The sequence below is a fragment of the Neptuniibacter sp. CAU 1671 genome (assembly GCF_029222905.1).
Classification (GTDB): domain Bacteria; phylum Pseudomonadota; class Gammaproteobacteria; order Pseudomonadales; family Balneatricaceae; genus Neptuniibacter.
Map to the genome: position 1 here is coordinate 1 of NZ_JARHUE010000011.1, position 40,539 is coordinate 40,539.

Sequence of the window (40,539 nt, forward strand, 5' to 3'; positions counted from 1 at the left end):
TCGAATACATCGAAGTATTTTATAACCGCATACGTAGGCACTCGGCTTTGGGCTATGTCAGTCCGGCAGAGTATGAGCGCAAATGCGCATAACCTAGTGTCTACTTTTTGTGGGTAGGACCAGCATAAAGTAGGTGATGCGCATGGATAGCAATGTTTGGGATGGGATTATAGTTGGTGCATCCGGTGGCTCAATAGCTGGAGTCACGGTTTATATCATTCAATATTGCCACGAAAAAATACGTGAAGTTACCGAAATGCGAAGAGTCAATGCTTGGCTCAGAGAAAATTCAACTGGTGGTAAATGGCGTAGTACAAGGGCAGTCGCTAGTTGGACAAACCTAACAGAAGATCGGGTTCAATATTTGTGTAGTAAAAGCGAAGAAATCCAGCTTTCAACTGGTGAAAAGGAAGGCATGTGGGGGCACCGGAAGTCAATCAACTTAGCGGACTGCTAGTAATGCATAACAAGGTGGTGTTGTTCGCCGCTATCGCGGCTGGGACCTCCACTACGCTGGCGCTTCGTTCCGGCCCCAAACCACGGCGTTATAGCGCAATTGAAATACAGCAAGATTCGGGTCGGCGGTAGTCGTTCGGCCTCCTAATATAGCATCTGTTCGGGCATATGCCCTTTTGTAGTAAACAGATCCTAGAGGAATAACGATGACTATACTTGCCAACAAAGTCGCTATTGTTACCGGTGCCAGTACCGGCATTGGCTACGCAGCTGCGAAGCTTTTTGCGAGAGAAGGTGCTGCCGTAGTGGTGGCAGCAAGGCGACAGAAGGAGCTTGATGACCTGGTGGACTTAATCAATATGGAAGGCGGGCAGGCACTGGCACTAGCCGGTGATGTTGGCGAAGAAGCTTTTGCCAAAGCTTTGGTAGATAAGGCAGTAAGCCACTTTGGTGGCCTGGATATCGCTTTTAACAATGCTGCCATTCTGGGGGCTATGGGCCCTGTCCCGGAGATGTCGCTCACGGACTGGAATCAAGTTATTGCGACCAACCTAACCAGCGCATTTTTGGGCGCAAAGTACCAGCTGCCCGCCATGGCTGCCCGAAAAAGAGGTTCGTTAATTTTCACCTCTACCTTCGTTGGTTACACTGCAGGTATGCCAGGCATGGCTGCCTACGCAGCCAGTAAGGCTGGCCTTATTGGGTTGACTCAAGTGCTGGCGTCAGAGCACGGGCCTCAGAATATCCGGGTCAATGCCCTTCTGCCCGGTGGTACTGATACGCCGGCAGGGCGTGAGTTTGCCAATACGCCAGAAGCATTGGCATTTGTGCATAATTTGCATGCTCTTAAGCGGATGGCGACACCAGATGAAATTGCTCAATCTGCATTGTACCTTGCCTCTGATGCCTCCAGCTTCACCACGGGGTCTGCGATGCTGGTTGATGGCGGTGTATCTATAAATCGTGTTTGAGATGCCGGCCTATGTCAGACTATGACCGAATCGCAAGCGCTATGGCCTATTTGGTTGATCGGGCAATTGATCAGCCCAGCCTTGAAGAGATAGCCGCTCATGTGCATCTGAGTCCGTATCACTTTCAAAGGTTGTTTTGTCGTTGGGCTGGTACTACGCCGAAGCGCTTTTTACAGGTCCTGACATTGGAGCGGGGCAAAGGATTGCTTGATAATTCTCTCTCCTTGCTTGATGTCTCACATGAGCTTGGATTAAGCGGCAGTTCAAGGTTGCATGATCACTTTGTGCAGCTGGAAGCAGTCACCCCCGGCGAGTATAAAAATCGAGGTAAGGAGGTACAGATTGAGTATGGAGTACATCCGACCCCACTGGGGCCCATGTTTGTGGCTGTAACCCTGCGTGGTGTTTGCCGGGCAGCGTTTATGGACTTCAATAGCATGGAGGAATTGCTGGATGACTTGCATAACGATTGGCCCCTCAGTTCGATCAGAGAAAGTTTGGCATCTACGCGACACGCTATTGATGCCTTTTTTAGCAGTGACACAGCTTCCGGGCAAGGTCCGCTGTCGCTCCATGTGACAGGGACAAATTTCCAGATCGCCGTGTGGCGTGCTCTGCTGAAAATACCACCGGGCGCTGTGGCCAGCTATGCCGAAGTAGCCAGATCACTAGGCGCACCCAGGTCTGCAAGGGCTGTTGGTAACGCTATTGGAGCAAATCCAGTTGCTTTGCTGATCCCATGTCACCGGGTTATACAGCAAAGTGGCGCGCTCGGGGGGTATCGCTGGGGACCAACCAAGAAGCTTATGGTACAAACATGGGAAAAAATGCGTGATGAACCGGTTGCGCTATAACAATGCCATGCAACCGACGCTCGTACCTCGCTCGGCTGATGGCGGGCGTTATGCTCCAGGTCAGTAATGGTAGCGAAGTTGGGCAATAAGCAGGGAATCTTGATGGATTTTATAAACCATTCGGTGCTCGTCATTGATCCTTCGAGACCAATATCCCGACAGGGCATGTTTGAGCGGCTCTGGCTTTCCAATGCCTTCGAATGGCTCTCGTTTGATTTCTTTTATAAGGGTATTAATGCGTTTCAGTATCTGCTTGTCTGTTTTTTGCCAGTACAGGTAATCTTCCCATGCCGTATCCGCAAAAATTAACTTCACTCAATCAGTTCCTTTTCTTGCCCTTTGCCATCCTCAAGCTCGGCAATAGACTCGATCAGGCGCCGGGCATTTTTGGGGCTCCGAAGCAGATATGCCGTTTCTTCCAACGCTTGGTAGTCGTCCATAGAAATCATCACAACGGCTCCTTCGCCCTTGCGGGTAATAGCAATGGGCGCATGATCGTTACAGACCTGCTCCATAGTTTTAGCCAAGTTACTTCTGGCGGCGGTATAGCTTATGCTGTCCATTGTTTTTTCCTGTACATGTACAATAATATGTACGTAAGTATAGCGGCGCATAACAAGTACAGGCAAGCGATCCGTTTTCCACTGCGCTTTAGTTCGGTCCAAGGTTCGTTCCAAACGGTCGCCTGCTGTAGGCATTAAAACAACTTTGAAAATCCAACCATACTCAGAAAAATGGGCAGGTCAGATTGCTGACCTGTTCTATCAGTCTGTGCACGCAATTGACCCTGTTGTGTATACACCAGCGCAAAAGGAAGCATGGGCTCCTTCACCCGTGGATTATGCGCAGTGGCGGGTGCGGCTCAGTACAAAAAAGCCCTTTGTGGCAATAATTGATAATCAGGTTGTGGGTTTTATTGAGCTGGAGGCGGATGGTCATATTGACTGCACCTATACACACCCGAATTTTCAGGGCAGGGGTGTTGCCTCTGCGCTGTATGACTATCTGCTTGCAGCAGCGAAAGCCGCAGGTCTCAAACGTTTATATGTTGAGGCCTCGTTGCTTGCTAAACCCTTCTTTGAGCATCGTGGCTTTGTGTTGGTTAAGCAGAATGAAGTACGCCGCAATGGCGTGTCTTTAATCAACTTCTCAATGGAAAAATATCTAAGCCCGGACCAATAAACTCAGTCGGCACTGAAGGTCGATTGTTTAGGCGTTGGACAACCTGCCTGTCGCCTTAATAGAAAAGTTTTGTCACATCGTACTCTCTCCCCGCGTCTAAAGAATTGGAGACCGAGATGATCGCGTCCCAATCCAATATGTGAGGAGATAAGATGATGAAGAAGTTTGAGGTTCAGGGCGTTGAATTACATACCAGCCGGGAAGTGGCGTTTGCGTACATTGCAGACCCCATGCAGTTACCGCAGTGGACCAATGCCTTTGCCGCCGTTGCAGATGGCAGGGCGGTGATGCGCACACCGCATGGTGAGATAGAGATCGATCTTGTCGTGCGTGCTTCAAAGGAGCAGGGGACGGTGGACTGGTTTATGACCTTTCCCGATGGCAGTGTTGCCACTGCATTTTCGCGGGTTGTGGAACTCGACCCGGAGCATTGCGTCTACAGCTTCGTATTAACACCACCGCCGGTGCCGCTGGAACAACTTGAAGGCACGCTGCAAGAGCAGTCCCGAATCCTTGCAGAAGAACTCCAAATCCTGAAACGGAATCTTGATCGCCATGGATGAGATACCCCTGATCGAAGACGCGCATACCCTTGAGCATGACGTCGCGCTTGCGATGGCAGGTGATGCGGATGCGCTTGAGGCTGTGGTGCGCACGGTGCAGCAGGATATTTACAGATTGGCGCTGCGTTTTCTCTGGCATCCACAGGATGCGGAAGATGCCAGTCAGGAAATTCTGATTCGTGTGATTACCCATTTAAGCAGTTTCCGGGGTGAAAGTGGTTTTCGCACATGGGTGTATCGCATCGCCTGCAATGCCTTGCTTACGTTGCGGAAAAAACGCATGGAGCAGCAATCGCTCAGCTTTGATCAGTTTGCTGAAGATCTGGCCAATGGACTGGCTGATTCGCCCCTGAGCGTTGAAGATGACGGCGAGCAGAGTCTGTTGCTGGAGGAGGTGAAGATCGGTTGCACGCTGGCAATGCTGCAATGCCTTGATCGGAAACACCGTCTGGCCTATATCCTGGGTGAGATCATGGAGCTTGATCACATTCAGTCGGCCGACGCACTGCAAATAACGCCCGCCACCTTTCGCAAGCAGCTTTCCCGGGCACGCGGGAGTATCCTCTCGTTTATGACAGCGCAGTGCGGGCTGATCAATCCTGACAATGCTTGCCGCTGCAGTCGTCGGGTCAGCACGGCCATCACCCTTGGCCGCGTAGACCCAACAAACCTGATCTTTGCCACTTCACAACAGCAGGCGAAACGCTTTCCCCTGGTATTGGGCGAGATAAGGGCGCTGGAAGAGTATCGTCGTGCAGCCGCGCTCTATCAATCCCACCCGGAGGTAAAGCCGCCGGACGCCTTCTCCCTCTGGCTACAGCAATTGCTGGCTGAAATGCCGGACAGGAGTCTCAATGATTTAAGCGTCTGACAAAACTTTTTCACCTGAACGGCAAAAAACGCCGCCCATGTCGCGCGCTGCTTTTTGCCGCTGGCCTGTCACGCAGCAGGTGAAATTCGCCCCCGGTGAAGACTGTTCAGGGGGCGGAATGGTTATTGCTGAGGTTGTAGCTGCTGGAATAACGTATGCAAATCCAGTACATCCCAGTGTTCGGCCAGCTTCCCGTCTGAAATTCTGAAGATATCAACAGCATCAAAGGCATAGGCTTGATTAGAAGGTGCGATACCGAGCCACTGGTTTGTGTGGGTGCCGCTATAGGTGCCGTATACCCACACAAACTCTTCGTTGGCGATGATGTTTTTCAGTGTGTAGTTGAAGTCTGGAATCGAGCTGAACCAGTCTGCAAAAAAGGCACGAAATCCATCTATCCCCTGTTCGACAAACGGGTTGTGTTGAATGTAGTCCTCATGCATGAAGGATTGTAAGTCCGTCAGATTTTTTTCTACAAAAACCTGAGATGCAAACTCACTCATGAGACTCAAATTTTGCGCTGTGCTGCTCTGGGCCATGGTATGTCCTCCTGCCAATGTAAGCGTTGCGAAAAGCGTGAAAGCCTTAATCCAATTGAAATTCATCTGTCTGATTACCTTGTTTGGTTGAAATGACCCGGGTAAAAAAATACTATGAACCTAGGTATCTATTCGCAAGAAGGCACTAAAAAGTGCTGTAGTGACTAAAAAGTAACTAATTTTAGAATCAATAAGATATGAATGATTGGAATGTATACAATCAGAACTGCCCAACCAGAATGGTGTTGGATCGTATCGCTGATAAATGGACGGTACTGATCATTGGTGCGCTGTCTAAAGAAACCAGACGGTTTGGTGAGTTAAAGCGGGAGGTCGATGGTGTATCTCAAAAGATGCTCACCCAAACGCTCCGGGCGCTGGAACGAGACGGTGTGGTGCATAGAAAGATCTATCCAACGGTCCCACCCAAAGTTGAGTATTCGTTAACGGAGCTTGGCCGCACGCTGGTGGATCTGCTGGAAGGCATCGCGCACTGGTCGGAGTCCAATATTGAGTCTGTGCTGCAATCACAGCAGGCCTATGACGCCAGAAGCATGGATGAGTGAGGCAGCGTAGCTGTATCGTAATTATTAAAGCGGTTTAACCGCTGAAAATCTTATAAGGAACGGTTTGGCGCTGAGTCAGGCGGTAGATGGAATTATAAATGAGAGCATTACTCGCAATATTACTTACCCTGTTTACGGTACAAGGCTTTGCCTCAAACTGGCAGGAAAGCACTGAAATTACCGGGCTATTTAACCAAGCAGGTGTGACAGGCACCTTCGTGCTTTATGACGCCAGTACTGGAGATTTCACAGGTCATGATCAGGAACGATCCAAAGTGCGTTTTGTGCCTGCTTCGACGTTCAAAATCCCCAACAGTCTGATTGGCCTCTCCGTAGGCGCAGTGAAGAGTGTGGATGAGATTCTCCCCTATGGAGGGCAGGAGCAGCCCTTTGATGTATGGGAAAAAGATATGGGGCTGCGTGAGGCGATTGCCGTCTCCAATGTACCCATCTATCAGGCGTTGGCGCGCCGCATTGGCCTGGAACGCATGCAGGCATCTGTAGCGGAACTCGGTTACGGCAATGCAGATATCGGTGCCTCGGTAGATACCTTCTGGTTGGAGGGGCCGCTCACCATCAGCGCGCAGGAACAAGCGGTCTTTTTAGCCAACCTGGCTCAGGGCACGCTGCCAATCTCCGATGATATTCAAAAGAGTGTGCGGGATATTGTGCTGCTGGAGCAGGGTGAAAAATGGCAACTGTATGGGAAAACAGGCTGGCAGAATGCACCGGAGTCGGGTGTCGGCTGGTGGGTTGGCTGGGTCACAAAAGATGATCATATCTATGCCTTTGCCCTCAACCTTGATATCAAGACAGCCGCTGATGCCAAGAAACGGGTGGAACTCGGCAAAGCGAGCCTTAAAGCGCTGGGTGTACTGTAAGCACAGTAAAGCCAAACAAGTTGTTTTATATACTCCCGGATTTTCAGCAGATGAGTACGGGCTGTTCTAAGCTTTGAGCAGACACCGTCAGCGGATATAAATAATGAAAAAGCTGAAGAATGAAAAAGAGCTGGTCAAAAAAGCGATTGCCGAAGGCGTGAAATACGGCGAGGCGAGGGGCGTGGTTGAATTTGAACCCACTGACTCGGCCACCGAAAAGATTGAGTATATCTACCGGCTGCTGGTGCATGATAAGGTGATTCAGCCGATCCCACCGGATCAGCTTTCGCAGGGTGAGATGCGCCACAGGCTGGCGATCTGGGCTTCCAAGCTGAAATAGCCGGGCATTTTCTTCACCTATACAACGCCTGATAAACGGTGAGAACCGTCACGACATAACCATGCTGCAAATTTCCAACGCTGTTGCCATTCCTGATGATGAACTTGAAATCACGGCCATCCGTGCGCAGGGCGCGGGTGGTCAGAACGTCAATAAGGTCTCTTCTGCCATCCACCTGCGGTTTGATATCCGGGCATCCTCTTTACCGGAGTTTTATAAGGAACGGCTGTTAGCGCTGTCTGACCAGCGCATCAGTAAAGAGGGGGTGATTGTCATCAAGGCACAGAATCACCGGACTCAGGAGAAAAACCGTGAAGAGGCCCTGGCACGGCTGGTGGAGTTGATCAAAGAGGCTACCAAACAGCAAAAGGCACGCAGGCCCACCAGGGCGACCCGTGCCTCTCAGGTCAGACGGGTGGATAAGAAGACCCACCGCGGCAAAATAAAAGCCCTGCGGGGAAAACCGATCGACTAAGCCGGGGCAGAAACCACGTATTGGTTAAGACTTTTCCCTTCCCCTTGTCCCCCACTTATCAGTAAAATTGCCACTTTTCCACGATGACGGAGCACACACCAGATGGGCAGAGCGTATCAGAACCGCAAGGACTCGATGGCCAAAACATCGGATATGAAGGCGAAGATTTACAGCCGTTACGGCCGTGAAATCTATGTTGTTGCAAAATCCGGTGGCACCGATCCAAACGGCAACCTTGCCCTGCGCAGTCTGATCGACCGTGCCAAGCGTGAACAGGTTCCAACGCACGTAATTGATAAAGCGCTGGATAAAGCCAGCGGCGGTGCCGGTGAAGATTTCTCTCCTGCGCGCTATGAGGGTTACGGTCCCGGCGGCAGCATGGCAATTATTGAATGTCTTACAGACAACCCCAACCGCACCTTTGGTGATGTGCGTAATGCGTTCACAAAAACCAAATGTAAAATCGGCACCCAGGGCACTGTAGCCCATATGTTTGATCATTCAGCCATCTTTGTTTTCCCGCATGATGATGAAGAGGCGGTACTGGAAGCGCTGATGGAAGCGGATGTTGATGTCACTGACATCGAGAGCGAAGAGGGCAAGATCTCTGTCTTCACCCCGCATACCGATTACTTCAAGGCGAAACAGGCGCTGATGGACGGTTTCAGCGGCATTGAATTTGATGTGGATGAGATTCAGTTTATCCCGAGCAGCTACACCACACTGGAAGGTGATGATGTGGCACTGTTTGAGAAATTCCTCAGCATGCTGGATGATCTGGACGACGTACAGCAGGTCTACCACAACGTAGAGATGGCCTGATTACGCCACCAACCGATCTGATCATCGGTTCTGAGTTACTCAAAAGGCACGCTATAAACGCGTGCCTTTTTTGTTTTTGCTATGCTCCTAGCAAACCGGGTATCGCCTGAATGGCTTTCAAATCATCGGGGACAGGGATTATGCCAAGTTGCCCTCATTGCCAGTCTGAGATTGTACTGCGCCTGCTGAAACATCAGGGTCTGCTGCGCAGTGAGCGAATCTGTCCCTATTGTGGCGGTGCTTTTACGGTGGATGCGCTTACCAAACGGCGTCAGGCCTGTTTTATTGTCTTGGCGGTTATCTCATTGTTGCTGACTGTGCTGAGCTATTTTGAGTTTGCTGACTGCCTTTCTCTGGCACTGGTGAGTTATCTGCTATTGGGTGCGCTGATCGCTTGGGGTAATCGTAAAGTTAAGCTGGTACCCTTCACAGACAGCACAGTAAAACACTGACACGGAGGAAACACCGGGTGTATGACACCGTGTTGAGGTTCTGGTTTCAGGAGACCGATACAAAACAGTGGTTCAGCTCAGACCCGGAGTTTGACGCCTTGGTACGTCAGCGTTTTGAGCCGCTGTTACAGCAGGCTGCCGACGCGGCATTGGCAAGCTGGCGCAGCACAGCGCAGGGTCGGCTGGCCGAGATCATCGTACTGGATCAGTTCTTCCGCAATATCTATCGTGACACCCCTCAGGCATTTGCTCAGGATGCCATGGCGGTGCAACTGGCGCAGGCTGCGGTAGCGCAGGGGGCGCTGGAAGCGCTGGCAGAGGTCGAGCGTAATTTCCTGTTAATGCCTTTTATGCACAGTGAGTCCCGAGCGGTTCATCTGCAGGCAGAACCATTATTTAAAACCTATGCATCTGCAAACACTTACCAGTTTGAATTGAAGCATAAGGTGATTATTGACCGGTTTGGTCGCTACCCTCATCGCAATGAAGTGCTTGGGCGTCCTTCAACCGCCGAAGAGATCGAATTTTTGCAGCAGCCCGGTTCGGGTTTTTAACAGAGGTATCCAATGCAGCAGGTAGATAAAGACTTTTACGCCCGGGCAGACGCCCATATCGGGCTTTCCAACCAACAGCTTTCCGAGGAAGCAGGGCGGGGTAAAGTCAGTGCTTCCATGATGTTTGCCACCGCCAGATTTAATGCCTGGGTCAGTGCCTGCGGCTGGAGCAGTGCTGAAGCGATGGGCGCCGCCAGGGTAAACACCATCGAGTATTTTGTTGCGGAATATCGCAAAATGCTTGAAGAAAATTTGGATGACTACATCGAAAATTTCGCTGACTATATGCAGCCTGAAGAACAGCGCAAAGACTGACGCACCGGGTGTTCTGCCGGGTGCTCCTTTCCCCTGACTGCGCTTCGTGAATGAACGCGCCGCTAAGATTTTTGCTTAACGGCGGGTACCTCTCTTTTTTATTCAGGTAACCATAAAAGACGTGGCGTCACTCTTTCTGAAGTGTCTGCTGGGCGCAGCCGCAGTCCTGTTGATTGCGTTGCTGTCTAAAAGCAAAAGCTTTTTCATTGCCGGGCTAGTGCCCCTGTTCCCTACCTTTGCATTGATTGCGCACTATATGGTCGGTACTGAACGCAGCATGGAAGACCTGCGGGTCACGGCACTGTTCGGGCTGTATTCGTTGATTCCCTATGCCAGTTATCTGGCGGCGGTGATCTATTTCAGCTACCGCTTTAACCTGATGCTGACGCTCTCACTGGCGGCGCTGATATGGTTCTGCATGGCGGGCTTTCTGTTATTGGCCTGGGTCAGGCTCTATCCGGCGGTGAGTTAACCCGATCAGATTCAACAGCGCATACAGCGTGATCCGTATGCGCTGAAGGGTGTTGCTGAGCTAATGCGATTATGGTTCCACCGGTCCTTCTATCCAGCCGGTATAGGTATTTTTGCCTCGGGCTTTTGACTGGTACATCGCGGTATCGGCGGCCTGAACCATCTCTTTTACAGTCATATCCGGCCAGTGGTAGATGCAATAACCGATACTGGCGTTCACCCCGATGGTATGTCCTTCAATGATCCGTGTTGTTGATATCTGCTCCAGCAGCCGCTGCGCCAGTACCTGACAGCCCTGTCGGGTGCTGGTGGATGGCAGGATGATGGCAAACTCATCGCCACCCAGTCGGGCTAAAATATCGGTTTCACGGCAGAGGTCTTTCAGCTCCTCAGCCACCTGAGAAAGCAGCTGGTCTCCGGCGGGGTGACCGTAGTGGTCATTGACCGCTTTGAAACCATCCAGATCAAGCATCATCAATGAAAATGGCTGATGTGTACGCTGCGCCAAATTGACCATATCGGTGAGTTTTTCATTAAACACGGCTCGATTGAAAAGCCCGGTCAAAGGGTCTGTGGTGGCCAGTACACGAGCCTGAAGTTCGCTGTTTTTACGTTTGGATATATCAAGGCAGGTGCCGGCGAGTCGGATGGGCGTGCCATTGACATCACGTTCTACAATACGCCCTCTGGCCAGAATCCAGACCCAGTGTCCATCCCGGTGCCGGGCCATGAATTCGTCTTCAAACAGGGCTGTTTCACCCGCCATTTTGGCATGGATACGGCGTTGGAATTCCGGTAGCGAGCTTGGACTGATCAGGCTTTTCCAGCGACTCAGCGTCATGGGGGAGAGCTGTTCGAGTGAGTAACCCAGCATCTGCGCCCAGCGATCATTACACACAAGGTTGCCGGAGCATATATCCAGTTCCCAGGTGCCAACATCGGCAGCCCAGATGATTTCAGCCAGACGTTGCTCGGTTCGTTTTATCGCCGTGATGTCCTGAATGGTGCCTTTCATCAAACAGAGTTTGTTCTCATTGTCCGTAGTGACAGAACCACACTCAAGCACATGCAGAATCTTGCCGGAGGGGAGAATAATCCGGTGTTCAATCCGGTATTCCTGCTGACTTAACATCGCCCGTTGTACCGCCTGTTCCAGCGTATCGCGATCAGCCGGGTGCACATGGGAGAGGAACATGTCGTAGGTCGGTTGCTCCTCAGTCGGATCAAGCTCAAAGATGCGGTAGACCTCGTCTGACCACCACAGGTCATTGTTTTGGAGGTTCCACTCCCAGCTTCCGACGCGGGCAATCTCCTGAGCGGCATCCAAGCGTTCTTTATGCGTGGTGAGGGCTTCAGCATGGGCTTTTAGCGTGAATTTCAATTGCTGGTTGCCATAGCGGAAAGCCGCAATAAACAACATCTCAATCACCAGAAAACCAAAAATGCCGTACAGGATGTTGTACCACTGATTGGCTTTGAACTGGCTTAATTCGGTATCAATGTTTTTCCAGAACACCACGGCACCGGCATCTTCACGGCTGGCATCCCGTGTGCCCAGATAATCCCGCAGCGGGAAGTAACTCACCAGCAGGTGCTGGCCATTCACCTTGATGACATCATTTCCGCTGTTACGAAAATGAATGCCTTTGTCGTAGCTGGCATCAATAACATCGTTTAACTGTTCTGAAGAGGCGGCTTCGATCAGGCAGTCACACTTGGTTTTTTGCTGGCCAAAGCGGCTTGCAAAGGTTTCAGGCCACATCGCGGATTGCAGGTGCTGGTGCGACAACAATACCCCGGCCTGATAGTGGCTGGTACTGGCCAGAATTTTGAGTATCACGTCAAAGGATGTACCCACCTCCAGCACACCGACATGAACCCGGTCGCCGGTTTCAGGATCGTTTGCTGAAACCGGAATGACGCCCCTTAAACCTGAATAAACCCGTCCTGTCTCAAAACCGGTGCGCGGTGTTTTTTCAATATTGGTATCAACCACAGTAAAGCGGACATCATCCAGACTGTCGCCAAATTTAGTGGGTTTGTGTACGCGTAAAAAACTGGTTGCCCCCGGGCCCAGATGGAAATGCAACTGCCGGGCATTGTAGGTGCCCTGAACGTCGTGCCAGCTGTTAGAGACCCGTTCATAGAGTGCCTGGCGATAGTGAGCAGCTTCATGGCCGCCACTGCCACCGCCTTCGCGGATAACCGCATCTTTACCTTTGAGAAAGAGTTGCTGCACCTCAGGATCGCCGGCCACAAACGTGGCGATGGTGAGCATGTTGGTATAGGTCTGGGAAAGCAGGGTCTCGAAATTCAGGTAAAGCCCATGGCTTTCCTGTTTCATAGTCTGGCGAAATGACTGGTCTGCAAAGTAGTGGTTCATCGACACGAACATCAGATCGATGAAGGCGACCAGCCCACTCACAAGGATAAATAACCGACCAGAACTGAATTTCAACATGGCAGATGCCAACCGTACTTGGTGGTTGCAGGTGCAGCCCCGTTGCTGCTTAACCCTAATTAAAGTTTCTCAAATTTTTAACAAAAATAGCTTTGTTGCATATCAATAAACAGTCTTTTCTAAATTAGTAACAGTGCTAATTGAACAGAAAATCTACCACTGAATGCCGTTAGATGGAAATCTCCGGAGCAGACCCCGGGTTCAGGCTGGTTTTTAGCTTTTGGTACGTAATACACTGCTGTGACTTGTGCTCATCACAGTAAGAAATATAAGGAGCTTTCCCGCCATGGAACTCAACATCTATCAGGTTGATGCGTTTGCCAGCCAGCCTTTTACCGGTAACCCGGCCGCTGTTTGTCCGCTGGAAACCTGGCTTGACGATGCGTTGATGCAGGCGATTGCCGCAGAGAACAATCTGTCCGAGACCGCATTTTTTGTGCCGCAGGGTACTGACTATGCCATTCGCTGGTTTACTCCGGTAACCGAGGTTGATCTTTGTGGCCATGCGACCCTGGCCAGTGCCTGGGTGGTGTTTAACCGGCTTGCCTGTGTCAGTGATCAGGTGGTCTTTCATTCACGCAGTGGTCCACTTGTTGTCACCAGAAACACACATGGACTGGTGCTGGATCTGCCAGCCGACATCCCACGGCCTTTATCAGATCAGGCATATCCACAGACTAACCTGCCGGTGACTGAAGCTCTGCAGGGCAGCGATTATCTGCTGGTGGTTGAAGACAGCCAGGCCGTGACAGGTTATCAGCCTGACCTGACTATGCTGGCAACATTGCCGGGCAGGGGTGTGATTATTACCGCCGCCAATGACCAGTACGATTTTGTCTGCCGCTTTTTTGCCCCCAGGTGTGGTATTGATGAGGACCCGGTGACAGGGTCTGCCTTTACTCAACTGGTGCCATACTGGGCAGAAAAACTGGGAAAAAAGACCCTTCATGCCCGCTAGGTCTCTGCCCGTGGCGGGGATGTTACATCCAGTCTCAAGGGTGACCGGGTTGAGCTGCAGGGTCTGGCAACCCTCTATCTTGAGGGTACAGTTTATATACCGGATGTTGAGAAGGAGATCTGAGCCATGAATAACGCCATCTTTATGCCCATGATGCTGCTGGCAGGCTGGACCCTGCTGGTGATGATGGTTATTCCTTACCGTCGGTTCAAGGCCGGGTTCGCCAAGCAGGTGAGCACCCAGGATTTTCTGTTGGGCGAATCAGACCGGGTACCGGGCTGGGTTAAGATACCCAATCGTAATTTTATGAACCTGCTGGAATCACCTCTGCTGTTTTATGTCGTATGCCTGATTGCTTATCTGACCGGGCAGATAACGTCGTTGGTAGTAACATTGGCCTGGGGATTTTTGCTGGCGCGGATTCTGCACAGCCTCGTGCATCTGACCTATAACCGGGTGGGCCACCGTCTGATCTGTTTTGCGATTGCTAATCTGATCCTGCTGGCGCTCTGGGTCAGGGTGTTCTGGGGGTTAGTCTGATGCAGAATCCTGATCTGGCAGCTCTGCAGCATTTTCTGGCCACTGAATTCCCGCAAACACTCTGCACCATAGAATCAGCAGAAGCGGGAGCGGCCGTGGTGCGTCATCCGGTGAGTCAGGCTTCGCTGCGACCCGGTGGTACTGTATCCGGTCCCGTGCTGATGGCGGCGGCCGATGTGGCGCTTTATGTGGCCATCCTCTCTGAGATTGGCCTTGAGCCTCTGGCCGTGACCACCCAGTTGAGTATTAACTTTCTGCGTAAGCCCTCCGCAGAGCAGGATATTCTGGCGCACTGCCGTCTGCTTAAGACCGGACGCACGCTGGCGGTGGGGGAGGTCAGTCTGTTTTCAGAGGGGGATGAGCGACCGGTAGCGCATGTGGTGGGGACCTATGTGATACCAGGCAGGACTTAAGGATTAATTTTCTAAACCTTCGACTGAAGGACACATTGACGATTCAGGTTTTGGGGGTGTCAGCCGTTAAACTGTGATCGTGCCATAGTAGCTGTTGGTATTACCCCGCAATGATTGACGAAGAGAATAATAAGAGGCAAGGAATGGGCATTATCAAGGTAGGCCTCGGACATTCCACCGATGCCACAGAAGCCGCAACACAGGCCATGGAAGAGACCCCGAAACCGGGGCTGGTTATCTGTTTCGCCTGTTTTGGTTTGGATGTTCCTGCTGTATATGAAGCGGTCAGGGCAGTGGTGGGTGAGACTGTGCCCATTATTGGAGGGAGTTCCTCCGGTGAGTTTTCCAGTCTGATACCTGAGCCGACCACGGGTACGGTGATGGTACTGACCATTCAGAGTTCCTATTTCAGTGTTGGCGTGGGTGTGGGTGAAGGCCTCTCCGCTAAGCCGGAAGAAGCCGCCAGTCAGGCGATTCGCATGGCACATGACACCCTGCTGGCAAACCCGGCGGTAATGTCGCTGATGGCGATTGCGCTGGACAGCAAAGGCGCCGCCGAAGTCTCCCGTCTTAAATCTCAGGTCAATCTGGTGCTGCCAGATGGCACGTCCGGTCAGGAAGAAGCTTTCCTGCGCGGTCTGATCCGTAAAACCGGTATCACTGCTCAGGTGATCGGCGGTTCGACCGGTAATGACCTGCAGGCAGATCACAGTTTCCAGATCTGTAACGGCGTTTATAAAGATTCAGCGGTGGTGGCCAGTTTCAGCAGTGGTCTGAAAATGGGTACTGCCATGGGTCACCCCTACCAGCCCGCGGGTAAGGGCGCGGTGGTCACCAGTGCCAAGGGGCGTGTGGTACATACCCTGAACGGTAAACCGGCGGCCGAAGTGCTGCAGCGGTTGCTGGAGAGTGATGAGCTGACCCCAGAACTGTTTATCCAGAACCCTTTCGGTATCAAGTCCTCCGATGTGTTTGGTGAATACACCATCAAGAGTGCGCAGGCAGTTAATGATGATGGCAGCGTGAGCTTTTACGCTGAGATCCCCCAGGGCGAGTTCCTGCGGGAGATGAAAACTGATCCGGACACCGCCCGTCGTCAGTTCCGCGAAACCCTGGAAAATGCCATCATCGATGCCGGCTGTAAGAAAGTGGCCGCCGTGCTGGTGTTTAACTGTATTCTGCGTCACGACCTGAAGTGTCGTCTGGGCGTGGATGACGTGGGCCTGATCAAAGAGGTCTGCGGTGATGACGTGACCGTGGTGGGCTTTAACACCTTCGGTGAGCAGGGTGCGACGCTGGGTGGCTCTATGGGTCACTACAACCAGACCGCGACCGTGCTGGTGATTGCAGAAGAAGTGATCACCCAGTAAAGCGTTTGCCTGAACTGGTACACATAAAAAGCCCCGCTTGTGCGGGGCTTTTTGTTGCTTATTGTTTTAGCTTGTAGCCGGTGCGGAAGATCCACCAGGTACCGCTGAGGCAGAGAAACAGGAACAGCAGGGTCATGCTCAGGCTGACTCCCAGATTCACATCGGCCGCGCCATAAAACGCCCAGCGCAGACCGCTGATCAGATACACCACGGGGTTAAACAGTGACAGACTCTGCCATGGCTCCGGTAACATGGTAATGGAGTAAAACGCGCCGCCCAGAAAGGTAAGGGGAGTGATCACCATCAGCGGGATAAGCTGCAGTTTCTGAAAATCATCCGCCCAGATCCCGATGATAAAACCAAACATGCTGAAGGTAATCGAGGTCAGCAGCAGAAAGGTGATCACCCAGAGCGGGTGGTCCAGACTGTAATCCACAAAGATGCGCGCGGTGAGCAGAATCAGCGTGCCGATCATCACCGATTTGGTGGCAGCGGCGCCCACATAACCGATCACCACCTCAAGCGGGGAGACCGGTGCTGATAACACCTCATAGATGGTGCCGGAAAACTTCGGAAAGAAAATACCAAAGGAGGCGTTGGAGATGCTCTCACTTAACAGCGACAGCATCAGCAGCCCCGGAATGATGTAAGCGCCATACTCAATGCCGTCAATCTCACCCATGCGACTGCCGATGGCGGTACCAAACACGATGAAATAGAGTGACGTAGAAAGTACCGGCGAGATGATACTCTGCATCAGGGTGCGGCGGGTACGTGCCATCTCAAAGCGATAGATGGCGAGAATGCCGTGAATATTCATCGCTGATCTCCCACCAGACTGACAAAAATTTCTTCCAGTGAACTCTGGCGCGACTGCAGGTCTTTAAAATCCAGCCCCTGCTGTCCCAGACGGCGGATCAGCTCCGCAATGCCGGTGTGTTCATGTTGCGCATCAAAGTGATAGGTCAGGGTCTGGCCATCTTCACTCAGGCTGAGGTTAAACTCCGCCAAGGGCTCCGGTACGACCTCCAGCGGACTTTGTAACTGAACCCGCAGTTCTTTACGGCCCAGCTTGTTCATCAGCTCGTTTTTGTCCTCAACCAGAATCAGCTCGCCACGACGAATCACGCCGATGCGGTCCGCCATCTCCTCGGCTTCCTCGATATAGTGGGTGGTCAGAATAATGGTGACACCCTGTTCGCGCAGTTCACGCACCATCTGCCACATATCCCGGCGTAGTTCCACATCGACCCCCGCCGTGGGTTCATCGAGGAACAGGATCTTGGGCTCATGGGAGAGGGCCTTGGCGATCATCACCCGGCGTTTCATGCCGCCGGACAAGGCCAGAATCCGGCTGTTACGTTTTTCCCACAGCGAGAGCTGTTTCAGCAGCGATTCGATATAGGCCGTATTGGGAGCCTTGCCAAATAATCCACGGCTGAAACACACCGTATCCCAGACACTTTCAAAGGCATCGGTAGAGAGTTCCTGCGGTACCAGCCCGATCAGGCTGCGCACGTCGCGATACTCACGGTCAATGTCCCGGCCATCCGCCAGAATCTCACCGGCGCTGCGGGTCACAATGCCGCAGATAATACTGATCAGGGTGGTTTTACCGGCGCCATTAGGGCCAAGCAGGGCAAAGATTTCGCCCCGTTCAATTTCTAGGTTGATCTGTTTCAGGGCAGCATGGCCGGATGCATAGGTTTTGCTGACATCCCTGATAGAAAGAATGGAATTCACTGAGCCTCCAGAGTGACATTGCTCGCAGCAGGATAACATCGGATTTTGACAGATTAGCAGAGCTGACAGCCACTGCTGTCGTCATCTGACAGTCATAAAGCTCAATTAGCATCAGCCAGATTCGGTAAAGTTGAACAAGGACAACCCGGCATGATGCAAAAAAACACCCTTTCTGTCGCTGTAATGGTGCTCTCAACCGCCGTGCTGACAGCCTGTCAGTCAGAGACAGCGGACAATAAAACCAGCGCGCCTGAAGCAGCCCCCCTGCATCAGCAGTTACTGGCTGCATTGCAGGCAGAGGGTGGGGTCAAGGGTGATCGCATCGCCGGTGTCAGTCCGGTTCATACAGTTTTTAACCCGGAAGCACCGATTCCTCCGCAGTGTTACACCCGGACAGAAGGCACCTACAACCCCTGTTATGTCTGCCATCAGGATGCGGTTAAAGAGCGTGAGAACCAGATGCAGGACGGTGAACAGCAGCTGGCTTATAACTTTTCCGAAGTGGGTGTGATCAACCACTGGCAGAACCTGTTTGAAGACCGTTCGGCGCAGGTGGCGGCTATCAGTGATGCTGAGATCAAAACCTGGGTTAATCAGGATAACTACAGCGCGCTGAAAGGGCGGCTCGAAGCGGCTGAGTTTAAAGGCTGGATTCCTGACCTTGCCAACCTGCAGCGCGGTGCTGCGGCGTTTGATGAATTTGGATTTGCACTGGATGGCAGTGGCTGGGTGGCGTTTAACTACAAGCCTTTCCCAAGCACCTTCTGGCCGACCAATGGCTCGACTGATGATGTGATGATCCGTCTGTCTGAACCCTACCGTACCGATGCCGAAGGCCAGCCCTCACTGGATGTATACCGGGCCAATCTGGCGCTGGTAGAAGCCAACATCAAAGGCCTTGAGCGGATCTCTTCGTTACCCATTGATGAGCAGAAACTCGGGGCTGATCTGAACGGTGATAATCAGCTCAGTGTTGTCACCGAAGTGCTGGCCAGCATTGGTTATCAGGGTGCGGCGAAAGGCTATTTCAAAGACACCTACCTGTATCCGGAAGGCACCGAGTTTTTGCACACCGTGCGTTATCTGGGCATGACCGACAGCGGTGAGATTACCGTATCCAGCCGCATGAAAGAGGTGCGTTATCTGAAAAAATGGGTCGGCATGCGCAAGGAAACCTATGCGCGGGAATATGAAAGTGAGATTTACGAAAAAGATCTGGGCCACCTGCCGCAGTACAAGAGTGTCGGTGACCACGGTCTGGATAATGATTTTGGCTGGTCGGTACAGGGCTTTATTGAAGATGTGAACGGTGACCTGCGTGTCTCCACCTATGAAGAAAACCTGTTCTGCATGGGGTGTCATGCTTCTATCGGTGCCACCATTGATAAAACCTTTGGTTTCCCGCGCAAGGTAGACGGTGCTGCAGGCTGGGGTTACATCAACCTGAAAGGGATGCCGGATGCACCCAATATGGGTGAGCTGAAAGGCGAGATCCTGACCTATCTGGAACGGGTCGGCGGCGGTGGTGAGTTCCGCAGCAATCCGGAGATGCAGGCCCGCTGGTTCGATGCCTCTGGCACTCAGGTGGATCAGGCCAAGTTTGCTAGAGCCAAGGATGTCTATGATCTGATCATGCCCTCTATCCCCCGGGCACTGGAGCTGAACAAGGCCTACAAAGTGATCGTGCATGAGCAGGACTTCATGTATGGCCGCGATGCCACCGTGTTGCCGCCCAATAACGTGTTCGACAAGATCGACATGGATACCGCGCCAACCCTGCCGGAAGAGAAATTCTACCGCTGGGATATTCGTCTGGACTGGAATGCCACCCGTCAGCAACAGCTGGTACAGGGCCAGTAATGGCCCTGTATATGACGGCTGTGTGAATTCTTTAAGACGTCTTTTTTCCGTCAACGCACAGTCACAAATGCCATGCATGATGCACATGCGCTGTTCGATTCCCCCCGCTGGCGCGGTTGATTGTTGAGAGACATATACACGGAGAAGTCAGATGAAAAAAATGAACTATGCTGTCAGCCTGATCGCACTGGCTGTAGCTCAGGCCGCCACGGCTGGTACTGCACCTTATTTCACACCCCTGACCGCTTCTGCGGTGGTGGGTGACGCTAATGATCAGAATGAGCTGCAGGCGCCTTTCATCGCCCCTGAAGGTCTGCAGTTCAAAAACCTGAACAGCCTGCATGAAGTGGAAACCTACGTTAATCAGTCGGTACAGCGTGTACCGGGTCTGGGTTCCGGCGCTTCTATGTTTGACATGCTGGCCTACTCAAACGACGGCAAACATATCTTTATCCCACACGAAACTCAGGTGGGTGCCGGTGTTTCCCGTTATGACATCGAAAACGACGTAACAGAGCTGCTGTTTGCTGGCGACCTGAAAGGTGCCGAAGGCGACTGGAGCTTTGACTTTGGTGCTTTCGACCCTGCGCGTATCACGCCAAACGGTACCCTGTGGCTGGCTGAAGAGTGGTCCGGCATGGGCCGTGTGGTTGAGATTCTGGACCCGATGGCAGAAGCGCCACTGAATCCACAAGCAGACATGCGCGGTAACTGGCGTGTACTGACCTCAATCCCACGTGTATCGCACGAGGGTATTGGTTTCTCCAAAACAGAAGACAACAAAACTGTCTACTTTGTTGATGAAGATAACTCCGGCTCTATCTACAAAATCGTCCTGAATGTACCGGGTGATTATGTTGCCGGCGGTCAGGTATTTGTCCTGAAGGTTGATGCCTTTGACGGTGATGCTGCAGAGCGTTGGGACCGTGCACCGAATGTTGGCCTGACCCGTACCGGTCATGCGACCTGGGTTGCTATCACTGATGAAAACGGTAATGACCTGCCAGACGTTACCAACCCGTTTGATAACTCTGAAACCAGCCATAACCGCCCGGGTCGTGTAGCAGCGGATGACGTTGAGGGTACACCGTTTGGCCGTCCGGAAGACGTTGAAGTGGGTACACTGGCCTCCGGCAATGAAGTGCTGTACTTCACCGCGACGTCTGAACAGGCTGTTTATTCTGTTGAAATGCTGCCAGGTGGCGATGCCATCGTACGTGAGTTCGCCAGTGAAGCGAACACGCCTAAAAACGCTGGTTTTGAGCCAACCACCGGCCGTCTGAACTCACCGGATAACCTGGCGCAGGACGCTCTGGGTAACATCTACATCATTGAAGATGCGCCAAACAGCAGCAGCACCGGTGGTGATACCTGGTTTGCCCGCGATCTGGATAACGACGGTGTGGCTGAGTCTCTGGACCACTTCCTGAGCCTGCGTGTACGCGGTTCTGAAGCGACCGGCATGGTGTTCAACCCGGTTAAACCAACCGAGTTTGCCATCTCTGTACAGCACCCGGCCTCTACTGATCTGGACGCAGTGCCAGGCGGTTTTGGTGATGCGGTATGGGAAGTCAGACTGAAAAACAACGGTCTGGACAAAAACTTTGTTAAGGCCCTGAAAGACACCAAAAAGCCTAACTAAGTCGGTTTAGCCTGACTGTCCAAAATCGGGGACAATGCTGCGACTCTACCCGCAGTGCTGTCTCCGATTTTTCTTTTAACCCGCTCAGGGTTGCCACTGATATTCCCGCAGACGTATCCGACCTTGCTCTACCTGTACCCCTTCAGCCCGTAATCGCTGTGACTGCTCGATAAACGCCGGGGTTAAGTCCGCAAAACTGATCCTCCCCTGCGCATTGATCACCCGGTGCCACGGCAGTTGGCTGTCTTCTGGCAGACGACTCAGACAGCGACCGACCGCGCGCGCCTGTTTTGGGAAGCCCGCCAGCGCTGCAATCTGGCCATAGGTCGCCACCCGTCCGGCAGGGATCAGGCTGACGATCTGCCAGATCGCCTGTTGCATCGCTTCTATTTGCATAAGGTCCGGTGGGGTCCAAGGTAGAGGTGCTGATACCAGAGTAAAATGGTAGGGTATCCATAACAATGTTTGAACACGATGATTATGCACACTCTGGACACCCTGTCATTTGACAACAGCTATACCGAACTGCCGTCTCACTTTTACCAGCGGGTCATGCCTACGCCACTGAAGTCTCCGTTTCTGATCAGTCTCAATACCGAGGTAGCCAAGTGGCTGTCGCTGGACCCCTGCAGTCTGACACCGGAGCGGCTGGCAGAGGTGTTTGGTGGTCATGCTGTTTTGCCCGGCTCAGACCCGATCGCCATGAAATACACCGGGCATCAGTTTGGTGTCTATAACCCGGACCTCGGCGATGGCCGTGGTCTGCTTCTGGGTGAGGTCATCAACGATCAGGGGCAGCGGTTGGACCTGCATCTGAAAGGGGCGGGTAAAACCCCGTTTTCACGTTTTGCTGATGGCCGTGCGGTGTTGCGCTCCAGCATCCGTGAATATCTGGTCAGTGAAGCGATGCATGGCTTGGGTATTCCTACCACCCGGGCGCTCTGTCTGGTGGGCAGTGAAGAGCTGGCGATGCGTGATGGGCGGATGGAGCCCTGCGCTACCGTGCTCAGGGTCACGCCCTGTCATATACGTTTTGGTCACTTTGAATATTTCTATTACAGCCGCCGCCATGATGATCTGAAGGTTCTCGCGGATTACTGTCTGGAACGTTATTTCCCTGACTGTCTGCAGCAGGACAACCCCTATCTGGCCATGTTCAAAGAGGTCACTGCCCGTACCGCTAAACTGGTGGCGCAGTGGCAGGGCTACGGTTTTGTGCATGCGGTGCTGAACACCGACAATATGTCGCTGATTGGTGAAAGTTTTGATTATGGTCCGTATAGCTTTATGGACCACTACAAACCCGACACCATCAGTAATCAGAACGACCACAAAGGCCGTTATGCCTTTGCCCAGCAGCCCGCTGTGGTGCAGTGGAATCTGGCCTGTCTGGCGCAGACGCTGCTGACGCTGGTGGATAAAGATGCGCTGGTGGCGGTACTGGACAGTTATCCGGCTCAGTATGAACAGGCGTTTCTTGATCTGATGCGCAAACGGCTGGGTCTGCTCACGGCAGAGGAGAGCGATAGCCAACTGGTTGAAGACCTGGTGCAGCTCTTCACCCAACAGGCGGTGGATATGAACCGTTTCTTCCGTCGCCTGAATGCATTTGATGGTAGTGAAACCAGCCTGACAAAACTGATGGAACTGTTGCAGCATCCGGCAGCACTGAACGACTGGCTGCTGCGCTATGAGCAGCGACTGACCCGTCAGCCGCAAAGTCATGCGGAACGGGCCGAACAGATGAACCGAGTAAACCCTGAGTTTATTCTGCGCAACTATATGGCGCAGGAAGCGATCAGTGCCGCCACAGAGGGCGATTTTAGACTGGTGAATGATCTGTTGAGTCTGCTGCGTAACCCGTCAGAACCGAATAAACAGTACGCTTATTATGCCGAAAGCCCACCGGATTGGGCCGGTGCTATCTGCCTGACCTGCTCCTCCTGAGGGCAGGTCAATGCATACGGTGGGGTTGCAGGTGCAGGGCGATCACCTGACTTCCCAGCGTGACAACCTTACCGGTATAACGCTCATCTCCGGTGGATGAAAATTCAAAATTGTAAGAACGCCAGAAGCGGATTCGGCCTTGCTCATCCCGTTTTAGCCACAGTCCTCTGAGACTGATGCTGTCATCCAGAAACTGAAGGTCCAGCTCCTTACAATGGGCGCGTGTATGGCGCAGAGCGATCTCTTTAACCTGCTGTGACTGCCACCAGTGCAGAATCACTAAACCCATCAGTGTGAGCCAGAAAAGCGCATTCAGATCAATATACATAGGTCTGTTTTTATAACCGGTGATTGTTTATGCTGGACGGCAGTATGCCATCGCAACGCCGCGAGGGGTATATCGTCCAGTTAGGTTTTGGCGGAGAGTACTGCATGACTGCGTTTTTGGGGTTTATCAACAATAACTGGTTGAACCTGCTGGCGCTGCTTTGGTTTCTCTGCTGCTTTAAGGGTTATCTGGCCTACGCCCGAAAGCGCAGTTATGACACCCCCTGTCTGGCAAGCTTGCTGCATATGTATCGCCATGAGTGGATGCTGCGCATGCTGACCCGTGAGGTGCGCATTGCTGATACCACCGCCATTGCCAATCTGGAACGTGGCGTCTCCTTTTTTGCCTCCACCACCATGCTGATTCTGGCAGGCCTGATGACCATTCTCGGCTCTACCCAAAAAGCGATTGATGTGGTGGCAGACCTGCCGTTTGTATTTCCCGCTACCCGTGCCGAATGGGAGCTGAAAGTGGTGGTGCTGATCGTGCTATTCATCTATGCCTTCTTTAAATTCACCTGGAGCCTGCGCCAGTATGGCTTTGTCTCCATTATGGTGGGGGGGGCTCCGTTGCCGAAAGAAGGGGTGAGTGAAGAGGAGGCCAACGCCCATGCCGGACGTATCGCCAAGATGACCTCAATGGCGGCCAATAACTTTAATATTGGCCTGCGCAGTTACTATTTTGCCATCGCCGTGCTGGGCTGGTTTATTAACCCCTGGGTGTTTATGGCCCTGACCAGTGGTGTGGTGTTTATCCTCTATCGGCGTGAGTTTAAGTCTTCCACCCTGAAAACTCTGATGATGAGTCAGGGCAGATTCTGATTTTTTACGCTTGAAATTTCAGGCCCCGACCTTATATCGACACTATCTGTGCGGCTGCCCAACAAAGGGTCGCCATGTAACAACAACCATAGCAAAAATGGATAGTGTTGATGACCACCGAAACCCGTACCGAAACCCATGGTTTTCAGACCGAAGTGAAGCAGCTGCTTCACTTGATGATTCATTCCCTGTACTCCAACAAGGATATCTTCCTGCGTGAGCTGATCTCCAACGCGTCAGATGCGGCTGAGAAACTGCGTTTTCAGGCCCTGTCGAATGGCGATCTGTACGAAAACGATGGCGATCTGAAGATCCGCATCAGCTTTGATGAAAAAGCAAAAACACTCACCATCGACGACAACGGTATTGGCATGAGCCGTGACGAAGTGATTGAGCATCTGGGCACCATCGCCAAGTCAGGTACCGCCCAGTTCCTGAATCAGCTGACCGGTGACCAGTCTAAAGACAGCCAGTTGATCGGTCAGTTTGGTGTGGGCTTTTACTCTTCCTTTATCGTTGCCAAAAAAGTCGATGTCTATACCCGTAAGGCAGGTCTGGGCGTGGCTGAAGGTGTGCACTGGAGTTCTGAAGGCGAGGGCGAATTCAGCATTGCTGATATCGAAAAAGCTGGCCGTGGTACCACCATTGTGCTGCACCTGAAAAATGAAGAAACCCAGTTTGCCAACGGCTACACCCTGCGCTCACTGGTACGCAAATACTCTGACCATATCGCCATTCCGGTGACGATGCAGAAGCAGCCAGTGCCCGACTATGACGATGAAGGCAATGTGAAAGAGCCTGATCCGAATGCCGTTTTGGAAGATGAAACTGTTAACTCCGCCACCGCACTGTGGACCCGTAACAAGTCCGATGTGACCGATGAGGAGTATCAGGAGTTTTACAAACACCTCTCCCACGATTTCAACGATGCGATTACCTGGGCCCACAACCAGGTGGAAGGTACGCAGGAGTACACCAGCCTGCTGTATGTACCGGGCAAAGCGCCGTATGACCTGTGGAACCGTGAAGCACCACGTGGTCTGAAACTGTACATCCAGCGCGTATTTATCATGGATCAGGCGGACCAGTTCCTGCCGCTGTACCTGCGCTTTATCAAGGGTGTGATCGACTCCAAAGACCTGTCCCTGAACGTGTCCCGTGAGATCCTGCAGAAAGACGCCAACGTCGATAAACTGCGCACCGCGCTGACCAAACGTGTACTGGATATGCTGGGCAAACTGGCCAAGAAGGGTGGTGAAAAATACCAGAGCTTCTGGCAGGAGTTTGGTCAGGTTCTGAAAGAAGGTCCGGCGGAAGATTACAGCAACCGCGACAAGATCCTGAAGCTGATGCGGTTTGCTTCTACTCAGACCGGCAATGCCGAGCAGACCGTTGGGCTGGATGATTACATCAGCCGGATGCAGGAAGGTCAGGACAAGATCTACTTCCTTGTGTCCGACAGCTACAACGCCGCCAAGAGCAGCCCGCACCTGGAGATCTTCCGTAAGAAAGGCATTGAAGTACTGCTGCTGACCGACCGTATCGATGACTGGATGATGAGTCAGGTGCACGAATACGACGGCAAGCAGTTCCGCGATATCACTAAGGGTGAGCTGGATCTGGATAAAACCGATTCAGAAGAGGAAAAACAGGCCCGTGAAGAGACTGAAAAAGAGCTGTCTTCACTGGTTGAACGCCTCAACACCACCCTGAAAGACAAAGTGTCTGGCGTACGTCTGACCCACCGTCTGACCGATTCACCCGCCTGTCTGGTTCTGGGTGAGTTCGATATGGGTCTGCAGATGCGCCAGATCATGGAAGCAGCCGGTCAGAAAGTACCGGACAGCAAACCAACCTTTGAGATCAACCCGGAACACCCGCTGATCCAGAAACTGGACCACGAAGCAGACGAAGACCGTTTTGCGGATCTGGCAGCCGTGCTGTTTGATCAGGCGGGTCTGGCAGCCGGTGGCCAACTGGATGATCCGGCGGCGTATGTAAGTCGGTTGAATAAGTTGTTGCTGGAGTTGAGTGCATAACAGGTTTTTCCGGTAATGGTTTACCGGTGAAAACTGACGGTTAGAGGAAAGGGCGATGGCTTGGGCTGTCGCCTTTTTTTGTTTGGGTTTCGCCCTAAGGGGCGAGTTAAGAGAGGGCGGCTGCGCCCTCTCTTAACAATCTCTCCGCAGCCCCGCCCCTTGCCGGCTACGCCGGTACCCTGCGTAACTCGCCAAAAGCGGGACGGCCAGAACTCGCTTCGCTCAGACAGGCTGGCCGCCTGATCCGCTTTCGGCTCCGTTACTCGGCTGCGGTGAAGGGGTAATTATCCGTGCCATATTCAGATACTTGAAAGATGCAAATGGATTAGCAATTGGCACCAAAACCCCTTTTGCGCAGCCGAGTACTGGAAGTAACCAGCGAGAAAAGGGCGGAACTGTCTGAGGCCAAAGGCCGAGTTTTTCGCCCGCGCTGGTTACTGAAGCACGCAGGGAAGTCGCGAAGCGACCCAGCAGTGGGGCGGTTTTAGATTGTTAAGACCTTTGGGCGCCCAAAGGTCTTAACCCGCCCTAAGGCGGAAGGTTAGAAGTAGAGTATTTGTCGCTTCTGGAAACAGAAGAAGAATTAGTTCACTATCAAAACATTAAGGATATGAGGTTGTTGATTTTTACCTGCAACCTTTGAACTCAAATCTACATGCGCGTTTTCAACGGAGGAGAATGGCTGTGATGTATTGTTTTTTAATTTAATACAGCAACTTAGATCTCCCTTTCAGGTTTTTAACCTGCGTCAAAATACGAATGTATATAATCTAAATGTATCTCTACTTGGAGCCATTGTGCGATACGATCAATTATCTGACGATTTAAGAAACGCGTCCTTTGAATTCTTCTATTGGTATTCTCGGTTCGAATTTGTTCTTAAAGAAAATGGGTTCCTTAAATATGAGGAACTTGATGCAAAGGCAGAACCAAGCTGGAAAAAATTCAGAGAGAAATACGAAGAAGAATATAGAGCTTCAAAAGAAGAAAATTTGCTAGTTAAGTTACACCCAAAAAGGCAAGTTGTGTCCGCCTCTAACCAATTAGATTGGAAGCCGGTTGGGATCAGTCATTGTAATAGTGACCTTTGTTGTGTAATCACAATGCTTTCCACTATCAGAAATAACCTGTTTCATGGTGGCAAGCACGGAGACATGGAAGTCGATGATATAGACAGGAATATATCGCTTCTGTCTTTTGGCAAGCAGGTCTTAGATCAGCTTGCTGAGCAATTTGGCTATGAGGCTGACTATAAGCGGTACTATTAAAGTGGCAATAAGCCTAGCCAGTTAACAAAATTCCGGTATTCTTCAATTTGTCATCACTAGGAAAGTTAGGTTTACGCAAAGGATTTGAGTGAGGAACATATATGGACGTTTTACCAATTCATGTTTTTAAGCACAGCTTCAAACCCATTCTAAATTTACTGAAAGAGAATGGAATTCAGTATCAAATGCGCGAAATTCGAGCTGGTGAAATCATAGCCTCTGCAGGTGTTATCGAGATAATCCTAAACGCAACCATGTGGGTTTCATTAGCATCAGTAATCATTGCATTCATCAAAGCCAAAAATGGTCGTGAAGTGATGATCACGACAAAAGACAACAAAATCATTCATGCTAAGGGTCTGGACTCAAAACAACTGCAAGCTGTTCTTGAACAGGCTAAAGATATAAAAGCTATAGATACAGGCAAAGAGCGAGAAACATAACAATTCATGTAAATATTATCCTCTAGACTCAGAGCTCCGTAAGCTTCGGTTGTTCTGACCTGTTAATTAGGTGTTATCTAAATTCGTTATGGATCTTGAATCAGTCTTTATAGAGTATTTTCTGAAAATTTTGGGAGTCTAAACTATTGCCGAGGCTTGAATTAATGGGTGGCACAGATAGATATTTAATTCAGCACCAAAATTTCTGCTAGTTACTTATGACCCCAAAACAAATCGGCCACGCCTACGACACCATCACCCATCTTTGGCAGCGTGACGACTTCAATCGGAACAATGGCATTGAAGCGCATCAGCGGGCGCTGGCCTTTGTGACAAACAGAGGTAAGGCACTCGATGTGGGTTGTGGTTGTACCGGTCGGTTTATCGATCTTCTGCTGGGTGAAGGATTTACGCCGGAGGGGGTGGATATCTCTGGTGAGATGATTCGGCTTGCACGGCAGCGTCATCCGCAGGTGGTGTTTCATCAGCAGGATATCTGCGCGTGGGACATGACAGAGACCTATGATTTTATCACTGCCTGGGACAGTCTCTGGCATATTCCTCTGGATCAGCAGGAAGCCGTGTTAACCAAACTGGTGGCCAGTCTGAATCCGGGCGGGGTGCTTATTTTTTCGTTTGGCGGGACGGAAACGGCAGATGAGCATTGTGATGCCACCATGGGGCCGGAGGTGTATTACTCGACACTGGGCACGCATGGTTTTCTGGAATGTTTGATCCGGCAGGGCTGTCTCTGTAGGCATCTGGAATTCGATCAGTATCCGGAACTGCACGCCTATCTGATTGTGCAAAAATCTCAAGGTTGATCAGGTTTCTATTCACACGCTTTGTGTTATCTTCCTGCATCCGCTTCTGGGACGACCCTGAAGTTTAATTTGGCTGGCCGGGACGACCCTGCACCAGGTGTTTTTATGAGCTGGTTAATTCTTTTCTGTGCGGGTTTGATGGAAGTGGTGTGGGCTGTAGGGCTTAAATACACCGAAGGCTTCTCTAAACCTGTTCCCTCTTTGATCACCATCGCTGCCATGGTTGCCAGTGTTTATCTGCTGAGTATTGCCATGCGTAGTTTGCCTCTGGGTGTGGCCTACGCGGTCTGGGTGGGCGTGGGTATGCTGGGTGCCGTGATTATGGGCATTTTGCTGTATCAGGAATCGCTCTCGCTGATTAAAGGCATTAGTCTGGTATTAATGGTGGTGGGCATTATCGGGCTGAAATGGTCTGCCACGCAGTAATCCTGCTTTTGGGTTCTGGGTATTGGGTTTGTCGGCTGTTGCAACTAAATGGCGTTTGCGCTGACAAAGGCATTCGATGCTTTTAACAGACCTTCTCTAACCGTTGCTGATGTTGCTATGAACCGCCCTGAATACCTGCCGCTTGATTGCGTGCCACCCGCTGAGTATCTGCCGATGTTAAACAAGGGCAGGGTACGACAGCATCTGATTAATCATCCATTGTTTGATGAAGCTGCCGTATCGGCGTGGCTTGCAGCCAAACGGGAGGTGGATGCCACGCCCGGCTGTAAGGTCCGGGCGATTCAGGTTAACGGACAGTTGGCGGGCTGGTGCGGTCTTCAGTTGGAACAGGGCCAGTATGAAATTGCCGTGGTGCTGGACGATGCTTGCTGGGGGCTGGGGCGACAGGTGTTTGCCGAAGTGATGAGTTGGGCCAGGGCGTTTGGCCATCAGACTGTCTATATCCACTTTCTGCACACCCGCCCCGAGTACCGGTTTCTGCGCAAGATTGCCCGGCAGGTAACCACCAGTGAAATGATGGGCAACCGGTTCACCACCTATGAGTTGACCGTTGATTAAGTACCTTGCGCTTAATTGCTCAGCACAATCTGCCGCTGCAGAACGTCCAGCCACTCCGGCTTTACAGGCAGCAGAAAGTGGTCTGTCAGTGCGGTTGCCAGCGCGTCTGTATCCGGTAGTATTGTTTGCACCGGGTCAGCTCCGCGTTTGCGCAGCGTAAGACGGTTATTGAGCAGGGTGTAACGTGTATCTCCGGTGGTTCTGGCAGCCATCAGGTTATGGCGAAACTTTGAATCCGGGTGTGCCGAGGTATACCAGTTGGCCACTTCGATATCGATTGGGTGCAGCGGATCCAGACTCAGGTGATACATCGGCATCCACTGATCCTTCAGTTGTACCTCCAGCATGTAACCATAACCGTGTTCGGACAGCCGGTAGGCTGCATGTGCGGTCTGCTGTTCCAGACCCGTAATAAACTGCAGCGGTGTATTTAACACCATACCGCCAAACCCCACGTCGACCAGCCAGGGCATGCCGTCAATCTCGGTGCGCAAAACCATATGGGTTTTGGGGCCTGCCGGAGCGCCGACCGGCTGCTGCCATACCACGCGTGCCATCAGTGGCTCAACGGTAAAGCCGATCTGCCGCAACACAGCCATCAGCAGGTTGTTTTGTTCAAAGCAGTAGCCGCCACGCTGGCGGTTGATCAGTTTGTTGCCAATCTGGTCCAGTGTCAGATGTATGGTTTCATCCAGCAGTACGTCAATGTTTTCAAACGGGATACGGGCAGGATGCAGATGATGCAGAGCCTGCAGGGTAGGCAGATCGGCACGGGGTGAGCCGGTAAAGCCGATGCGCTGGAAGTAGTCCTGTAATTTGATCATAAGTCAGTCCCGGTTAATCAGTACGATGCCGGCAATCAATGCCAGTACGCCAGACAGGCGCTCTATAGTAATCGGTTTGATGGGTAACTCGAACCATCCGAAGTGGCTGGAGACGATGGCGACCAGTAATTGACCGGTCAGGGCGTAACTCATCATGGGGCCGACGCCCATTTTGGGAATCAGCGCATAAAACAGCCCAACGCCCAGCGCTGCCAGAGCGCCGCCTGAAAACCAGAGATAACCCGGTACTGCGCCAGCCTGGCGCCAGGGCAGTTGGGGTGTGGTCAAGGCGGTTGCCAGTACTATCACGCTGCAACTGACGCCAAAGGCAATGGCCGTGGCCCACAGCGAGCTGTGCAGGAGTACCCCAAGTCGCGCATTCATGCTGGCCTGCGTGGCAATCGCCGCTCCGGCAAGCAGAGCCAGCAGACCCGGCAGGCTCATGCGGGTACCCTCATCACCAGTTCTTCCATGCCGAGCCGTACTTTGGGTTGGCTGGCGTAGTCGTCATGGGGGTGGCGGAAGCCAAGCGTAACGGTGGCAAGGGTGGTCAGTCCGTGCGGTTCCAGCTCCAGCAGACGGTCATACTGCTCGGGAATGATGCCGGTCATCGGGCAGGTGTCAATTTGCAGCAGGGCAGCAGAGGTAAGCAAGTTCCCCAGTGCGAGGAATGTCTGATCCCGAATCCATTGTTGGCGTTGTTCAGTGTTGGGCTGATCAACCAGCACCAGCTGATAGTGTTGCTGCATCCCCTGATGTGCCGCTTCGTCCAGTTGGCGCGCTGCATGCAGACGTGTCATATGTTCCCGGATAAATTCGCTGCCGATATCACGGCAGGCAGCAAACACCAGCAGATGGGAGCTGTGCAGTACCTTTTGCTGATCATAGGAGTGCGTTACCAGCTCAGCACGCAGGGCCTGATCCTCAACGAGTAGCAACTTATAGGGCTGCAGCCCATAGGCAGAAGGTGACAGTCGGGTGGCCTCCAGCAGCGTATGCAGGCGCGTCTCCTCCAGAGTGTGATTGGAAAATTGCTTAACGGCGTAACGCCAGTTCAGGGCTTCAAGCAGGTGCATGGGTTTATCCTTATCGGTGTTGTCGATAAGGCGATGTTAGGGGCTACCGTGCAGGCAGGCATTTACATAGGTTGATTTCAGCGATTTTTTTTAATGCGGCTTAACTGGGTGGGGGTGATGCCCAGATGTGAGGCGATCAGATACTGGGGTAGTCGTTTGTGCAGGGTAGGATTTTCAGCGACAAAACGTTCATAACGCTGGCGGGCTTCTTCCTGAACCAGAGCCACTTCACGGGGTTCTTTGGACAACAACCAGTTTTTCTCCAGATACTGCACCTGAAACAGTGCCAGATCGTGATGTTGTTCCAGCAACTTACGGTAGGGTTGAAATGCGATTTCAATCACCACCGCCGGTTCCAGCGCTTCGACGCTAAATTCCGATGCCGTTCCGGTCAGTAGGGCGACCATGGAGCCTGGAAACGTCCCTTCATCAAAAAAGATTTTGTTGTATTCGTGACCTTTACAGTCGGTGATAAAACTGCGGAACAACCCCTTGAAAACAAACGCAAAGCTGGTGGGTGTTTTGCCGGCGGGATAGAGGAATTGTCCTTTGTCGAGGGTGCGACAGTGGCAGATAGTCTGCAGCTCAGCCCAGGTATCAGGATGCAGCGGATAATAAATATCCAGCGCGGATTTCAGTGCGGCAAAAGCGTGTTGGGTCGTGTCGGCGTTCATAAGGTGTCTGATCTGGCTGAGGGGATATCATAGCTGATTTTCAGCAGCATGCTGATTGGCCATATCAGCGGTACTCATTTTTCAGGCACGCCTTTTTATGGTCAAGCTCTACAGCCCGAATTGACGGGTGGCTACCACTGCCTGCCAGCAATGGTCAGCCACCCGTAACCCTTAGGTATTATTTGGCAAAGGGTTGGAACATCTCATCTAATGGCGTTTTGGCAATGTGATTGATGTAGTTGCTCATCACTTTCTGGGCCATGCCCAGCAAAATGCCGAGGATATGTTTCTGTTCGTAACCGGCGTCATAAAAGCGTTCCAGCACGGCGTCATCCACCTGACCACGTTCACGCAGGATCGCCAGCGTGGTGTCGTGCAGTACCTGTAGCTTGGGCGTTGGCATCGGGTCACCGTTACGCAGTGCGTCGTTCAGCGCCGGGGCAACACCCATGACCGAGGCGACCAGGCTATGGGCCGGTACGCAATAGGCACAGCCGTGTGCAACGTTGATGGTTTGCCAGATAACGGTGAGTTCTTCGGCGTTGAAGTCGGTTTGCTGGAACAGGCTGTGTAGCTGTTGATAGGCGTCGAGCGCGGCCGGCTCTTCGCCAAAAATGGCATGCAGATTGGGGAGTGAGCCGTAGTTTTTGATCGAATTTTCAAAAAACGGTTTAGAACCTTCCGGCGCGCTTTCCATGGTGTGAAGCCTGAATTCTTTCATCGTTTGTACCTGCTGTCTGATTAAAGGTAGTGAGTCTGATCTGTTTTTTGAACGATCGTTCAATTTAAGGCAGTATGGCTGGACGCATGAGAATGATCAAACTAAAATTGAACAAATGTTCAAAAAAGATTGAGTCATGGTTAATCAGGCGAAGTACGACAGAGATGCTGCGGTAGAGAAGGCCACCCACCTGTTCTGGGAGAAAGGTTTTCACGCTACCTCCATGCGTAATTTGCAGGACCATATCGACATGCGTCCCGGCAGTATTTACGCCGCGTTTGGCAGCAAGGAAGGGTTGTTTAAGCTCAGCCTGCAGGCCTATACCGATGCAACGCTGGCCAGTCTGCAAACCTGTATTCAGACTACCGACTCACCGCTGAAGGCCTTAAAGCAGTTTGTGACGGCGGCGGTTGAGGGCGGCCGTGATGCACCCAGTGAACTCTGTATGCTGGTGAAATCCGTGGCTGAACTGACAGACGCCAATGCGGACCTGCTGGATGCAGCGCGATGCCACCTGAAGCGTATCGAGGCGGCTTTTCAGGTCCTGCTTCAACAGGCCCAGGCTCAGGGTGAAATCAGCGCCGATATTGACCCGCAGCGCCTGGCACGTTTTCTTCAGGTGCAGTTGATTGGTCTGCGGGCCTATGCGCGGACACAAGCCGACGCAGCCTCTATCGCCCCGCTGATTGATGATGCGTTCAGTTGCTTGCGCTGATATTACTTAGTTTCTAACGCTGATCATTCTGGCTCTCTCGGGTTATCAAGCAACGCTATACTTTGGCGAAACAGACAGTAGCAGGTTACTTTTGTGCGTGTTGCTTTCAACCATCTGTCGCTTGGGCGTTGGGTCCGGTTATCCGTAGTACTGATGTTGGTATTGTTAACCGGTTGCGCCGTTCATCCCGGCCCTAATTCGCATCTTAAGCCCACCTGTTCTGACTTGCCGTTCAATAGTACCCAGTCTGTGTTGTCACCCGGTCCCGGATTCGTTTCAGTTGAATATGAGATCGAGCAGGGTGGTTATTGCACGGTCAATCTGCCCGCAGATAATTACACGCTGGGCGTTACGGTTCAGTGGTCTAATGGCTGGCGCGAATATATTGAGCTGGTAACGCACATGGACTTCAGATCTGAAACGTTGTACCGCATTCGGGCCTTGGAAACAGGGCATGAAAAGACATTGCTGCAGGATCTGAGTTTTAATTCCATGACTGAAACTCAGGGCGCGATTATGGGCGCAACCATTCTGCCGTTTGTGATTGTCGGGGCGATTGTGGCGTCTCCCATTTTAATCTTTATGTCGGATGAGGAGGAGGGACCCTATGCCAGACCGTCTGAAACCTGCTGCTTTGTCTGGCTGGAGAAGTTGCCCTCTGGTGATGTGATCGGTGGTCTGGCACCGGAGTAAACAGGGTTTAAGCCTCCTATATCAAGTATCTTGAAGTAAACCCCCGTAGATTCACGCTGCATCCCGATTAGCATATGGCGTAGACAGTAAATTAAACCTGTTCGGCCCCTGCATACCTGCCTTCTTTCGAGCCGGTCCCAAAGGCTCGTCTAACCGGGCCTGAAGTTACCCTTGCTGAATCCTCAGCCCTGACATAAGTTGTTATATAAATGTAAGTTTTTAAAACTAAAGGCACTCGCCTGGCAGGGGTATTGCGCATGGATTTCCAGAAATATAACCAGATACTGACCGATGTAAGTGATCAGACGGTCAGCGTATTGATGGAGCCCGGTACCTATATCCAGCTGGCGCTGGTGGTGTTGCTGTTTGGCCTGACCTATTTTGTGGCCAACCGTATTCGGCGGTTTGTGCCTCTGCTGGCGTCACTCCCTCCAGAACATCAGGCGGATCAGGACCCGGTCAGACGGGTGGCGGGGAAACTGGGAAATCTCATTTTTCCGCTGCTGACGGTGCTGGTACTCAGCCTGACGGCTGAAATCAGTGACCAGATGTTCGGTCAGGCCTGGATCTCCAATACTGCGCTGATTCTTTCCATGCTGCTGGTCTACAAAACCCTGATTCAGGACTTTGTTAAAAACGAATTCGTTGCGTTTGTGTTCCGCTGGGTGGGCCTGCCATTACTGTTTCTGCACATGGTTGAACTGCTGGGCCCGATTATTGAGATTCTGGAATCCATGCGGGTGACCATCGGTAACATTGAGATCTCCGCGTATGGCTTTTTACGGGTGGCGCTGTTTGGCTCAGTGTTGTTCTGGCTGGGGCGCGTCTCTAACAGCACTGGTCAGGAGATTATCCGGCGGCAGGATAAGCTGGATTTCCGTACCAAAGAGGTGGCCGCCAAAATGCTGCAGGTTGCCATTATCTTTGTGGTGTTCCTGCTGTTGTTGCAGGTGATGGGCATCAATCTGACGGCATTGGCGGTATTTGGCGGGGCTGTAGGTGTTGGTCTTGGGTTTGGCTTGCAGGCCATCGCCTCTAATTTCATCTCTGGCATTATCATCCTGCTGGACCGTTCTATCTCGGTAAATGATTTTATCGAACTTGAAGATGGCCGAACCGGCATAGTGCGTGAACTGACATTGCGCTCTACCACACTGGAAACCTTTGATGGCAAAGACATCATTGTGCCCAACGAAAAGTTTATGACGGAAAGCTTCAGCAACTGGACCCACAAGAACAAAAAACAACGTTACCGGGTCGATTTTTCGGTGGCCTACGATACCGACATTCGCAAACTGGTAGAGATCATCAAAGCCACAGTGGCGGAGCACCCGCAGGTGATCAGTGGTGACGATGTGCCGTTTGAGGAGCGACCCGATTGCGAGATCGACAGCTTTGGTGATTCCGGCGTGAATATGTTTGTTGAATTCTGGATGCAGGGCATCGATGACGGTAAAAACCGGGTGGGTGGCGACCTGTTACTGATGATCTTCGAGGCGATGCGTGAGCATGGCTTTGAAATCCCATTCCCGCAGCGAGAAGTGCGGATCCTCAACGAAAACTACGGTAAATAAGTCTTTTCTGCACAGACTGATCTCAGGTTGGTAGCTCGCCTGAGATCATCTGTACCCTTTTGCCCCGTATTTTTTCACCGCGGGAGGCTCACGTATTCCTTGGTTTATGCATCTTGGCGGCTGAGATTAAAGCAGTCCTTTATCCGTGTTAGCTAACTTGTTGATGCTGCATGGCATTCTTTTAATGTTTTTAAATTACATAAATTAAATCAAAGATTTCCCTTTACAGATAGGTAAATTAGGGTCCACTATTATTGCAGTGCAGCAATTTATTCTGAAGACGGATTATTGCGGCAACTAGAGCACATTTGTGAAGGCCGGGTTTTCTGATTCTCTAGCAGGCAAGGTGTACGGCACTTTCATCGAAGAGGGGGGAACGTCCATGTTTAATGGTCTTGATGAACTCGAAGATTTCGCCAGTCGGTTGGCGCCACCAACTCCGGAAGAGGCGGAAGCCGCCCGCCTGCGTGCAGCGCAAACCAAACAAAGCAATGTGGTAACGCCAATCCGTGCCAATGCGCCTAAGCAAACCACATTTAAAACCGCTGCCAAACTATCAACGCCCTGGATGGCGGCAGCCAAACCGGGCAAACCGGTATCCGCTGACCAGGTGGTGGAAAAGGCACTTTCAAAAGCCGCCGGTGAAACCCAGGACACCAATTCAATTCAAGGTGTATCCGCTTTTGTGGGTCCGCTGTTGCCACCTGACTGGAAACCCGAACCAACAGAGAGCACATTCGTAGCAGAGGTCATTGAGATTGCGCAACCTGCTACTGAAATCTCGACATCTATGGCAGAGCCCGTGACAGAAGCACCGGTGATAATCGATATGACCATCCCACCGGAGCCGGAAAAATCGTATCTGAAATACGTGCTGATGGCCTCAGGCCTGCTGATCGCAATGATGTCTGCAGTGCTGTTTTTCTGAGGGCTCAGTAATCCAAGCAGCGGCTGATAGTGGTCGGTTAGCCGCCGGCAATCTATGGGTTAAAGGTAGGCTATACCCTGGCTGGATCATGTTGCTAATCTAATACGAAAAAGTTACTAGACGACTGGTCTAGTTTGTTTTAATCTGCCGGCATGACATCCGATAAAACCCAGGCAAAATTCAACGATACCCGTCAGCGTGTGCTGGATGTGGCCCGTGTCATTATTCTTGGCAAGGGTTATGCCGCCGTGGGTCTGAATGAAATTCTCACTCAGGCCGTTGTGCCCAAGGGTTCGTTTTATCACTATTTCAAATCCAAAGACGACTTTGGCCGTGAGCTGTTGGAAGATTATTTCAGCGAGTATATGGTGATGCTGGAAGGTTATCTGGGTGATAAAAGCCTCAGCTCCAGTCAACGCCTGATGCGGTTTTTTGAATACTGGCTGACCTCTCAGTGCAGCGAATGCGCGGAAGAGAAGTGCCTAGTGGTCAAACTCAGTGCTGAAGTGACCGATCTGTCGGAACAGATGCGCATTGCCCTGCAGCAGGGGGTGGCAAAAGTGCTTCAGCGGTTAACGCTGTGCATTGCTGAAGCCATAAAAGACAATGAGATCAGGGCAGCGCAAAGTGCCGAGGTGCTGGCGCGGGAGCTGTATTACATGTGGCTGGGTGCCACCATGATCAGCAAACTGAATCGAAGTTCAGATGCACTGGATGCCGCAATGGCGGCAACCCGGACGCGTTTAGGGCTTTAACGGCTGTGTCAGACACAGCTATTTTTTTAACTCAAAAATAGACGACTGGTCTAATAAATAGACCCAGCCGGGGAGAATGCAGGTGGATAGCGATAACTCACAAAAAGCACTGTTTGAATCGGTGCATTTTGGTAAAAAATCACTGAATAACCGTTTTGTTATGGCACCTATGACACGTAACCGGTCACCTGAAGGTGTGCCGGGCGATGACGTGGCACGTTATTACCGCAGCCGTGCAGAGGGTGGTGTCGGCCTGATCATTACCGAAGGCACCTATGTGAATCATCCGGTGGCCAATGGCTATCCGAATGTGCCCGCATTTCACGGTGAAGCAGCACTGGCTGGCTGGAAAAAGGTCGTGGACGAAGTCCATGCTGCCGGTGGTCTGATCATTCCTCAGATCTGGCATTGTGGTAAAGAGCGTATGCCCGGTAACTGGCCGAATCCAGAACTCCCCAATGCAGGTCCGATGGATATTGAAGTGGACGGTGTGCTGGTTACCAAAGCGATGGATCAGCAGGACATTGATGCCGCTGTGCAGGCCTTTGCCCAGGCTGCGGCAGATGCTGAGCGTCTGGGTTTTGACGGCGTTGAAATCCACGGTGCGCACGGCTATCTGATTGATCAGTTCCTCTGGGAAGGCACCAATCAGCGTACCGATGGCTACGGTGGCTCCATTGAAAACCGTACCCGCTTTGCGGTGGAACTCGTCTCAGCGATCCGCGCAGCGGTCAGTGCCGATTTCCCGGTAGTGTTCCGCTTCTCCCAGTGGAAACTGGGCGACTACGATGCGCGCCTGGCGCACAATCCTGATGAGCTGGCCCGGGTGCTGAAGCCACTGGCCGACGCCGGGGTGGATTACTTCCACGCCAGTACCCGTCGCATGTGGGAACCGGAGTTTGAAGGCTACCCCTACAATCTGGCCACCTGGACCAAACAGGTCACCGGCAAACCCGTGATTACCGTAGGCAGTGTCGGTCTGGATAAAGAGTTCCGGGTCGGACACTTTACCCGCGAAGAAAACCCGGATGCCAAAAGCAAAGTGGATCTGCGTCAGCTAGAGCAGGGTGTACAGGCCGGCCTGTATGATCTGGTCGCCGTTGGCCGCGCCATTCTGGCGGACCCGCAGTGGACCAATAAAGTCCGCGATAACCGGTTGGATGAGATCACCCACTTTGATACCCGTGCACTGGATGAACTGGTGAGCTAAGTTTTAAACACAGTAAACCGAAAGGGCGAGGGTGAAAACTCTCGCCTTTTTTTATCGGTCAGTAAAATGTATTAATCCGACTCAGGTTGGCAGGATGCTGTGGATAACAAAACAAAGAATAATGTCAGCCTATACAGTATATTTTTTAAGCCTCAGCAGTGTGCTCGGATTGCTGCAGACGCATGCTCATTTACTGCTGGAATCAGTGCCTGAAATGGTTCAGTATCAAGACATTAGAGATTTTGGGTTGTGAGATACTGCGCACCGCCCTGCACACAAACACGCATGCTTATTTTCAACGGAGGAGAATGACTGTGATATCTGATTTATCCAATCAATACAGTGATTTATATCTCAACGCAGATTGTCTCTCTGAGCAAAAACGCGCATGCGCAGTATTACAATGTTATGTTTATTAAGAGCATGAAAAACTTGAAGATAAAAGTAAGCCATACCACATTAATGGTTATCGGTATGGCTACCTGGGTTTATGTAGGTCTTGATGTGCTGGAGTACTTTGATCTAAAGGAAGCAACAACTCGGGACATGACAACAATGCAAATTGTGGTCGTATGCTCAGCGATTTTTATAAGTTTTATCGGGGCATTGATGCTGACTAATCTAGTGAGCTATATCTTTATTGCAAAAGCCTTGAATGTACCTAGGCAGGCATTAGAGGAAGTTATCAAGGAAAGAGCCGAACACGATCCAAGAGAAAAAAATCATCTAGCACAGAGATTTTATGCTTGGTGTTTAGATATCGCATATGGAAAAACATAACCAAACGTTCAACGCGACGCAAAATACGCGCGCGCTATCTCAGCGTTATATGCTTGGGTGAAAAATGATGGAACATAATGAAATACATTGGCACGACTGTGAGTTGCTGTCGATGATTGAAGTACCGTCACAAGATGAATTGATATTAAGAGTTATGTACCCAGTAGATTGGGAAAATGACAAATATGAAGAAACTGATATTGTATTCAGCGGATTTTATTCTCTAAATATCAACGAAATTCCTTTTGAAGGTAATCCAACACTCTTAGGGCTAGAGTCTGTGGAAAGAGTAGATAGTGACTTATTCAAGTCGAGTTGGTTCAAGTACAACTTAAGTACAAATGCTGGTATTCGTGTGATCGAAGCCAAAAGTGTACACCTTAGAGGACGCATATAACAAAGCGTTTAAGAGCGATTCCGCAACACGTGCCAGTTTCGCTTTGCTCACAGTATGGCACGCATTACGTCACGCCTTAACGCGGCGTTATGTGGCCGAGTTACCCACGAAGAGTAGACACCTTCTATAGTTAGGTTTACGCCTGACGGGGAGGTGTAAGATGTCCAGGAAAAAGTATCAACACTATACCGAGGAATTCCGACGCGAAGCGGTCAATC

51 protein-coding genes are annotated in these 40,539 nt (G+C 51.7%); 38 read left to right on the top strand and 13 right to left on the bottom strand.

What is annotated here, in order from left to right:
* The 4 genes from P2G53_RS13670 to P2G53_RS13685 form a co-directional block, all read left to right on the top strand.
* Positions 1 to 92 (top strand): IS3 family transposase (locus tag P2G53_RS13670; protein WP_275817948.1); only part of this gene is annotated, 92 nt, incomplete at its 5' end.
* A 50-nt stretch (positions 93 to 142) separates the two neighbouring features.
* A complete protein-coding gene (locus P2G53_RS13675) occupies positions 143 to 457 on the top strand; it encodes a hypothetical protein (protein ID WP_275818186.1) in 315 nt (104 codons plus the stop codon).
* 205 nt (positions 458 to 662) lie between these two features.
* Positions 663 to 1,427 carry an SDR family oxidoreductase gene (locus tag P2G53_RS13680; protein WP_275818188.1) on the top strand — a complete coding sequence of 255 codons (765 nt, stop codon included), beginning with the start codon at positions 663 to 665 and terminating at the stop codon, positions 1,425 to 1,427.
* A gap of 11 nt (positions 1,428 to 1,438) precedes the next feature.
* Positions 1,439 to 2,281, top strand: coding sequence for a methylated-DNA--[protein]-cysteine S-methyltransferase (locus P2G53_RS13685; RefSeq protein WP_275818190.1), 843 nt, complete (start codon positions 1,439 to 1,441; stop codon positions 2,279 to 2,281).
* Positions 2,282 to 2,341: 60 nt separating this feature from the next.
* Here the strand turns inward: P2G53_RS13685 and P2G53_RS13690 are convergent, their stop codons facing one another.
* On the bottom strand, positions 2,342 to 2,596 hold the full coding sequence (locus tag P2G53_RS13690; RefSeq protein ID WP_275818191.1) for a Txe/YoeB family addiction module toxin: 255 nt from the start codon (positions 2,594 to 2,596) through the stop codon (positions 2,342 to 2,344).
* A complete protein-coding gene (locus tag P2G53_RS13695; protein ID WP_275818297.1) occupies positions 2,593 to 2,844 on the bottom strand; it encodes a type II toxin-antitoxin system prevent-host-death family antitoxin in 252 nt (83 codons plus the stop codon). The genes P2G53_RS13690 and P2G53_RS13695 overlap by 4 nt, the downstream gene beginning before the upstream one ends.
* Before the next feature lie 229 nt (positions 2,845 to 3,073).
* Here P2G53_RS13695 and P2G53_RS13700 point away from each other — a divergent pair, with 229 nt between their 5' ends.
* The 3 genes from P2G53_RS13700 (at position 3,074) to P2G53_RS13710 (ending at position 4,897) form a co-directional block, all read left to right on the top strand.
* Entirely contained in the window at positions 3,074 to 3,463 is a 390-nt protein-coding gene (locus P2G53_RS13700; RefSeq protein ID WP_275818299.1) for a GNAT family N-acetyltransferase, read from the top strand.
* A gap of 152 nt (positions 3,464 to 3,615) precedes the next feature.
* Entirely contained in the window at positions 3,616 to 4,026 is a 411-nt protein-coding gene (locus P2G53_RS13705) for a hypothetical protein (RefSeq protein WP_275818193.1), read from the top strand.
* Positions 4,019 to 4,897 carry a sigma-70 family RNA polymerase sigma factor gene (locus P2G53_RS13710; protein ID WP_275818195.1) on the top strand — a complete coding sequence of 293 codons (879 nt, stop codon included), beginning with the start codon at positions 4,019 to 4,021 and terminating at the stop codon, positions 4,895 to 4,897. Before P2G53_RS13705 ends, P2G53_RS13710 begins: the two co-directional genes overlap by 8 nt.
* A gap of 122 nt (positions 4,898 to 5,019) precedes the next feature.
* On the opposite strand, the gene P2G53_RS13715 is transcribed toward P2G53_RS13710, so the two are convergent.
* On the bottom strand, positions 5,020 to 5,436 hold the full coding sequence (locus tag P2G53_RS13715; protein ID WP_275818197.1) for an ester cyclase: 417 nt from the start codon (positions 5,434 to 5,436) through the stop codon (positions 5,020 to 5,022).
* Between the two features lie 197 nt (positions 5,437 to 5,633).
* On the opposite strand from P2G53_RS13715, the gene P2G53_RS13720 reads away from it, so the two are divergent.
* From P2G53_RS13720 to P2G53_RS13760, 9 genes are all read left to right on the top strand, one after another.
* Positions 5,634 to 6,002, top strand: a complete 369-nt coding sequence (locus P2G53_RS13720; RefSeq protein WP_275818199.1) for a helix-turn-helix domain-containing protein — start codon at positions 5,634 to 5,636, stop codon at positions 6,000 to 6,002.
* 98 nt (positions 6,003 to 6,100) lie between these two features.
* Complete coding sequence (gene blaOXA, locus P2G53_RS13725; RefSeq protein WP_275818201.1) at positions 6,101 to 6,883, top strand: class D beta-lactamase; 783 nt, start codon at positions 6,101 to 6,103, stop codon at positions 6,881 to 6,883.
* Between the two features lie 103 nt (positions 6,884 to 6,986).
* Positions 6,987 to 7,223, top strand: a complete 237-nt coding sequence (locus P2G53_RS13730; RefSeq protein ID WP_275818203.1) for a DUF5062 family protein — start codon at positions 6,987 to 6,989, stop codon at positions 7,221 to 7,223.
* A gap of 61 nt (positions 7,224 to 7,284) precedes the next feature.
* Positions 7,285 to 7,698: an alternative ribosome rescue aminoacyl-tRNA hydrolase ArfB gene (gene arfB / locus P2G53_RS13735; protein WP_275818205.1), complete on the top strand. Its 414-nt coding sequence runs from the start codon at positions 7,285 to 7,287 to the stop codon at positions 7,696 to 7,698.
* 102 nt (positions 7,699 to 7,800) lie between these two features.
* Entirely contained in the window at positions 7,801 to 8,520 is a 720-nt protein-coding gene (locus P2G53_RS13740; RefSeq protein WP_275818207.1) for a YebC/PmpR family DNA-binding transcriptional regulator, read from the top strand.
* 140 nt (positions 8,521 to 8,660) lie between these two features.
* A complete protein-coding gene (locus tag P2G53_RS13745) occupies positions 8,661 to 8,972 on the top strand; it encodes a hypothetical protein (protein WP_275818209.1) in 312 nt (103 codons plus the stop codon).
* 29 nt (positions 8,973 to 9,001) lie between these two features.
* The gene (locus P2G53_RS13750) at positions 9,002 to 9,526 is read left to right on the top strand and encodes a DUF924 family protein (RefSeq protein WP_275818210.1); all 525 of its coding nucleotides are present in this window, start codon (positions 9,002 to 9,004) and stop codon (positions 9,524 to 9,526) included.
* 12 nt (positions 9,527 to 9,538) lie between these two features.
* Positions 9,539 to 9,841 carry a DUF3144 domain-containing protein gene (locus tag P2G53_RS13755; protein WP_275818212.1) on the top strand — a complete coding sequence of 101 codons (303 nt, stop codon included), beginning with the start codon at positions 9,539 to 9,541 and terminating at the stop codon, positions 9,839 to 9,841.
* 121 nt (positions 9,842 to 9,962) lie between these two features.
* On the top strand, positions 9,963 to 10,313 hold the full coding sequence (locus P2G53_RS13760) for a GlpM family protein (RefSeq protein WP_275818214.1): 351 nt from the start codon (positions 9,963 to 9,965) through the stop codon (positions 10,311 to 10,313).
* 69 nt (positions 10,314 to 10,382) lie between these two features.
* Here the strand turns inward: P2G53_RS13760 and P2G53_RS13765 are convergent, their stop codons facing one another.
* On the bottom strand, positions 10,383 to 12,773 hold the full coding sequence (locus P2G53_RS13765; protein WP_275818216.1) for a diguanylate cyclase: 2,391 nt from the start codon (positions 12,771 to 12,773) through the stop codon (positions 10,383 to 10,385).
* Between the two features lie 286 nt (positions 12,774 to 13,059).
* On the opposite strand from P2G53_RS13765, the gene P2G53_RS13770 reads away from it, so the two are divergent.
* The 4 genes from P2G53_RS13770 (at position 13,060) to P2G53_RS13785 (ending at position 16,054) form a co-directional block, all read left to right on the top strand.
* Positions 13,060 to 13,731, top strand: a complete 672-nt coding sequence (locus P2G53_RS13770; protein WP_345799211.1) for a PhzF family phenazine biosynthesis protein — start codon at positions 13,060 to 13,062, stop codon at positions 13,729 to 13,731.
* A gap of 126 nt (positions 13,732 to 13,857) precedes the next feature.
* Positions 13,858 to 14,271: an MAPEG family protein gene (locus P2G53_RS13775; protein ID WP_275818218.1), complete on the top strand. Its 414-nt coding sequence runs from the start codon at positions 13,858 to 13,860 to the stop codon at positions 14,269 to 14,271.
* Positions 14,271 to 14,684: a PaaI family thioesterase gene (locus P2G53_RS13780; protein ID WP_275818220.1), complete on the top strand. Its 414-nt coding sequence runs from the start codon at positions 14,271 to 14,273 to the stop codon at positions 14,682 to 14,684. The genes P2G53_RS13775 and P2G53_RS13780 overlap by 1 nt, the downstream gene beginning before the upstream one ends.
* A 143-nt stretch (positions 14,685 to 14,827) precedes the next feature.
* Entirely contained in the window at positions 14,828 to 16,054 is a 1,227-nt protein-coding gene (locus P2G53_RS13785) for an FIST N-terminal domain-containing protein (RefSeq protein ID WP_275818222.1), read from the top strand.
* Positions 16,055 to 16,112: 58 nt separating this feature from the next.
* Here P2G53_RS13785 and P2G53_RS13790 read toward each other — a convergent pair whose 3' ends face one another.
* Positions 16,113 to 16,874, bottom strand: a complete 762-nt coding sequence (locus P2G53_RS13790) for an ABC transporter permease (RefSeq protein ID WP_275818224.1) — start codon at positions 16,872 to 16,874, stop codon at positions 16,113 to 16,115.
* Positions 16,871 to 17,797: an ABC transporter ATP-binding protein gene (locus P2G53_RS13795; protein WP_275818250.1), complete on the bottom strand. Its 927-nt coding sequence runs from the start codon at positions 17,795 to 17,797 to the stop codon at positions 16,871 to 16,873. Before P2G53_RS13795 ends, P2G53_RS13790 begins: the two co-directional genes overlap by 4 nt.
* Positions 17,798 to 17,947: 150 nt before the next feature.
* Between P2G53_RS13795 and P2G53_RS13800 the strand changes: the two genes are divergently transcribed.
* Together P2G53_RS13800 and P2G53_RS13805 are read left to right on the top strand one after the other, a co-directional pair.
* Positions 17,948 to 19,657, top strand: coding sequence for a hypothetical protein (locus tag P2G53_RS13800; RefSeq protein ID WP_275818252.1), 1,710 nt, complete (start codon positions 17,948 to 17,950; stop codon positions 19,655 to 19,657).
* A gap of 151 nt (positions 19,658 to 19,808) precedes the next feature.
* Complete coding sequence (locus P2G53_RS13805) at positions 19,809 to 21,299, top strand: alkaline phosphatase PhoX (protein ID WP_275818254.1); 1,491 nt, start codon at positions 19,809 to 19,811, stop codon at positions 21,297 to 21,299.
* A gap of 84 nt (positions 21,300 to 21,383) precedes the next feature.
* On the opposite strand, the gene P2G53_RS13810 is transcribed toward P2G53_RS13805, so the two are convergent.
* Positions 21,384 to 21,695 carry an MGMT family protein gene (locus tag P2G53_RS13810; protein ID WP_275818256.1) on the bottom strand — a complete coding sequence of 104 codons (312 nt, stop codon included), beginning with the start codon at positions 21,693 to 21,695 and terminating at the stop codon, positions 21,384 to 21,386.
* Between the two features lie 78 nt (positions 21,696 to 21,773).
* On the opposite strand from P2G53_RS13810, the gene P2G53_RS13815 reads away from it, so the two are divergent.
* Positions 21,774 to 23,246, top strand: a complete 1,473-nt coding sequence (locus P2G53_RS13815; protein ID WP_275818258.1) for a protein adenylyltransferase SelO — start codon at positions 21,774 to 21,776, stop codon at positions 23,244 to 23,246.
* Between the two features lie 7 nt (positions 23,247 to 23,253).
* Here the strand turns inward: P2G53_RS13815 and P2G53_RS13820 are convergent, their stop codons facing one another.
* Positions 23,254 to 23,574 carry a DUF3301 domain-containing protein gene (locus tag P2G53_RS13820; RefSeq protein ID WP_275818260.1) on the bottom strand — a complete coding sequence of 107 codons (321 nt, stop codon included), beginning with the start codon at positions 23,572 to 23,574 and terminating at the stop codon, positions 23,254 to 23,256.
* A gap of 44 nt (positions 23,575 to 23,618) precedes the next feature.
* Between P2G53_RS13820 and P2G53_RS13825 the strand changes: the two genes are divergently transcribed.
* From P2G53_RS13825 to P2G53_RS13855, 7 genes are all read left to right on the top strand, one after another.
* A complete protein-coding gene (locus P2G53_RS13825) occupies positions 23,619 to 24,395 on the top strand; it encodes a DUF599 family protein (protein ID WP_345799212.1) in 777 nt (258 codons plus the stop codon).
* Positions 24,396 to 24,505: 110 nt separating this feature from the next.
* Complete coding sequence (gene htpG / locus P2G53_RS13830; protein ID WP_275818262.1) at positions 24,506 to 26,434, top strand: molecular chaperone HtpG; 1,929 nt, start codon at positions 24,506 to 24,508, stop codon at positions 26,432 to 26,434.
* A gap of 797 nt (positions 26,435 to 27,231) precedes the next feature.
* Entirely contained in the window at positions 27,232 to 27,702 is a 471-nt protein-coding gene (locus tag P2G53_RS13835; protein ID WP_275818264.1) for a hypothetical protein, read from the top strand.
* A 101-nt stretch (positions 27,703 to 27,803) separates the two neighbouring features.
* Positions 27,804 to 28,145 (top strand): hypothetical protein, encoded by a 342-nt coding sequence (locus P2G53_RS13840; protein WP_275818266.1) that lies wholly within the window; start codon positions 27,804 to 27,806, stop codon positions 28,143 to 28,145.
* A gap of 218 nt (positions 28,146 to 28,363) precedes the next feature.
* Entirely contained in the window at positions 28,364 to 28,969 is a 606-nt protein-coding gene (locus P2G53_RS13845; protein ID WP_275818267.1) for a class I SAM-dependent methyltransferase, read from the top strand.
* 105 nt (positions 28,970 to 29,074) lie between these two features.
* Positions 29,075 to 29,395, top strand: coding sequence for a quaternary ammonium compound efflux SMR transporter SugE (gene sugE, locus P2G53_RS13850; RefSeq protein WP_275818269.1), 321 nt, complete (start codon positions 29,075 to 29,077; stop codon positions 29,393 to 29,395).
* 117 nt (positions 29,396 to 29,512) lie between these two features.
* The gene (locus P2G53_RS13855) at positions 29,513 to 29,974 is read left to right on the top strand and encodes an N-acetyltransferase (RefSeq protein WP_275818271.1); all 462 of its coding nucleotides are present in this window, start codon (positions 29,513 to 29,515) and stop codon (positions 29,972 to 29,974) included.
* Between the two features lie 11 nt (positions 29,975 to 29,985).
* Here the strand turns inward: P2G53_RS13855 and P2G53_RS13860 are convergent, their stop codons facing one another.
* The 5 genes from P2G53_RS13860 to P2G53_RS13880 form a co-directional block, all read right to left on the bottom strand.
* Positions 29,986 to 30,798 carry an arylamine N-acetyltransferase gene (locus P2G53_RS13860; protein WP_275818273.1) on the bottom strand — a complete coding sequence of 271 codons (813 nt, stop codon included), beginning with the start codon at positions 30,796 to 30,798 and terminating at the stop codon, positions 29,986 to 29,988.
* A gap of 3 nt (positions 30,799 to 30,801) precedes the next feature.
* Positions 30,802 to 31,242, bottom strand: coding sequence for a DMT family transporter (locus tag P2G53_RS13865; protein ID WP_275818275.1), 441 nt, complete (start codon positions 31,240 to 31,242; stop codon positions 30,802 to 30,804).
* Complete coding sequence (locus P2G53_RS13870; protein WP_275818277.1) at positions 31,239 to 31,874, bottom strand: NAD(P)H-dependent oxidoreductase; 636 nt, start codon at positions 31,872 to 31,874, stop codon at positions 31,239 to 31,241. The genes P2G53_RS13865 and P2G53_RS13870 overlap by 4 nt, the downstream gene beginning before the upstream one ends.
* Positions 31,875 to 31,951: 77 nt before the next feature.
* Positions 31,952 to 32,548 (bottom strand): Crp/Fnr family transcriptional regulator, encoded by a 597-nt coding sequence (locus P2G53_RS13875; protein WP_275818279.1) that lies wholly within the window; start codon positions 32,546 to 32,548, stop codon positions 31,952 to 31,954.
* 178 nt (positions 32,549 to 32,726) lie between these two features.
* Positions 32,727 to 33,269, bottom strand: a complete 543-nt coding sequence (locus P2G53_RS13880; protein WP_275818281.1) for a carboxymuconolactone decarboxylase family protein — start codon at positions 33,267 to 33,269, stop codon at positions 32,727 to 32,729.
* 136 nt (positions 33,270 to 33,405) lie between these two features.
* Between P2G53_RS13880 and P2G53_RS13885 the strand changes: the two genes are divergently transcribed.
* The 8 genes from P2G53_RS13885 to P2G53_RS13920 all read left to right on the top strand — a co-directional run bounded on the left by P2G53_RS13885 (position 33,406) and on the right by P2G53_RS13920 (position 40,321).
* Entirely contained in the window at positions 33,406 to 33,984 is a 579-nt protein-coding gene (locus P2G53_RS13885; protein ID WP_275818282.1) for a TetR/AcrR family transcriptional regulator, read from the top strand.
* A 93-nt stretch (positions 33,985 to 34,077) separates the two neighbouring features.
* Positions 34,078 to 34,677 carry a hypothetical protein gene (locus P2G53_RS13890; protein ID WP_275818284.1) on the top strand — a complete coding sequence of 200 codons (600 nt, stop codon included), beginning with the start codon at positions 34,078 to 34,080 and terminating at the stop codon, positions 34,675 to 34,677.
* Positions 34,678 to 34,934: 257 nt separating this feature from the next.
* A complete protein-coding gene (locus P2G53_RS13895; RefSeq protein WP_275818286.1) occupies positions 34,935 to 36,251 on the top strand; it encodes a mechanosensitive ion channel domain-containing protein in 1,317 nt (438 codons plus the stop codon).
* Positions 36,252 to 36,633: 382 nt separating this feature from the next.
* Entirely contained in the window at positions 36,634 to 37,179 is a 546-nt protein-coding gene (locus tag P2G53_RS13900) for a hypothetical protein (RefSeq protein WP_275818288.1), read from the top strand.
* A 152-nt stretch (positions 37,180 to 37,331) separates the two neighbouring features.
* Positions 37,332 to 37,934: a TetR/AcrR family transcriptional regulator gene (locus P2G53_RS13905; RefSeq protein ID WP_275818289.1), complete on the top strand. Its 603-nt coding sequence runs from the start codon at positions 37,332 to 37,334 to the stop codon at positions 37,932 to 37,934.
* Between the two features lie 82 nt (positions 37,935 to 38,016).
* Positions 38,017 to 39,144: an NADH:flavin oxidoreductase gene (locus P2G53_RS13910; protein WP_275818291.1), complete on the top strand. Its 1,128-nt coding sequence runs from the start codon at positions 38,017 to 38,019 to the stop codon at positions 39,142 to 39,144.
* Between the two features lie 474 nt (positions 39,145 to 39,618).
* The gene (locus P2G53_RS13915; RefSeq protein WP_275818293.1) at positions 39,619 to 39,924 is read left to right on the top strand and encodes a hypothetical protein; all 306 of its coding nucleotides are present in this window, start codon (positions 39,619 to 39,621) and stop codon (positions 39,922 to 39,924) included.
* Positions 39,925 to 39,991: 67 nt separating this feature from the next.
* The gene (locus tag P2G53_RS13920) at positions 39,992 to 40,321 is read left to right on the top strand and encodes a hypothetical protein (protein ID WP_275818295.1); all 330 of its coding nucleotides are present in this window, start codon (positions 39,992 to 39,994) and stop codon (positions 40,319 to 40,321) included.
* The last annotated feature ends 218 nt before the right edge of the window (positions 40,322 to 40,539 follow it).

Bases quoted from the DNA above. Each gene is read 5' to 3' on its own strand.
- P2G53_RS13875 (WP_275818279.1), bottom strand. From the start codon at position 32,548: ATGAACGCCGACACGACCCAACACGCTTTTGCCGCACTGAAATCCGCG.
- P2G53_RS13745 (WP_275818209.1), top strand. From the start codon at position 8,661: ATGCCAAGTTGCCCTCATTGCCAGTCTGAGATTGTACTGCGCCTGCTG.
- P2G53_RS13785 (WP_275818222.1), top strand. From the start codon at position 14,828: ATGGGCATTATCAAGGTAGGCCTCGGACATTCCACCGATGCCACAGAA.
- blaOXA (WP_275818201.1), top strand. From the start codon at position 6,101: ATGAGAGCATTACTCGCAATATTACTTACCCTGTTTACGGTACAAGGC.
- P2G53_RS13895 (WP_275818286.1), top strand. From the start codon at position 34,935: ATGGATTTCCAGAAATATAACCAGATACTGACCGATGTAAGTGATCAG.
- P2G53_RS13825 (WP_345799212.1), top strand. From the start codon at position 23,619: ATGCCATCGCAACGCCGCGAGGGGTATATCGTCCAGTTAGGTTTTGGC.
- P2G53_RS13695 (WP_275818297.1), bottom strand. From the start codon at position 2,844: ATGGACAGCATAAGCTATACCGCCGCCAGAAGTAACTTGGCTAAAACT.
- P2G53_RS13845 (WP_275818267.1), top strand. From the start codon at position 28,364: ATGACCCCAAAACAAATCGGCCACGCCTACGACACCATCACCCATCTT.
- P2G53_RS13780 (WP_275818220.1), top strand. From the start codon at position 14,271: ATGCAGAATCCTGATCTGGCAGCTCTGCAGCATTTTCTGGCCACTGAA.
- P2G53_RS13680 (WP_275818188.1), top strand. From the start codon at position 663: ATGACTATACTTGCCAACAAAGTCGCTATTGTTACCGGTGCCAGTACC.
- P2G53_RS13720 (WP_275818199.1), top strand. From the start codon at position 5,634: ATGAATGATTGGAATGTATACAATCAGAACTGCCCAACCAGAATGGTG.
- P2G53_RS13775 (WP_275818218.1), top strand. From the start codon at position 13,858: ATGAATAACGCCATCTTTATGCCCATGATGCTGCTGGCAGGCTGGACC.
- P2G53_RS13755 (WP_275818212.1), top strand. From the start codon at position 9,539: ATGCAGCAGGTAGATAAAGACTTTTACGCCCGGGCAGACGCCCATATC.
- P2G53_RS13905 (WP_275818289.1), top strand. From the start codon at position 37,332: ATGACATCCGATAAAACCCAGGCAAAATTCAACGATACCCGTCAGCGT.
- P2G53_RS13865 (WP_275818275.1), bottom strand. From the start codon at position 31,242: ATGAGCCTGCCGGGTCTGCTGGCTCTGCTTGCCGGAGCGGCGATTGCC.
- P2G53_RS13920 (WP_275818295.1), top strand. From the start codon at position 39,992: ATGGAACATAATGAAATACATTGGCACGACTGTGAGTTGCTGTCGATG.
- P2G53_RS13740 (WP_275818207.1), top strand. From the start codon at position 7,801: ATGGGCAGAGCGTATCAGAACCGCAAGGACTCGATGGCCAAAACATCG.
- P2G53_RS13915 (WP_275818293.1), top strand. From the start codon at position 39,619: ATGGCTACCTGGGTTTATGTAGGTCTTGATGTGCTGGAGTACTTTGAT.
- P2G53_RS13730 (WP_275818203.1), top strand. From the start codon at position 6,987: ATGAAAAAGCTGAAGAATGAAAAAGAGCTGGTCAAAAAAGCGATTGCC.
- P2G53_RS13710 (WP_275818195.1), top strand. From the start codon at position 4,019: ATGGATGAGATACCCCTGATCGAAGACGCGCATACCCTTGAGCATGAC.
- P2G53_RS13885 (WP_275818282.1), top strand. From the start codon at position 33,406: ATGGTTAATCAGGCGAAGTACGACAGAGATGCTGCGGTAGAGAAGGCC.
- htpG (WP_275818262.1), top strand. From the start codon at position 24,506: ATGACCACCGAAACCCGTACCGAAACCCATGGTTTTCAGACCGAAGTG.
- P2G53_RS13685 (WP_275818190.1), top strand. From the start codon at position 1,439: ATGTCAGACTATGACCGAATCGCAAGCGCTATGGCCTATTTGGTTGAT.
- P2G53_RS13840 (WP_275818266.1), top strand. From the start codon at position 27,804: ATGGACGTTTTACCAATTCATGTTTTTAAGCACAGCTTCAAACCCATT.
- P2G53_RS13770 (WP_345799211.1), top strand. From the start codon at position 13,060: ATGGAACTCAACATCTATCAGGTTGATGCGTTTGCCAGCCAGCCTTTT.
- arfB (WP_275818205.1), top strand. From the start codon at position 7,285: ATGCTGCAAATTTCCAACGCTGTTGCCATTCCTGATGATGAACTTGAA.
- P2G53_RS13765 (WP_275818216.1), bottom strand. From the start codon at position 12,773: ATGTTGAAATTCAGTTCTGGTCGGTTATTTATCCTTGTGAGTGGGCTG.
- P2G53_RS13715 (WP_275818197.1), bottom strand. From the start codon at position 5,436: ATGGCCCAGAGCAGCACAGCGCAAAATTTGAGTCTCATGAGTGAGTTT.
- P2G53_RS13810 (WP_275818256.1), bottom strand. From the start codon at position 21,695: ATGCAAATAGAAGCGATGCAACAGGCGATCTGGCAGATCGTCAGCCTG.
- P2G53_RS13705 (WP_275818193.1), top strand. From the start codon at position 3,616: ATGATGAAGAAGTTTGAGGTTCAGGGCGTTGAATTACATACCAGCCGG.
- P2G53_RS13880 (WP_275818281.1), bottom strand. From the start codon at position 33,269: ATGAAAGAATTCAGGCTTCACACCATGGAAAGCGCGCCGGAAGGTTCT.
- P2G53_RS13800 (WP_275818252.1), top strand. From the start codon at position 17,948: ATGATGCAAAAAAACACCCTTTCTGTCGCTGTAATGGTGCTCTCAACC.
- P2G53_RS13790 (WP_275818224.1), bottom strand. From the start codon at position 16,874: ATGAATATTCACGGCATTCTCGCCATCTATCGCTTTGAGATGGCACGT.
- P2G53_RS13815 (WP_275818258.1), top strand. From the start codon at position 21,774: ATGATTATGCACACTCTGGACACCCTGTCATTTGACAACAGCTATACC.
- P2G53_RS13675 (WP_275818186.1), top strand. From the start codon at position 143: ATGGATAGCAATGTTTGGGATGGGATTATAGTTGGTGCATCCGGTGGC.
- P2G53_RS13855 (WP_275818271.1), top strand. From the start codon at position 29,513: ATGAACCGCCCTGAATACCTGCCGCTTGATTGCGTGCCACCCGCTGAG.
- P2G53_RS13820 (WP_275818260.1), bottom strand. From the start codon at position 23,574: ATGTATATTGATCTGAATGCGCTTTTCTGGCTCACACTGATGGGTTTA.
- P2G53_RS13870 (WP_275818277.1), bottom strand. From the start codon at position 31,874: ATGCACCTGCTTGAAGCCCTGAACTGGCGTTACGCCGTTAAGCAATTT.
- P2G53_RS13860 (WP_275818273.1), bottom strand. From the start codon at position 30,798: ATGATCAAATTACAGGACTACTTCCAGCGCATCGGCTTTACCGGCTCA.
- P2G53_RS13805 (WP_275818254.1), top strand. From the start codon at position 19,809: ATGAAAAAAATGAACTATGCTGTCAGCCTGATCGCACTGGCTGTAGCT.
- sugE (WP_275818269.1), top strand. From the start codon at position 29,075: ATGAGCTGGTTAATTCTTTTCTGTGCGGGTTTGATGGAAGTGGTGTGG.
- P2G53_RS13900 (WP_275818288.1), top strand. From the start codon at position 36,634: ATGTTTAATGGTCTTGATGAACTCGAAGATTTCGCCAGTCGGTTGGCG.